Origin of the sequence: uncultured Aliiroseovarius sp. (assembly GCF_947492455.1) — a bacterium.
Classification (GTDB): domain Bacteria; phylum Pseudomonadota; class Alphaproteobacteria; order Rhodobacterales; family Rhodobacteraceae; genus Aliiroseovarius.
Window position 1 is genome coordinate 115344 of sequence record NZ_CANLNB010000005.1, and the last position, 56576, is coordinate 171919.

The window sequence follows — 56576 nt, forward strand, 5'->3', positions numbered from 1 at the left end:
TGCGCCGTCAGCGTCTGGACGTGCCTTACATCCGCGAAAACGGCAAATTGCGCAAAGCCACCTGGGGGGAGGCTTTGTCGAAAGCTGCCGAGGCGCTGAAAGGGGCCAAGAAGGTTGCAGGTCTGATCGGTGATCTGGCCTCGGCCGAGGCGACGTTCAGCCTGAAGGCCATTGTCGAAGGGCTTGGCGGAAACGTGGAATGCCGCACCGACAACGCGCGCCTGCCGATTGGCAACCGCTCGGGCTATGTGGGCACCGCGTCGATCGAAGACATCGACAACGCCAAGTTCATCCAGCTCATTGGCACCAACCCGCGTGTTGAAGCGCCGGTTCTGAACGCCCGCATCCGTAAGGCGTGGCTGAAGGGGGCCGAGGTTGGGCTGGTCGGTGAAGCCGTCGACCTGACCTATGATTACGCGCATGTGGGCAATGACCGCGCCGCGCTGGAAAGCATCGTGGGCAAGGATTACGGCGCAGTGAAAGACGCGCCGAGCGTCGTGATCGTCGGGCAGGGCGCTCTGCGTGAAGCTGACGGTCTGGCCGTTCTGTCGAATGCGATGAAACTGGCCGAGGATACCGGTTCTAAGCTGATGATCCTGCACACCGCGGCTGGCCGTGTGGGCGCAATGGATCTGGGTGCTGTCACCGAAGGTGGCATGGAAGCCGCGACCAGCGGTGCGGACGTGATTTTCAACATGGGCGCGGACGAGATCGAAATCGCTGACGGTCCCTTCGTGATCTATCAAGGCAGCCATGGTGACCGCGGCGCGATGCGCGCCGACGTGATCCTGCCGGGCGCAGCCTACACGGAAGAAAGCGGCCTGTTCGTGAACACCGAGGGCCGCCCGCAGGTCGCCCTGCGCGCCAACTTCGCGCCGGGCGAGGCCAAGGAAAACTGGGCCATCCTGCGTGCACTGTCGGCTGAACTGGGCGCGACCCTGCCGTGGGACACCCAAGCCGGCCTGCGCCGCGTGATGATCGAGGCTGCTCCGGTTCTGGGCGGCGTGGATCAGGTGGCTGACAACGAATGGCAGCCGCTGCCGGTCGAGAAGATGGGCAACGCGTCCTTCCGCTATGTCATTGGCGATTTCTACCTGACCAACCCGATTGCTCGGGCGTCGGAAGTGATGGCTGAACTGTCCGCGCAAGCACGTGCCCGCACCGGCGCGTCGCTGGCTGCTGAATGAATATGGAATACCTACGGTCTGAGGGCATGAAGAGATATGTATGAATTCTTCACCACAACAAACTTAGGCATCGCGCTTTTGATCATCGGTCAGTGTCTGCTGATCGTGGTCCCGCTTCTGGTGGCGCTGGCCTTTCTGCTCTACTTCGACCGCAAGGTCTGGGCAGCCGTTCAGCTGCGCAAAGGCCCCAACGTGGTTGGTGCTTTCGGCGTGCTGCAATCCTTTGCGGACTTCCTGAAATACGTCTTGAAGGAAATCGTAGTGCCTGCGGGCGCGGACCGGTTTGTCTTCATGCTGGCCCCGATGCTGAGCTTCGTTTTGGCAATGGTTGCGTGGTCGGTAATCCCGTTCAACGACGGCTGGGTTCTGGCGGATGTGAACGTGGCGATCCTGTTCGTCTTCGCGGTCTCCTCGCTTGAGGTGTACGGCGTGATCATGGGCGGCTGGGCCTCGAACTCGAAATACCCGTTCCTCGGCTCGCTGCGCTCGGCGGCACAGATGATTTCCTACGAAGTTTCGATCGGTCTGATCATCATCGGTGTGATTATCTCGACCGGCTCGATGAACTTTGGAGACATCGTGAACGCACAAGACGGGGCGGGCCTCTTTAGCTGGTACTGGCTGCCGCACTTCCCGATGGTCTTCCTGTTCCTGATCTCGGCACTGGCAGAGACCAACCGCCCGCCCTTCGACCTTCCCGAAGCGGAATCGGAACTGGTGGCTGGCTATCAGGTTGAATACTCGTCGACGCCCTTCCTGCTGTTCATGATCGGTGAATATGTGGCCATCGTTCTGATGTGTACGCTGATTTCGATCCTGTTCTTCGGTGGCTGGCTGTCGCCGGTCGAGGGTCTGCCGGATGGCATCCTGTGGCTGTTTGCGAAGATCTTCTTCTTCTTCTTCGTGTTCTCGATGGTGAAAGCCATCACGCCGCGCTACCGCTATGATCAACTGATGCGCATTGGCTGGAAAGTGTTCCTGCCGTTGTCGCTGGCTTGGGTCGTGCTGGTCGCATTCTTCGCCCAATACGGGGCATTCTGGGGCGCTTATGCCCGCTGGACTGTGGGGGGCTAATCAATGGCTTTTGATTACGCACGCGCAACGAAGTACTTCCTGCTGACGGACTTCATCAAAGGGTTCCAGCTGGGCCTGAAGTACTTCTTCGCCAAGAAGGCAACGATCAACTACCCGTTCGAGAAGGGCCCGCTGTCGCCGCGTTTCCGCGGGGAACACGCGCTGCGCCGCTATCCCAACGGGGAAGAGCGCTGCATCGCCTGTAAACTGTGCGAGGCGATCTGCCCCGCGCAAGCGATCACCATCGACGCGGAACCCCGCGACGACGGCTCGCGCCGCACCACGCGCTATGACATCGATATGACCAAATGCATCTATTGCGGCTTCTGTCAGGAAGCCTGCCCGGTAGATGCGATTGTCGAAGGTCCGAATTTCGAGTTCGCGACGGAAACCCGCGAAGAGCTGTTCTATGACAAGGCAAAACTGCTTGAGAACGGCGAACGCTGGGAAGCCGAGATCGCGCGCAACATCGAACTCGACGCGCCTTACCGCTAAGGAAATCCCATGGACGAACTATCAAAAAAATACGCTGAAATGCTGGAGCAGGGCACCTTGATGCTCCGCGCCTTCAATCCTGCGCTCGAGAAGTTCGTTCCCGAGGGTTTGGACAAGCTGATGCCCACCATGCCGAAAGACATGATGGACATGATGTTTGGAAATACCTTCAACAAGGATGGTCTGGACGCGAAAACCCGCATGCTGGTGGCCCTTGCCGGGCTGGTGGCCGCGGGTGCGCATGCCGGACCTCAGCTGAAAGTGACCGTGCGCCACGCCATCGAGGCCGGCGCCACCGAAAAAGAGATCTCGGAAGTGATCTATCAAATGTCCATGTTGGGCGGCCTGCCGGCGATGAACCGGGCGCTGGAAGAAGCGCAAGCCGTCTTTGACGAAAACGAGGAGGGGGACGCATGAGCGTTGCCGATTTCGCCTTTTACCTCTTTGCCCTGACCACCGTGGTCGGCGGGTTCTTTACCGTGATGGCAAGAAACCCCGTGCACTCGGTGCTGTGGCTGATCACCGCCTTCATCGGCGCCACCGGCCTGTTCGTCCTCTTGGGCGCCGAGTTCGTGGCGATGCTTCTGATGATCGTCTATGTGGGCGCGGTTGCGGTGCTGTTCCTGTTCGTCGTCATGATGCTGGACGTGGATTTCGCGGCCCTGAAGGCCGAGATGTCGAAATCTTTGCCGCTGGCACTGCTGATCGGGGTCATCCTTCTGATGGAACTGGGCACCATCTTCGGCGTCTGGCAATTCGCTGATGGGGCCGAGGCCGCACGCGTTGCTGTCACCCCCGCGCTGGATGTAGCCCACAACACCGAGGCTCTGGGTCAGATCCTCTACACCCAATACATCCTGCTCTTCCAGCTGGCAGGTCTGATCCTGCTGGTCGCCATGATCGGCGCTATCGTCCTGACCCTGCGCCACCGCACAAACGTGAAGCGCCAGAACGTGATGGCCCAGATGCACCGTGACCCGGCCAAAGCGATGGAGATCATCGACGTGAAACCGGGGCAGGGGCTTTAAGAGGCTGAGATGAACAAGAATAAAACGATGTGGGCGCTAGACGATGCGCCCGGAATGGAAGGGACAAAATGGTAGGTCTTGAACATTATCTCGCAGTTGGTGCGGCGCTGTTCGTCATCGGCATTTTCGGGCTCTTCCTGAACCGTAAGAACGTCATCATCCTTTTGATGTCGATCGAACTGATGCTTCTTTCCGTGAACATCAACCTTGTCGCGTTCTCGTCCTATCTGGGCGATCTGACAGGGCAGGTCTTCACGCTCTTTGTTTTGACTGTGGCCGCTGCTGAAGCTGCCATTGGTCTGGCGATCCTTGTCAGCTTCTTCCGCAACCGCGGCACGATTGCTGTCGAAGATGTCAACGTGATGAAAGGCTAACCAAAAATGGTACAGTTCATCCTTTTTGCCCCGCTTTTTGGCGCGTTGGTCGCTGGCTTCGGTCACCGGTTCATCGGAGACAAAGGTGCGCAGATCCTGACGACAGCCCTGCTGTTCTGGTCGGCGTTCCTGTCGTGGATCACCTTCTTCGGCCTCGGCTCCGAGACGCAGATCATCCACCTGATGGATTGGGTGCAGTCGGGCAGCCTATCGGTTGACTGGTCGATCCGTCTGGACCGTCTAACCGCGATCATGCTGGTCGTTGTGACCTCGGTCTCGTCGCTGGTTCATCTGTATTCCATGGGCTACATGGCCCATGATCCGCAGTTCGAGGGCGAAAGCTATCGCCCCCGTTTCTTCGCCTATCTGTCCTTCTTCACCTTCACCATGTTGATGCTGGTGACCTCGGACAACCTGCTGCAGATGTTCTTTGGCTGGGAAGGCGTGGGTGTGGCCTCGTACCTGCTGATCGGCTTTTATTATAAGAAACCCTCGGCCAACGCGGCGGCGATCAAAGCCTTCGTAGTGAACCGTGTGGGGGACTTTGGTTTTGCTCTGGGTATCTTCGGTCTGTTCTACATGACCGACAGCATCCGCTTTGACGATGTGTTCGCAGCGGCACCTGCGCTGGCAGAGACCAACATCCACTTCCTGTGGACCGATTGGAACGCAGCGAACTTGCTGGCCTTCCTGCTGTTCGTCGGTGCGATGGGTAAATCGGCACAGCTGATCCTGCACACCTGGCTTCCCGACGCGATGGAAGGCCCGACCCCGGTGTCGGCGCTGATCCACGCGGCAACCATGGTGACCGCCGGTGTCTTCCTGGTCTGCCGCATGTCGCCGCTGATGGAATACGCGCCCGAGGCCACCAACTTCATCGTCTTCCTTGGCGCCACCACCGCGTTCTTCGCGGCGACTGTGGGCCTTGTGCAGAACGACATCAAACGCGTGATCGCGTATTCGACCTGTTCGCAGCTGGGCTATATGTTCGTGGCCGCTGGCGTCGGCGTCTACTCGGTCGCCATGTTCCACCTGTTCACACACGCCTTCTTCAAGGCGATGCTGTTCCTTGGGGCCGGTTCGGTCATCCACGGGATGCATCACGAGCAGGACATGCGCAACTACGGCAACCTGCGGAAAAAGCTGCCCATCACCTTCTGGGCGATGATGATCGGCACGCTGGCCATCACCGGTGTCGGCATCCCGTTGACCACCATTGGATTTGCAGGCTTCCTGTCGAAAGACGCTGTGATCGAAAGCGCGTTTGCTGGCACCAATGGCGGTTACGCTTTCTGGATGCTGGTCATCGCGGCGCTGTTCACCAGCTTCTACAGCTGGCGCCTGATGTTCATGACCTTCTACGGCAAGCAGCGCGGCGACAAGCATACGCATGAGCACGCACATGAAAGCCCGCTGGTTATGACCATTCCGCTAGGTGTTCTCGCCATCGGTGCGATCTTTGCTGGTATGATCTGGTACGGCCCGTTCTTCGGCAAAGAAGAGAAAGTAAATCAGTTCTTCGGCATCGAAGCCCATGCAAGCGCGCATCATGACGATCACGGTGCAGCCGCTGACGGTCACGGAGATGATCATGGCGACGATCACGCGGCAGATACGCATTCGGACGATCACAGCCACGACGATGCGGCCCACGCCACGGATGAAGCACATGCCGAGACCATGGCCGACCCGGCTCATGCACCGGTCGCGGCTGCCCATCACGGCGAAGCCCCGAAAGGTGCGATCTTCATGCACCCGGACAACCACGTCCTGCATGACGCGCACTATGTACCGAAATGGGTCAAAATCTCGCCCTTCATAGCGATGATCATCGGCTTCGCGACGGCGTTCTGGTTCTACATCTTGAACCCGACCCTGCCCAAGCGTCTGGCCGAGACCTTCCCGCATATCTACCAGTTCCTTCTGAACAAATGGTACTTCGACGAGATCTACGACATCCTTTTCGTCAAACCTGCGTTCATTGTCGGACGGTTCCTGTGGAAACGCGGTGACGGCAACGTGATTGACGGCTTCCTGAATGGCTTGGCGATGGGCATCGTGCCTTGGTTCACCAAACAGGCTGGCCGCGCACAGACCGGTTACGTCTTCTCTTATGCCTTCGCGATGGTCCTTGGCATCGTCGCCCTGGTGACAATCATGATTATCTTCAGCGGTGGAGCGCACTAATGAACAACCTGCTTTCCATCATCACCTTCCTGCCGCTGGTCGCGGCGGTGATCCTCGCGCTGTTCTTGCGCGGCGATGACGAAGCGGCCGCGCGCAACGCGAAATATCTTGCGCTGGCAGCAACGGTTGCAACTTTCCTTTTCTCGCTTCTGGTGCTTGTCGGGTTTGATCCTGCCGACACCGGCTTCCAGTTCGTGGAAGAGGGCGAGTGGATCATGGGTCTGAAGTACAAGATGGGCGTCGACGGGATCTCGGTCCTGTTCGTGATGCTCACCACCTTCATGATGCCCTTGACCATCTGGGCCAGCTGGGGCGTGAAAACCCGCGTGAAGGAATACATGATCGCCTTCCTGCTGCTTGAGACCCTGATGCTGGGTGTCTTCATGGCGCTGGATCTGGTGCTGTTCTACCTGTTCTTCGAGGCAGGCCTGATCCCGATGTTCCTGATCATCGGCATCTGGGGCGGCAAGGACCGCATCTATGCATCGTTCAAGTTCTTCCTCTATACGTTCCTTGGCTCGGTCCTGATGCTGGTCGCGATGATCTATATGTTCGTCGATGCGGGCACGACGGATATCCCGACGCTGATGAACCACAGCTTTGGTTCTGAAGACTTCAGCCTCTTGGGCATTCAGATTGTCGGCGGTGCACAGACGCTTCTGTTCCTCGCCTTCTTCGCCAGCTTCGCGGTGAAAATGCCGATGTGGCCGGTCCACACCTGGCTTCCCGACGCACACGTTCAGGCGCCGACTGCCGGTTCGGTTGTTCTGGCGGCGATCCTTCTGAAAATGGGCGGCTATGGCTTCCTGCGGTTCTCGCTTCCGATGTTCCCCATTGGCGCAGACACAATGGCCTGCTTCGTTCTGTGGATGTCGGCGATTGCGATCGTCTATACCTCGCTGGTCGCACTGGTGCAGGAAGACATGAAAAAGCTGATCGCGTATTCGTCGGTTGCCCACATGGGCTATGTGACCGCCGGTATCTTCGCGCTGAACCAGCAAGGTCTGGACGGGGCGATCTTCCAGATGATCAGCCACGGCTTCATCTCGGGCGCGCTCTTCTTGTGTGTAGGTGTCATCTATGACCGCATGCACACCCGCGAGATCGACGCTTACGGAGGTCTGGTGAACCGCATGCCAGCTTACGCGCTGATCTTCATGTTCTTCACGATGGCAAACGTGGGCCTGCCGGGCACCTCGGGTTTCGTCGGTGAATTCCTGACGCTGGTCGGCATGTTCAAAGCCAACACCTGGGTGGCTCTGGTTGCGACCTCGGGCGTGATCTTCTCGGCCGCGTATGCGCTGTACCTCTATCGCCGCGTCGTCTTTGGCGACCTGATCAAGGAAAGCCTGAAGTCGATCACCGAGATGAACAGCCGCGAGAAAGCGATCTTTGCACCGCTCGTCTTCATGACCCTGCTTCTGGGTGTCTACCCGTCGCTGGTCACGGACATCATTGGCCCCTCGGTCGAGGCACTTCTGACCAACTTCCACGCCGCTATCCCTGCTGATGCAGAGATGGCTCAGGCCGCAGCGCATTAAGGAGAGCGAAAGATGAGCTCTGTTGATATTCAAACGGTTCTGCCTGAGCTGATCCTGGCGGTCTATGCGATGGTGGCGCTTCTGGGCGCGGTCTATACGTCGAAGGACGGTTTGGCCAAGCCGATCACCTGGATTACCGGCGCTGTGATGGTGCTTGTGGCCCTGATGGTTGCAGGCGGAGACGGCAACACGGCGGCCTTCGGCGGGATGTTCTTGGACGATGCGTACGCGCGTTTCGCCAAGGTTGCGATCCTGCTGGCCGCTGCTGCGGTTCTTGTCATGGGCGAGGCGACCATGTCGCGTCGTGGTCTGCTGAAATTCGAGTATCCCATTCTTGTGACGCTTGGCACTGTCGGCATGATGGTCATGGTCTCGGCGGGCGATCTGATGACGCTTTATATGGGCCTCGAGTTGCAATCGCTGTCGCTCTACGTCGTTGCCTCGCTGAACCGCGATAGCGTGAAGTCGACCGAAGCCGGTCTGAAATACTTCGTATTGGGTGCACTGTCCTCAGGTCTGCTGCTCTACGGTTCGTCGCTGGTCTATGGCTATTCGGGTACGACCCTGTTCTCGGGCATCATCGAGGCCGCGAACCACGGTCAGGTTGGCCTTGGTCTGCTGATTGGTCTGGTCTTCGTGACCGCTGGTCTGGCCTTCAAGGTCTCGGCGGTTCCGTTCCACATGTGGACGCCGGACGTATACGAGGGCGCACCGACCCCGGTTACCGCCTTCTTCGCCACCGCGCCGAAATTGGCCGCAATGGGTCTGTTTGCTCGCGTTCTGTTTGACGCTTTCGGTCAGGCCGTTGGCGACTGGCAGCAGATCATCGCGCTTTTGGCTGTGCTGTCCATGTTCCTTGGGGCCTTCGCAGCGATCGGTCAAACCAACATCAAGCGTCTGATGGCGTATTCGTCCATCGCCCATATGGGCTTTGCTTTGCTGGGTCTGGCCGCAGGCAGCGAATATGGCGTGCAGGCGATGCTGCTGTACATGGCCGTGTACCTGACAATGAATATCGGCACCTTTGCCTTCATCATGTCGATGGAGCGCGATGGCCGGCCGGTTACCGACATCTCTGCCCTGAACCAGTTTGCCGTAAACGACAAGCTGAAGGGTCTGGCGATGCTGATCCTGCTCTTCTCGCTGGCTGGCGTGCCGCCGATGCTGGGCTTCTTTGCCAAGTATGGTGTGCTGATCGCTGCTGTTCAGGCCGGAATGGCGTGGCTGGCGGTGGCGGGTGTGATCGCCTCGGTCATCGGTGCCTTCTACTACCTGCGCATCGTCTACTACATGTATTTCGGTGAAGAAGGTGAGGGCGTCGAGCTGAACATGTCGCCTGCCGCATGGGCCGCCCTGATGGGATCGGCTGCGATCATCCTGCTGGGTGTCGTGAACTTCTTCGGCATCGAAGGCGCCGCTGCTGCGGCTGCTGAAGCCCTTGTCAAATAAAGCTCTGCCCAAATGGCCCGAAGGTGTTGAGAAACGCGTTCTGGCCAGTGTGGACAGCACCAATGAAGAGGCCCGGCGTATTGCGCCGGGCCTTTTGGGCCCCACATGGGTGCTTGCACATCAGCAAACCGCCGGGCGCGGACGTCGGGGCAGGCCGTGGGCCGCGCCACGCGGCCACTTCTCGGCCACGCTGGTCATGCGCCCCAATGAAACCCCGGATCAGGTTGCCCTGCGCAGTTTTGTGGCGTCCTTGGCGCTTTACGATGCGTTTGCCACGGCCACCGGGCGCACCAGTGGGTTGTCGCTGAAATGGCCCAATGACGTGCTTTTGAATGGCGGGAAGGTCGCTGGCATCCTTTTGGAAAGCGCTGGCCTTGCAGGTGGGCAGGTCAGCCACATCGCCATCGGCATTGGCGTCAACCTGATCGACGCGCCGCAGACCGAGCAAGTTGAAACTACTGCCGTGGCTCCCGTTAGTTTGGCAGGCGAGACCGGCGTACAACTCACGCCCGCAGAGTTTCTGGGCTTTCTGGCCCCGGCCTATCAACACTATGAAACCCAGTTCACAACCTACGGGTTCGAGCCAATTCGCGAAGCGTGGCTGGCCCGTGCCGCCCGTCTGGGTGAGGTCATTACCGCCCGCACCACCCGCGACGAATACGTGGGACGATTTGAAACAGTGGACGCGCAGGGCAACCTTGTCCTATCAACAGCAAAATCCCGCGAGGTCATCCCCGCGGCCGAGATCTTTTTCTGAAGGAGTGGCCCATGCTTCTGGCCATTGACTGCGGCAATACGAACACCGTTTTCTCGATCTGGGATGGCGAAAAATTCCTGTGCACGCTCAGAACGTCTACCCACCATTCGCGGACGGCGGATGCCTATTTCACATGGTTCTCGACGCTGATCAATCACTACAAGATTGATCCCGAGATTACCGGCGTGGTGATCAGCTCGACTGTTCCGCGCGTGGTCTGGAACTTGCGCGTTTTCGCAGACCGTTTCTTTGGCTTGCGCCCGCTGGTTGTGGGCAAACCTGACTGCCTGCTGCCCGTCGCTCCCCGCGTGGATCAAGGGACCACGCCCGGCCCCGACCGTCTGGCCAATGCCGTAGCCGGGTTTGAACGTTATGGCGGCGATTGCATGGTTGTCGATTTCGGCACCGCGACCAATATCGACGTTGTGGCCCATGATGGGGCTTACATCGGCGGCGTGATTGCCCCGGGCGTAAACCTGTCGCTGGAAGCGTTGCACCAAGGGGCCGCCGCTTTGCCGCATGTGGACGTTACCCAACCTGACAAGGTTATCGGCACCAACACCGTGGGCTGTATTCAGTCCGGCATCTTTTGGGGCTACGTGGGTCTTGTGCAAGGGCTGGTGCAGAAGGTGAAAGACGAATACGGCCTTCCCATGAAGGTCATTGGAACCGGAGGGCTCGCGCCGCTCTTTGAACAAGGCGCGCATCTATACGACGAGATCGATGAAGATCTGACCATGCACGGGCTTGTGCGCATCTATGATTACAATAAGGAACAGGGCAACATATGAGCGCTGAGCGTCTGATTTACCTCCCGCTGGGGGGCGCCGGCGAGATCGGCATGAACGCCTATGTCTATGGCTATGGTAAGCCCGGCAAGGAACGTCTGATCCTTGTGGATCTGGGCGTGACCTTCCCGGATATGGACACCACGCCGGGCGTGAACCTAATCATGCCGGACATTTCGTGGCTAGTGGAAAATGTCGACCGTCTGGAGGCCATCTTCATCACCCACGCGCACGAGGATCACGTGGGCGCGGTGGGTCGCCTCTATTCGAAACTGAAGGCGCCGATCCACGCGCGCCCCTTCACCCGTTACCACGCGCAGCGCAAGCTGGAGGAAGCCGGGCAAGTGCCCGAGGTCGTCGTGACCGCAGGCGTATATCCGCAGGTGATCGAGGCTGGCCCCTTCAAGGTCAGCTATCTGCCGCTCAGCCACTCGATCCCCGAAAGCGCGGGTCTGATCATCGACACGCCCGCAGGTCGCATTGTGCACACGGGCGACTTCAAGCTGGATGAAACCCCGGTGCTGGGAGATGCGTTCGACGAAGACCTGTGGCGCGAGGTGGCAAAACCGGGCGTGAAGGCACTGGTCTGCGATTCAACCAACGTGTTCTCGCCCGCACCGGGCCGCTCCGAGGCCGAGGTCGGCCCCGAGCTGATTGAGCTTTTGAAGGACGCGCCGCATATGGTTGTTGCAACCACCTTTGCGTCGAACGTGGCGCGGGTGAAGCAGTTGGCTGAAGCTGGCAAGGCCGCCGGGCGCTCGATCTGCCTGTTGGGCCGCGCGATGCGCCGGATGATCCAAGCGGGGATCGAAACCGGCGTGCTGGACGACTTCCCGACCACCGTGACGCCGGAAGACGCGCGCGACATCCCGCGTGAAAACCTGATGCTGATCGTGACCGGATCGCAGGGCGAACGCCGTGCGGCGTCGGCCCAACTGGCGCGGGGCAAGTATATGGGGCTGTCGATGGCGGAAGGGGACATGTTCCTGTTCTCGTCCAAGACCATTCCGGGCAACGAACGCGGTGTGATCCGCATCATGAACGCGTTCTCGGAGATGGGCGTGGAACTGGTCGCCGAAAACGACCGCTATCACGTTTCGGGCCACGCGAACCGCCCGGATCTGCAGCGCGTGCATGAGATCATCAACCCCGAAATGGTCATCCCGATGCATGGCGAACACCGCCACTTGCGCGAACATGCCAAACTGGCCGAGAAGGGCGGACGCCCCTCGATGGTCGTGGTGAACGGTGCCGTTTGCGACCTGACCGGAGACGTGCCGCATGTGGTGGAACATGTTGAAACGGATCGCATTTATTTGGATGGAGACATCCTGATCGGCGCGCTGGACGGGATCGTCCGCGACCGGATCCGGCTGGCCCTGAACGGCCATGTGATCGTTAACGTCATTCTGGACGGCGATGAGCCGCTGGGCGAGCCATGGGTCGAGCTGATGGGCCTGCCCGAGGTCGGCCATTCTAACGCGCCGCTGGTCGATGTGCTTGAAGAAGATTTGGGCCAGTTCCTGATGCGCGCCGCGAACAAGACGCTACGCGACGAAGACAAACTGGCGGATGAACTGAAACGCATCGCGCGCAAATCCACCAATGACGAGATCGGGCGCAAGCCGGAAGTCACGGTTGTGGTCAGCCGCTTGGAGTGATCCACGCGCACGCGCTGAAACAAAAACGCGACGCCCGATCAGGCGTCGCGTTTTTTTTGTGCATAGGGCGGGGCAGGGATTATCCTGCGCGGCGCTCGTCAAAGCTCTTGGCGATGAACTCGGGCAGGTGATCACCCATGCCAACGACCTTGTTGCCGCCACCGCGCGTGTTGCCACGGCCACGGGATTTGTTGCGATCGTTGCGCTCGGGCTTGGCTTCGGGCTTCGGCTGTTCGGCTGGGGCGGCCTCGACCACCTCGTCCTTCGGCTTGGTGCTCTTGCGCTGACGGGTGGGCTTTTCGGCCTTCTCCTCGTCCGTTTTTGCGCGGCTGCGCTTGGGCTTTTCGTCTTTCAGCGGGCTGTCGACGCGCGGGATCTCTTTCTCGATCAGGCGCTCGACCGCATCCAGGTTCTTTTCATCGCGCGGCTCGCAGATCATCACGGCCTTGCCTTCGCGACCCGCACGGCCCGTACGACCGATCCGGTGGACATAGTCCTCGGCATGGCCGGGAACGTCGAAGTTGAACACGTGGCTCACATTCGGAATGTCCAGCCCACGGGCGGCCACGTCAGAGGCGCAGAGGAACTGAAGCGTGCCTTGGCGGAATCCATCCAGCACTTCCATGCGTTTGGATTGGTCCAGATCGCCGTGGATTGGCGCCGCGTTATAGCCGTATTTCTTCAGCGATTTCGCGCAGATATCCACATCTGTCTTGCGGTTGCAGAAGATGATCGCGTTGGTGCATTTTTCGCCCTCGCGTTCGATCAGCGCACGCAACAGCTTGCGCTTCTCGCTCGCAGCACGGTCGCGGCGCGAGGCCTTGAACATGCACAGTTCCTGCGTGATCGTCTCGGATGTGGTGGCCTGACGGGCGACCTCGATCCGTTCGGGGTTTGACAGGAAGGTGTTGGTGATCCGCTCGATCTCGGGTGCCATCGTGGCCGAGAAGAACAGCGTCTGGCGGGTGAACGGGGTCAGGCCGAAGATGCGTTCGATGTCGGGGATGAACCCCATGTCGAGCATCCGGTCGGCTTCGTCCACAACCATGATCTGCACGCCGGTCAGCAAAAGCTTGCCGCGCTCAAAATGATCCAGAAGGCGGCCCGGGGTGGCGATCAGAACGTCAACGCCGCGGTCGATCAGTTGATCTTGTTCCTTGAAGCTAACACCGCCGATCAGAAGGGCTTTGGTCAGTTTCACGTGTTTGGCGTAAACGTCGAAGTTTTCGGCGACCTGTGCGGCCAACTCGCGTGTCGGGCAGAGCACCAGCGAGCGCGGCATGCGCGCGCGGGCGCGGCCACGTGCAAGGGCCGAGATCATCGGTAGAGTAAACGAGGCTGTCTTGCCTGTGCCGGTCTGAGCAATGCCCAACACGTCGCGGCCTTCGAGGGCAGGGGGAATAGCGCCTGCCTGAATGGGGGTGGGGCTTTCATAGCCCGCTTCGTCAATAGCTTTCAGCACCTTGGGGCTGAGTTTCAAGTCAGAAAATTTGGTCATGTATGTCCTGTATCACGGACATCCTGCGCCCGTGCGGCTGAACGAGGGAGGCCCGTATGGCGTGCGCTTTCGCGTCCCTCTCTGATGAAGAAGTGCCTAAAGAAAAAAGGCGCTAGGGTCAATGACATGGGTCAGTTTGCGTGAATTGCGGCTGAAAACGTGCTGCTGTTGCATGGATCACGCGCTTGGATGCAGTTCAGGTTGATACCCGGCGCGAAGAGTCGCGACGGTTGGGGCCGGGGTCAGGACCTCGATCTTTGCGGCAGGGCGGTTTTTCTGGGCATCATACCCATGTGGTGTAAATCGGCGCGCGGCATTCCCGATCAACAGGTGAGGTTGATTGTCATGCAGAATGAAAATTCCGTCTGGCAGATCCGCGCATTCTGCGCTGTGCCGAATTTGCTTGCGATTGCGGGTCACGCGGGAGGTGTGCAGCAAGCGGTCCATTTTCAGATGACCCATCGGGCCATGCGCTTTCGCCCATGCTGCCTTGAAACGGCGGTAGGCGTCTGGGCGACAATAGGCGCAGGGGCGATGGCCAGCGGCAAGGCCGACGGCCTCATCCAGAAAGAACAGTGGCGTCCACGCCCGCGTGGGCATTGGGCCGTGATAGCGGCCTTTAGGGTGCTCTAGATCGCAGATGATCCAGTGTTGATGCTTCCAACGTGAGGTGCCAAGCCGCCCCTCTGAAAAGGGCAGGATGCCGCGGTTTCCGGTGAACATCCCGCGGGATTGCTCCGCCACGATCTCGCCCGTGGGCAAAACGCGGTTTTGCAGGGGCGCGGGGCGTGGCGGGCACATGGTTCAGACCATCATTTCTTTGGTGGCCGATAGCCTTAGGTCCGGATAGTCTCGTTCAACACGGTCGATATCCCATTGAAGTCGCGTCAAAAACACCGGATCTCCGTCGTTGTCATGGGCGATGTGTTGCTTGTTGGCATTCACCAGCTTTTCGATCTCGTCCTTGTCGCCGATGATCCAGCGGGCTGAGGTGAACTGAGACTGTTCAAAGCGCACGGGCAGGCCGTATTCCAGCTCGATCCGACTGGCGAGGACTTCGAATTGCAGTGCACCGACGACGCCGACGATGAAGCCCGAGCCGATGTTCGGTTTGAACACCTTTGCAGCGCCTTCTTCAGCAAACTGCATCAGCGCCTTTTCAAGGTGCTTGGCTTTCATCGGGTCGCCCGCGCGGACACCCTGCAGAAGTTCCGGCGCAAAGGACGGAATGCCAGTGGCGCGGATCATCTCGCCCTCGGTCAGGGTGTCGCCGATGCGCAACTGCCCGTGGTTCGGGATGCCGATGATATCGCCTGCCCAGGCCTCTTCTGCGAGCTCGCGGTCAGAGGCGAGGAACAGCACCGGGTTCGACACCGCCATCGGCTTTTTCGAGCGCACATGGGTCAGTTTCATGCCGCGCTTAAAGTGGCCCGAGGCCAGACGCATGAACGCCACGCGGTCGCGGTGTTTCGGGTCCATGTTGGCCTGAACCTTGAAGACAAAACCGGCGACTTTCTTTTCCTCGGGCGCGATGGCGCGGGGATCGGCCTGTTGCGGCTGCGGTTCCGGGCCGTAATTCGCGATGCCCTGCATCAGTTCCTGCACGCCGAACGAGTTGATCGCCGAGCCGAACCAGATCGGCGTCATGTGGCCTTCCAGCACGGATTTGGGGTCGAGTGCGGGAAGAAGTTCTTTCGCCATCTCGACCTCTTCCAGAAACTTCTCAAGCAGATGCTCGGGCACATGCTCGGCCAGTTTCGGGTCGTCCAGACCGTTGATCTCGATGGTTTCGGCGACGACATTTCGGTCGGCGCGGTCCATCAGCTCTAGACGGTCATTCAGCAGGTCATAGCACCCCATAAAATCACGCCCCATGCCGATCGGCCAGCTGGCGGGCGTCACATCAATGGCGAGGTTTTCTTGGATTTCGTCAATGATATCAAACGTATCACGGCTTTCCCGGTCCATCTTGTTACAGAAGGTCAGGATCGGAAGATCGCGCAGGCGGCAGACTTCGAACAGTTTCTGCGTCTGGCTTTCCACGCCTTTCGCCCCGTCGATCACCATCACGGCCGCGTCCACTGCGGTCAGCGTGCGATAGGTGTCTTCCGAGAAGTCCGAGTGGCCGGGCGTGTCGACAAGGTTGAAGCGGTACTTGCCGAAATCAAACGACATGGCGGATGCCGAGACCGAGATGCCCCGGTCCTGTTCCATCTTCATGAAGTCGGATCGCGTGCGACGTGCCTCGCCCTTGGCGCGCACCTGTCCGGCCATCTGAATGGCGCCACCATACAGAAGGAATTTCTCGGTCAGGGTCGTCTTGCCGGCATCCGGGTGGCTGATGATCGCAAAGGTGCGACGGCGCGCAATCTCGGGCGGCAATTCGGGGCGGTTTGTGTTCGTATCCAACATGGGTCGCATATAGCGACGCGGGCAGGGGCGCGCAACATGCAGGTTGCGTTCCCACAGCGTGGACCGCTAGGTGTTGGACAACAACAAATGCAGCGGAGGGTCACATGGATCTGGGAATTTCGGGAAAGAAGGCGCTGGTCTGTGCGTCGTCCAAAGGGCTGGGCCTTGGTTGTGCGCAAGCTTTGGCGCGCGAGGGCGTGTCGTTGGTGATGAATGCGCGGAACGAGGGGCCTTTGTTAGAGGCAGCTGACGCGATCCGCGCGGAAACCGGGGTCGAGGTTGTAACGGTCGCTGCCGACATCACCGCGGAAGACGGGCGCGCAGAGGTTCTGAAGGCGGCGGGCGAGGTCGATATCCTTGTGACCAACGCAGGCGGGCCGCCGCCTGGCACTTGGACAGATTGGGAGCGGGACGCATTCATCGACGCGTTTGACGCCAACATGCTGACCCCGATTGCGTTGATGCAGGCCCTGATCCCGGGCATGGCAGATCGCGGCTGGGGTCGTGTCGTCAACATCACCAGCGTCTCGGTCAAAGCGCCGATCGCGGTTCTGGGCCTGTCCAATACGGCGCGGACTGGATTGACTGGCTTCGTCGCAGGTGTCTCGCGCCAGATGGCGGGGCAGGGGGTGATCATCAACAACCTGTTGCCGGGGTTGCATGACACGGACCGCATGATTTCGCTGGATCAGGCCGCAGCGGATGCAGGCGGTGTGTCCTTTGACGAAGCGCGCGCCCAGAAGTATGCCACGCTTCCCGCAGGCCGTTACGGCACAAAGGAAGAGTTCGGCGCCACCTGTGCTTTCATGTGCTCGCAGCACGCGGGGTTCATGGTGGGCCAGAATGTGCTGCTGGATGGCGGCGCCACGAACACCACGCTTTAAATCCACAAAGATCGGGTCGCGGCGCGGGGGAAGGCTTGTGATTTTCCCCGGCATGCATACCTTTGCCGTCACACCAAATTGACCGTCCGATAAGGGAGACACAGGATGCGTATGAACAAGCTTGCCGGTGGCGTACTCGAAGTCAGTGCGCTTAGCCTTGGCTCGATGCTGTGGGGGTCAACGAATACCGAGGCCGAAGGTCACGCGCAGATCGACATGTTCCTGGATCATGGCGGCAACTTCATTGATACCGCCGAGATGTACCCGGTGAACCCGATCAAGGCCGAGCGCTGTGGCGCGTCAGAGGCCGTTATCGGCACTTGGCTGGCAAAATCGGGGCGCCGCGATGAGGTGGTCATCGCCACCAAAGTCTCGGGCGACAATCCGGGCTGGAAGCGTGACGGTAAGGGCTATGACGGTGCAATCATCCATCAGGCGGTGGACGAGTCGCTTGAGAAGCTGCAGACCGACTATATCGACATTTATCAAACCCATTGGCCGCTGCGCGGCAGCTATGCCTTCCGCCAGAACTGGACCTTTGACCCGTCTCACCAGAATCGCGAAGAAACCGAAGCGCATATGCGCGACGTGCTGACCGCAATGGCCGAGGTCGTGGCGGCCGGCAAGGTCCGCCATTTCGGTCTGTCCAACGAAAGCGCGTGGGGAACGGCCCAATGGCTGCGTATCGCCCGCGAAATGGGCGCGCCCGAGGTGATCTCGATCCAGAACGAATACAGCCTGATGTGCCGCTTGGCCGACACGGATCTGGCCGAGCTCTGCATGAACGAAGGCCCGCGGGTTCTGTCCTATTCGCCTTTGGCGACGGGGCTTCTGACCGGGAAATACCAGAAGGGCGCCGTTCCGGAAGGCTCACGCATGACGCTCGCCCCGGGTCTTGGGGGGCGTGCCACTGAACGCGCTTTCCCTGCCGTGGATGCCTATCAGGCGGTGGCTGACAAGCACGGGCTAGATCTGGTCCAGATGGCGCTGGCGTTCTCAGTCTCGCGGCCCTTCATGGGCTCGACGATCTTCGGCGCATCCTCGATGGAGCAGCTGGGGCGCATTCTGGATGGCAAGGATTTGGTCTTGTCGGACGAGGTTCTGGCCGATATCGACGCCGCGCATCGCGCGCATCCGATGCCGTTCTAAGGAAACCAATATGATAGACCGACGTACTGTGCTGAAACTTGGTGTGGCCGCTGTTGCGCCCACCTTGGTCACGGCCTGCGTCGGTGGCGGCGGGATCGAATTTCATCGCAACACCCGCCGCCCCATCAGTTCGACCACGCGGTTTGACGCGGCGCGGTTTGCTGGGGACTGGGTGATCCGGGGAGAGTTCGTGCATCCGGGCGAGGCACCGCTTTTTGGCAAGGTGTCCATCGAACATGGCGCACGAGGCATCACCGGCATCACGCTGAGCAACGCGGCCAGTTCGCGCGAACGCTATGACGCGCAGATGAAAACGCCTGGCCGGATCGTCGTGGGCACGCCGCCGTTCGGGACCGAATACTGGGTGCTGTGGGTGGATGCAGACTATCGCACCGCAGCGATTGGCACGCCGTCGGGCAGCTTCGGCTGGATCATCGACCGAAAGCGCACCGGGGGCGCAGATCGCATCAAGGCAGCGGCGGATATGCTGGCCTTCAACGGATACGCCACGGATCGGCTGCAAACGCGGTAAGCCCCGCGCTTGCGACTGGGCGCAGGACATGCGAAGCCGTTTGCATGCAAGCTTGGATCCCCATCACCATTCTGGCCGCGTTCTCGCAAAACCTGCGTTTCATGCTGCAAAAGCGGCTGAAGGACACGCGGCTCAGTGCGACCGGGGCCACTTTCGCGCGGTTCGTCTATTCGGCACCGTTGGTCGCCGTACTGATGGCGGGCTATTTCGCGGTCACGGGGATTGACGTCCCGCAGCCTGACACGCGGTTCTTCGCTTTTGCCTTCACCGGCGGGATTGCCCAGATTTTGGCAACGATCTGCGTGGTCGCGCTGTTTGCCGAGCGCAATTTTGCGGTTGGGATCACCTTCAAAAAAACCGAAGTGGTGCTGACGGCCCTCACTGGCCTTCTGGTGCTGGGCGAAGGCGTCGGCACGGCCGGAGCGCTGGCAATTGGGATCGGGTTTTTCGGGCTGATCCTGCTGTCGGACCCGCCCGAAGGCGGGCAGGGTTGGCGGCGCTTCTTCAACAAAGCCGCGGCACTGGGGCTTGGGGCAGGGCTGCTCTTTTCCTTTTCCGCCATCGGTTATCGCGGCGCGTCGCTGTCACTGGGCGTCGAGGATGTGGTGGCGCGCGCGGGCTTTACCTTGGCTGTCGTCACGGCGTTCCAATCACTGATCATGGCGGGCTGGATGGTCTTGCGCGAAAAGGGTGAGGTCACACGCGTGTTTGCCGTGTGGCGCGTGGGCGTGCTGGTGGGGCTCAGCTCGATGATCGGCAGCTTCTGCTGGTTCACCGCCTTCACGCTGCAAAACGCAGCCCTCGTGAAAGCGCTTGGCCAGATCGAGCTGCTGTTCTCTTACACCGCCACACTGTTCGTGTTCCGCGAAAAGGTCAGCGGGCGTGAATATGCCGGCACCGCGTTGATCCTCGCCTCGGTTCTGGTGCTGGTTTTGTACTTGAAATAAGGCCCTTACAGAGCGGCGGACAGCGGGCCGACACCGCCCAGACGCTCGAACAGGCTTTCTTCGTCCGAGTTGTTGAAGAACGGAACCTGAGCGGGGGCGCCGAGGTTGGGCAGGTTGCCCACGATTTCGGCCAGCACAACCTCGGTGATGAAGGGCAGGTCAAAGCGGCGGACGTCATCGAGCGGGATCCATTGCAGGTGGCTCAGCTCGTCCGACGCGCGCGAGAAATCGTCGATGTCGGTCTGAAGCTCGTCCGCATCCACCGCAAAGAAGCGCGCATCAAAGCGGCGCGGGCGCCCTTTGGGCGTGATGGCGCGGAAAACAAAGGACATGCCTTTGGCCGAGGGGATAAAGCCCGCATCTGCGAAGCTCTGCCAATCGCCGGGGATGTCGCCAGCCCATGCGCCAGCCTCGCCCAAGATCTGGCCGGTTTCTTCCCACAATTCGCGAATGGCCGCGACCAACAGCGCCTGCGCTTTCGAGGCATCCGCCTGTTCGCCCAGACGGGTCAGGCAGGGCTCGGCCCCGGCGTCCGCCAGCGGCACTTGCGCGTCGGTGGCGTCCAAAGCGCCGCCCGGAAAGACGAACTTGTTGGGCATGAAGGCGGCCTTTGCACCGCGCTGTCCCATCAGAACTTGGGGGCGGGTGGCCTTGTCCCGGATCAGAATGACGGTTGCTGCGTCGCGGATGATCTTGGATTTGTCCATGTCGGCCCCTGATAGTGCTCTGTTATTTCGGTCCAGCAAACCCATGCATACGTTTCGCCCACTGAAAGGCAATCATAAAGCCCTTGAAACGGGGCAGAAGGTAAAGTGACGCAGCGACAGTCCCGACCGTGAAGATGGTGGCCAGGATCAGAGGGTCACTCACGACGTGTACATAGAAGACGTGCAGCAAAGGCGCCATGATGTGCCCCACCACAATAATGGTCAGATAGGCCGGGCCATCATCTGCGCGCTGGTGGTGCAGCTCTTCTCCGCAGACGGTGCAGTCATGATGGACCTTTAGATAGCCCTGAAAAAGTTTGCCCGTGCCACAGTTCGGGCACCGCTTCGCCCAGCCCTTGCGCAGGGCGGGTTTCATCTCGCGTTCAGCGTCGGTCAGCGTTGGCATTACGTCATCCGCAGTCATCTGGGCGTTCTCGGTCATCTGGGAATCCTTTATCGCGCGTCAGACCATCATACAGAACTTCACATGTAAATCAGGCCCAGAAACACGCTTGCGTCGGGATGTCGCGGAAAAATGCGCAGAACGGCGACGGAAAACTGACGCCCACGCGTTGAAGATACATAGCGACACGGAAACACGGTGTTGCAAGAGGCAAGAAATCTTAGGAGATCGTTATGAAACTGAACAAGAAAACTGCTGCGACCGCCATTGCTCTGGGCCTGGGTGCCGCGCTGACGTTGACCTCGACCGCTGCCATGGCTTTTGGGGGCAAAGACGGCGACCGTGGCCCGATGGGCCGTAAAGGCGGGTTCATGCAGATGGAGTTCGTCGATGTTGATCTGGATAAGAACGGTCAAATCACCGTCGAGGACCTGCAGGCCGCTGCCAAGGCACGGTTTGATACGGCTGATGCCAATGGTGACGGCGCACTGACGCTGGATGAGCTGAAAGCCCAGGCCGAAAAGCGCATGGCAGATCGTATGGCTGCAAAAGGCGACGGTAAGGGTGACGGCAAAGGCAAGATGTTCCAAAAGCGCATGGGCTGGAAGCTGGAAGACATGCTGGCCAAGAAAGACGCGGACGGCAATGGCAGCCTGAGCTTTGATGAAATGTCGCCTGATCAGGCCAAGCTTGAGCGTATGATCGACCGGTTCGACACGGACGATGACAACGCGATTTCGGCGGCCGAGTTCGATGCGGCCCAGAAAGAGATGTTCATGCGTCATGGCGGTAAAAACCGCGACCGCAAGGGCTAAACCTGACGTGGATGCCCCGCCTGACGGGGTGGGGCATCCGCACATTGTCATGGGTCAGGGAACGGGCTAGGCAGGGTATATGAACATGGCCTTGGACGCGTATGAAGGTGCTTCGGATGAGGCGTTGCTGGTGCTTTACGGCAATGGCGACCCTATGGCAGCGCAGCTGCTGACCCATCGGCTGGCACCGCGCGTCTTGGGCTTTGCGACACGCCTTCTGGGCGGGGATCGCGCCGAGGCCGAGGACGTCACGCAAGAAGCGATGTTGCGTCTGTGGAAACAGGCCGCAAGCTGGCGCAGCGGCGAGGCTCAGGTCTCGACCTGGCTGTATCGAGTGGTGTCGAACCTCTGCACGGACCGGCTGCGGAAACGGCGGACCGTTGATCTGGACGCGGCGGGTGACCCGGAAGATGGTCAGCCCTCGGCGGTTGAAAATATGATGGATGTCGATCGGGCCACGGCCTTGCAAGACGCGCTGAACCGCTTGCCGGATCGACAGAAAGTTGCGGTGACGCTTCGACACATAGAAGGGGCAACGAACCCCGAGATCGCCCAGATCATGGGCATCAGCGTCGAAGCGGTGGAAAGTCTGACCGCACGGGGAAAAAGGGCACTGGCCAAGGATTTGGCCGGACGACGAGAGGAGTTGGGATATGGCGAAGACTGACAATCAGCCGATGCAAGACGACGAGCTGGACCTGTTCTTTGAGGCGGCCCGGCAGGATGTGGCGGAACCCTCGGATGCGCTGATGGCGGCGATCATGGCCGACGCGCAGGCACATATGCCTGTGGTCGATCCGCTGCCTGCTCCGAAGGCACAAACGAAAGGGTGGTTCGCCTCGATCTGGAGCGCGATTGGCGGGCTGCCGGCCGCAGCCAGCCTTGCGACGGCAACCGTGGCTGGCGTCTGGATCGGGTTCACGCAGCCCGTGCAACTTGAAACGCTCTCTGGCGGGCTGGTGCTGGCCGGGGACTATGTCACCACGGATACGTCTTACGCGCTGGAAGACCTTGCGCCCGGATATTTGGGAACGACACTCTTTGCAGAGGATGAGGGATAATCATGTCAGAACAGACACCGCAGACACCGACCTCGGATCCGCGCGCGCCCCGACGCTGGACGCGCGTTGTGCTGGTGGTCTCGTTGACGCTGAACCTTCTGGTTCTGGGATTGATCGTGGGGGCCAAGGTTTCGGGCCATCGCGGGGATGATTTTGATCACCGCGGACCCGAGCGTGGTGCGATCCGCGATCTGGGGTTCGGCCCGATTGCCAAGGCTCTGGATCACAAGGACCGGCGCGAAATCGGGCGTGCGTTTCGGCGTGAAAGCGGATCGTTCAAGGATAATCGCGCGGTGCTTGAGCGGGATTTTGTGATGCTTCTGCAGATCCTGCGCAGTGACAGCTTCGACGCGGCTGCTTTTGAAGCCACGTTGGCCCAGCAGGCCGAGCGTCTGCGTCTGCGTGGCGAGACCTTGCGGCATCTTCTTGTCGAGCAGATCGACGGCATGTCTGTGACAGACCGCAAGGCTTTTGCCGATCGCTTGGAAAGCGCTGTGGATCGTGGGCCGAGGCCCAAGGAACGTTAATTTCAGGTGGGCTGCGTCTGTACGTGGCCCGTCTGCTTAGGCCGCAGACCGTCCGAAGGTGACCACGTTGCGGCCATCGGATTTCGACGCATATAGCGCTTGATCCGCAGCCCGTGTCAGCTCATGTGCGCTGCGCGAGTCGTTTGGCTGATCCCCCCAAACCGCAACCCCGACCGAGACTGTGACCGCAATTGGAAAAGTGGCCTCGGCGACGTAAATCGGCAGATCCCCGATGGCGCGGCGCAGGCGCTCTGCCATGGCCATCACATCCTTTTGGCTGACATCCGGCAGGGCGACCATGAACTCCTCGCCGCCAAACCGCGCCAGAAGGTCAAAGGCACGTAGGTTGTCGCGCAGACGATTTGCGACCTCGATCAGCACCTGATCGCCAACACCATGGCCGAACCGGTCGTTGATGGATTTGAAGTGGTCCAGATCCAACACCATGATCGCATAGGGCTGCCCGTTGGTCAGTGCCTCTTGCTCCAGCCGGTTCAGATAGCTTTGTGCGTAGCGGCGGTTGTGCAGCCCGGTCAGCGGATCCTGCACCGCCAGTGACAGGTTGTGGTCAAAGCGTTTGCGTAGGGCATCCAGCTCTCGTTTGCGTGCCAGAAGGGTTTTCAGGCGCACGGCAAGTTCTGTCGCATCGAACCCGCAATTCAGGATCGCATCCGCCCCCAGATCCAATGCCATCGCGCCATCGTGGGGGCGATCCCGGTCATGGATAACCACGATAATCGCGTTACGAGTATGCACACGCGAGCGCAGCTCGCTTACCAATCGCAGACCGTCGGACTCCCCTGCCAGTGACGCGCTTATCACAAAGGCGTCGGGGGCATTCTTAAGGGTGCTCACGTCGCTGAGTGCCTGAGATTTCGTCAGCACATCCAGGCGGTGCGGAAGCTCGAGCCCAAGTTTGCGGCGCCACAGAAGCCCATGTTCTGGTTCCGGCGCGACAAGGGCAATATGGGCTGCGGGAACAAAGCTCGCCGCGTCCTCGGCGCATCCGAACTCGGCCGAGATGTCGCGATGGCGCATGATCTCGTCATATGTGCCGCGCATGCGGATCAAATTTCGTACCATCGCCGACAGCGTGCTTTCTTTCACGTCCGGCGAATAGACATCATCGGCCCCCGCTTCCAATGCAGCAATTCGGTTGTGCTGGCTGTCCTTGTCGGCAAACAAGATGACCGGAATGGTGTGCAGGTTTGCGTCCTTTTTCAGAGCGCTGCAGATCGTCAGGCTTTGACCAGATTGTCCGCGTCCCAAGATGATCAGGTCAGGCTGCGCCCGCCGCGCCGTTTCCAGCACGTCGTCGATCCGCTCGACCTGAATCACATCATATCCTGACACGGTGAACTTCACCTTCAGGACGATGCGATTGGTCGCAAGATCGTCTGCTATCAAGATCCTTCCGCTCATCAGGCCGTTTCGCTAAATGTTGAATTGAGTTGGAGACATCCTGCGGCGGATTGGTTAAGAAATCCTTTCCAAATGAAAAGGAGTGTTAAATTGACGTCGGATCAAGCCGAACGGATTGCGCTGAATATGCTGGCCTGGCTGGTGTCAAATGACGACCTTTTGCCGATTTTCATGGGGGCGACCGGGGCAGGGCAGGACACGTTGCGGGATCGCGCGGGCGAACCCGAGTTTCTTGCCGCGATGCTCGATTTTCTGATGATGGATGATCAATGGATCATGCAAGCCTGTGATGCGCAGGGGCTGGCCTATGATCAGGTTGCGCAGGTCCGACACGCTTTGCCGGGCGGATCAGAAATGCACTGGACCTGATGGTCTGATATGGGCAGTGTGGCCTTGAAACGCAGCTAGGAGCACCCATGATGATCAAGGCCCTTCTCTTTGACAAGGACGGCACGCTTTTCCAGTTCAAGGCAACGTGGGAGGCCTGGGCGCATGCGGTGCTTTTGCGCCTGACGAACGGTGATCATGCGCACGCGGCCGAGGTGGGCCGGGACATCGGGTTCGATATGGAGACGCAGTCATTTGCACGTGACAGCGTGGTGATTGCCGGCACCCCGGCCGAGATTGTCTCGGCTCTGCAAAAACACTTCGATTTGTCAGCTAACGCGCTGGAAACCATTCTTAACGACGAGGCTGAAACCGCGCCTCAGGTTGAAGCGGTCGCCTTGGTGCCTTTGATGGAAGAGCTGCGTGCCCGAGGGTTGGCCTTGGGTGTAGCGACAAACGACGCCGAGCGCCCTGCGCGACAGCATTTGGAAGGGGCAGGCGTGTCGAATCTGTTCGATTTTATTTCGGGCTATGACAGCGGAAATGGCGTCAAGCCGGACGCCGCTCCCTGCCTCGCCTTTGCACGGGCGGTGGAGGTGAGCTCGGATCAAGTCGCGATGGTGGGCGACAGCCTGCATGACCTGAAAGCGGGGCGTGCGGCTGGGATGCGCACGATTGGGGTATTGACGGGGTTGGCGACACACAGCGAACTGTCACCCTTCGCAGACGTTGTGCTGGACGATATCGGGCAAATCCCGGCGTGGCTGGATCAGAGCGCCTGACGAACAGATGCGCATTTTCGAATTGTTAAGACTTGGGGTCTAAAACATCACCGTTAGATGACGCGTGTGATGACAATGCATGGCTTGATTTTATGGATATTCGAAGCCTTTGTGCGCCTGACCTATGGGGATCAGGTGTGGGAAAAGGCGCTGACGGATCTTGATCTTCATGTTCAATCCGTCGAGCCGATGTTTCACTATGACGATCAGATTGGTCTTTCGATCTTAAGGCAGTTGGCGATCCAGCAAAACCGAGACCGGACCTCGATCTTAGAAGATTTCGGCACATTTCTTGTCACTGACCCTCGGGTCGAACGCGTACGGCGTTTGTTGCGCTTTGGTGGGGTTGAATACACTGATTTCCTGCACTCACTGGAAGATCTTAAAGGACGTGCGCGTTTGGCGGTTCCAGACCTGACCCTGCCGGACATACAGGTGGATGAAGTCCAACTCCATGTGTTTCAGATCACATGCGAAAACACCCCCAAAGGCGCCCCATATGTTCTGCTGGGGGCCTTGCGTGCGCTGGCGGATGATTATGGTTCGCTCGCATATCTCGAGATATTGGCCGAGCAACAGGACAGCGTTGTCGTGAACGTCAGTTTGTTGGAACGTCAGCATGCCGAGGGACGCGAATTTGTGTGGGCAACGGACGGTGCACCATGAATATTGAACGGCCTATTCCTTTTACCTGTGGCGCCTTGGATCATGTGCTTCCCTTGCACATGATCATCGACGGTTCCGGAGTGGTGCGCCACGCTGGGCCAACGATCCAGAAAGTCTTTGGTAAGCGCAAAGTGATAGGCCGGAATGTTTTTGGTTTGCTCGAGCTCAGGCGGCCCAGAAGCATTTCGCGAATCGAAGATGTTGCCAAGATTGATGCGCGGCGGGTGCTGCTGAAAATCCGGGATGAATACCGCATGTCCGTGACCGGTGCGGTAACCGTGATGCCGGATTTGGATAGCGTGCTGCTAAACCTTTCCTTTGGCTATTCCATATCCGAAGCGGTCGCGCGCTATGAACTGACTGGCTCGGATTTTGCGCCAACTGACTTAGCGGTTGAGATGCTGTATCTGGTTGAAGCGAAGTCTGCCGTGATGGAGATCGCCACCCAGTTGGCGCATCGTCTTCAGGGCGAAAAGGAAGTTGCCCAGACGCAGGCGCTAACGGATGGCTTGACCGGTCTTGCCAATCGGCGTGCCCTTGAACTGCGGTTAGAGCGGCAGTTTTTGCGGGGTGTGCCATTCTCGTTGATGCATCTCGATCTGGATTTTTTCAAATCGGTTAATGATACATATGGTCACGCGGCGGGGGACGCCGTGCTCGAATCTGTCGCCCAGATCCTGCGGGAAGAAACTCGTAAAGAGGATCTTGTCGCGCGGGTTGGTGGGGACGAGTTCGTGATTGTTTTGGACAATCAGGTCTATCCAACGCGGTTGGAAAAAATATCCACGCGTCTGATCAGGCGGATCGAAAGCCCAATATTGTTTCAGGACCAAGAATGCCGGGTGTCGGCCAGTATTGGTGTTGTGCCGTCGACAAACTATGCAAACCCGGATCAAACCATAATGGCCGAGGACGCGGACAAGGCGCTTTATGCATCGAAACACGCTGGGCGGGCAGGGTTTACGATTGCGGGTCGACCTGACGCGGTGGGGCGTTCTCTGATGAATTAACAGATGCCGGGGTGGGTCTCAACGCAACGTTGCCCCCCTCGCGTCAGAGCGCCAACATCATTGCTATCGCGTGTAATAAAGCGTTCAACGGTCGCTGAAATTGGACGTTTTACTGATGCCGGTTGGTGGAGCTGCACAGGCCGGAGAAATCATCTGTCCTCTCCCTTAGGCATCCATTGAATCGCGCGGAGGTGTCGGAAGCCGATATTCACGCAGATTGATCGCTTGATTGGGTATTTAGTGGCCTCTCGTTCGCGGGGACATGGACCTAGGAAGGCGGCAATTGCTGCCGACAGATTATGCGTGCTCTGACGGGTGCGTCGATCTGTGTGTCCGTGCGTGCAGATCACGCCCCCGATGGCGTGGTTCGTGTCGTGATTTTCGAGGGGCCGTGTGGTCCCGCGAGGTTTGATGTCGGACACTAATTGTACTGGCTGAACTCCAATCCGAATAACGGATGTCTGTACATTAGCTGATTTCAAGAGCTCCAACTGGCAGTGCGGGCAGTTTAGAGCTAACCAGTCTCCGCTGAATTTCGCGATTTACTGGGAATTCACAGGGAAATTACGGCTAGTTTTGACTGTGATATGCCAAAACGGGGAAAAGCCACCTGATAAAACTCAAAAAAAGAGGGGTGTTGAAGGCAATTTCCCTGTTAGTGAAACAACAGGGAATATGGTTTTGGATTTTAGGGAAATCCTGCCGCTGATCCTCCGTTTCCTAACCATAGCGGCGGACCATTTCAGTGGGGGAGGATCAACGATTGTCATGGGCTCTCTGCAGACCTCGGAGGCGGCGCAAAAACGACAAAACCAAGGGCTTATAGTAAGACGATGACGGCCCAGAGTATGGTCAGTCGATGCCGCAGCTGCTACCCGTATTCCAGATATTGGCAAAGCCTTGAGAAGACCGTAGGTTGAGTTAGTTAGCCTCTGAATCCTGATGCGCAAAACTCAGCATTCAGTGTATGAGCGTTTTGAAAAGGGTAGCGCATCAAGCGTGAAGCAAAAAATGAGATTTTCGAAGTATATCGCCGCGTTACTGGTTTGTCCGACGGTTCTTTTAACGGGGTGTGTAGGAGATGACACATCTTCTGGTGGGGGAGGAGAAACCGGCTCACCTCCCTCGACGAGTGACGCGCTGCAGGCTTACTTTCTTCAAAGTCTTGATACGGTGCGTGCTGAGGCGAACCGATTGCTCAATGATGACTCGCGGTACCAGCTTCAAGACACTCCGACTGGTGCCTACGCGGACTTGAATGGGAACGGTGTCTACGATCCCATTGTGGATGTACTATTGAATGGAAGCCCTCTCAGGCATGCTGGTATTCACTATGCGCATGCTGCGGGCTTAACCGGGGCGGGCGAAGTTATCGCGATCTCGGATGCTGGATTTCTTACGAGCCATGAAACTCTGGCAGGAAAGACACTGACCACAGGATCAAACTTATTAGTAGATAATCACGGCACTTTTGTCGCATCCGTGGCGGCCGGCAACTCGGATGACATGATTGGCGTTGCCCCAGAAGCAGATCTGATTTTAGGCAACTTCGGGAGCTTCGAACAGCTGCGCGAAACAGCCTTGAGCGCGGCTTCTCTCGGAGCTGTTGCCCTCAACAATTCTTGGGGATTTGATGGTTTGGACGCCACGATATCGGACTATAGCGAGATGCAATCATATTCCGGTGCACAAAGCTACATTCAGGGATTGGAAACCTTTGCCCAAGATGGGATTGTTCTTTTCGCTGTTTCGAATGACAACGAGAATCCCACAATCGGATTGATGGCAGGCTTGCCATTACTCGAGCCAGATCTAGAGGATAGTTGGCTCGCTGTCGTCAATGGTGTGCCTGTCATGCAAGATGATGACATTGTTTCTGCTCGACGGGTATCTGGCGCCTGCCTTGAGGCCGCAGCTTGGTGCATAGCTGCAGATGGAAGTTGGATTGGTGCAACTGCAGGTGGCATAGATAGCTATGCATTTGGCACAGGCACGTCTTATTCTGCTCCACTAGTTGCCGGAGCACTTGCTCTTTTGGCTGAAGCCTTTCCAACTCTGACACATCAAGACCTTCGGGTTCGACTTCTAGCCACAGCTGACAACAGCTTCACAGGTTTTGAGACGAGTGGCTCAGTGGAACTGGCCGATGGGTTTTATCACGACTACAGCGACGAGTGGGGGCACGGGTTTATAGATGTAGCGGCCGCGCTGTTGCCAATTGGGCAGCCCGTGGTGACGCTGGAAAGCGGTTTCGAGTTGGACGTTGGACGAGATCCGTTAGCCGCTTCTGGTGGTGCTAGTGGTGATGCGGTTGCCCGCGCCCTGAATGGGGTTGAAGTTGTCAGTCTGGATGCCTTTTCAGCACCGTTTGCAATCGAAGCATCTTCCCTAGTCGCGCAGCGATCGTCTGCTCCACTATTCTCTCCCAGTGAGCTTCATAAAAGGGATCGTCTTAAGGAAAGCAGCTTCCGTAGAGATGCTTTTTTTGGTCAAGGTGTCAGGGTGCCGCTTCAGGGGGGGGAGTCAGATCTCGAAATATCCTACTATAATAGCAGTTTAAGTGGTGTAGATTCTTATGGACTAGGCCTTAGTCGCACATTTGATTTTAGCAATGCTTCCTTGCAGCTGAGTGCAGGCATTGGGCATGACACAGCAAACTTGCTTTCGACATGGAATGGCAGTTCAAGCTCAACGCTCTTTACTGTTGGGATGGCATATGCCGCGAATTTGTCTAGCAGCACCAGCGCCAGTTTTGAAGTTGGTTACGCATCGGGCCGAGAGGCTTCTATGTTAGCCCAACCCGCAGATGTATTAATGAACTCAGCTACTCTCTCGCTATCACACAGGAATGCTTTCACGCGAAACGATACTATTTCAATTTCGCTTTCCTTACCTGCGGCAGTCACTTCAGGAAGTACGTCTCTTTCACTTCCCACGTTTTCTGAGACGAACAAGATTGTCTACACTAACATTCCGGTCAGTCTCGCACCCGAACGGCGCGAAATGCAGTTGTCGTTGACCTATGAGCGTCCTATTGCATCTGGGGCTACTTTAGGCCTGACCTTGCGGCATGCCGAGAACCAAGGCAACATTTCGGGAGCCCGAGACACCGGAGTTCTGTTCACGCTAAATAGGGTTTTTTGAGAGCAGACGTAAATGGCGACCGAAGATGTGACGTCTGAGCTATTCCCCGATGTTTGGATAAGTTTGAGCGTAATTTTAGCGACTCTCTGCTCTCGCTGATCGGGTTTCCTGTTTTCTGTATCCAACTGGTAAACTACTGGCGGGCGGCTTGTCGCTATGAAAGCAGCAAGCCTACCCGCGTTCGCGCTTGTCGCCCCGCCTTGAACACGGGGCGCATTGTCGGTCAAAAACGACCGCTCAAGCCAAAACTCGTTGAGCGTGAAGCCTAGATCCCGATCTTTCACCCTTGTGCAATGAGCAGAACCATTCACCTAGACACACTGAACACTCGCGCCCAAGCCGCCAATGCGTGGCTCAGAAACGTCGTTGGAATGAGAGAGCGCGGGTAATACTGGAAAACATAACACCCCACCAACCGAAAGAGTTCTTTGCAATTTCGCCCCCTTGTGACCTTAGAAGGAACTAAAACCAGATTTCTCGATCTCTCAAACTGGGAAGACGTAATTGGTGGACAGAGACACGTCGTCCAAATCAGCCGCAATGGTCTCCGAAAGCGCGTCTCTACCTACCAGGTCATTTGGGAATTCTTTGAATACCCCGCGCAATACCGGTCAGCTAAGAGAGACAACTAAACAAGGGATGTGGGTGGCAGCCCGTAGGGGAATCGAACCCCTCTTTCCAGGTTGAAAACCTGGCGTCCTAACCGATAGACGAACGGGCCACGCTGTTGGTAGGCGGCTTATAAGGCCAGCCGAATTGTGAGCGCAAGAGCTGAAATGCGGGAAAGGCGAAAAAAATCCAAAGCGGTGTTCATGCCGTGCAATTACGGCACCGAGTGCGATGGAAGACTAATTTCGATCTGGGAGAAAATGGCAGCCCGTAGGGGAATCGAACCCCTCTTTCCAGGTTGAAAACCTGGCGTCCTAACCGATAGACGAACGGGCCACGCTGTGGTGAGGGGTTTCTATGTCAAAGCCCCAACCCGTGCAAGAGGCATTTTCACTTTTTTCGACGATCGGAAAATATACTATTTTCAGGCCTTTGCGGCATCTTCCAAGCGTAGCTGCGGGCTGAGCCGTCCCTGCCAATGATTCACTTCGAGTCGTCCCGCCAGATGGAACCTGACGCCGCCATGCTGTTCCAACATGGGGCCAAGCGGTCCGTCAAAGGCGCCAAAGGCAATCGCGTCGATCCGCGTGCCTAGGCCGTCTCCAAAGCTGACCTTCAGATGATTTTGGCCGACTCGTTTGGCAAACAGGATCTGCACATCCGGAAACGCAAAGCGTGGGGCGGGGGCGGAGGCCCCGAACGGGCCAGCTTCTTCCAGCTGTTCGATCAGATCGACCGATGCTGCAGATGGCATAAGGATACCATCCAGCTTCAGGTCCGCGGCGCCCAGTTCCCCGGCCCCTTGCTTTTCCATAAGCTCGCTGAGGCGCGCCATGGCAGGTTCCAATTGGTCGCGGGTCAGGCTGAGGCCCGCGGCCATTTTATGCCCGCCGCCTTTTTCGATCAGACCGTCTGCGGCCAGCTTCTGAATCGCCGCGCCAAGATCGATGCCGGTGACAGATCGCCCTGACCCTTTGCCGTCATCCCCATCAAATCCAATGACAATCGCGGGGCGGTTGGTGGCTTCTTTTAGGCGGCTGGCGACAATGCCAACGACACCGGGATGCCAGCCGCCCCCTGCGGCCCAGACCAGCGGGGCATCTAGCCCGCGATCCTCGGCCTGATCTATGGCCAGTTCTTGTACGCGGGCCTCGATTTCACGGCGTTCGGCGTTGAGTTCGTTCAGCCTTTCGGCGATCGACTGGGCTTCATTCGCATCGGTTGTGGACAGCAAGCGAGCGCCCAAATCCGCCTTGCCAATCCGTCCGCCAGCGTTTACGCGCGGCCCCAGAAGATAGCCCAGATGATAGGCGCGGGGGGCTTCATTCAGGCCAGCGACATCCGCCAGCGCGACCATGCCGGGGCGCGCGCGCCGCGCCATGATTTTCAGCCCTTGGCGCACAAGGGCGCGGTTGGCGTCAATCAGCGGGGCGACGTCGGCCACGGTGCCAAGCGCCACAAGGTCGAGCATCGAGATTAGGTCCGGTCCAGAGCGTCCCGCCTCGCGCAGCAGGCGGCCCAGTTCGACCAGCACAAGGAACACCACACCGGCCGCGCAGAGGTATCCCGGCGCGTCGGCCTCGTCCTGTCGGTTCGGGTTCACCACGGCGATGGCGTCGGGAAGAGTTTCGGCCCCAAGGTGGTGGTCCAGCACGATCACATCGGCGCCCTTCGCACGGGCGGCAGCGATGGGTTCAAAGCTGAGCGTGCCGCAATCCACGCAAATGATCAGGCTGTGATCGGCGGCCAGTTTTTCCATCGCGGGTGTGTTGGGGCCATAGCCTTCTTCAATCCGGTCTGGGATATACAGCGTGACCTGCCGATTGAACTGTCGAAACCAGTCGATCAGCAAGGTTGCCGATGTCGCGCCATCCACGTCGTAATCGGCGAAAATGGCGACCCGCTCGGATTGGTCCAGAGCGGTCAGGATGCGGGCGGCGGCTTTGTCCATGTCCTTCAGCTTGCGCGGATCGGGCAGAAGATCGCGCAGGGTCGGGTCCAGAAAACCGGTCGCTTCGTGCGGGGGGATGCCGCGTTGGGCCAGAAGTGTACACAGGGCAGCAGGCAGTTGGGTGTGCTGGCCAATGGCCTCGGCCTGACGTTCGACCTCGGCCGTGGGACCAAGCCATTTGCGCCCGGTCAGAGAGCTTTCAACTCCAAGGAATGCGCTCATGCAAGCACCTGATCGGTGGCGACTACGGTGGCGAATTCGCCGTTCAACTGGTCCAGAGCTGCGGTATGGATGTCCTCAGCGGATGGGGCTGGTCCATCGCGCCAGGCGCTGTCCGCATTGCCCGTGAAGGCCGCGCAGGCGTCGTGGACCAGCGTCACGTCAAAGCCCAGATTGGCCGCCATGCGGGTGGTGGTCGAGACACAATGGGGGGTCGTCAGGCCACAGATTGTAACCCTCTCAACATCCTGCTTTCGCAGCATTTTTTCAAGATCTGTGCCGATGAAACCCGAGTTCACATTCTTGGCCATGACCGTCTCGCCCTCGCGCGGGGCGACCATGGACTTCAGGGCCACAAGTCCGCCATCTGGGTGCAGGGGGCTGCCCGGCGTGGTCGACAGGTGCTGAATGTGAAAAACGGGCGCATTTTGCGCCCGCCAATGGGTCAGAAGCCGGGCGGCGTTGGCCTCGGCGTCCGGATTGTTGCGCGTGCCCCAGAACGGGTCGTCAAACCCTTCCTGAATGTCGATCAGGATCAGGGCACCCAGCATCAAGCGACCGGGTTGCGATAGATCATACGACGGACCGAGCCGGTTTTCGAACGCATCAGCAGCGTTTCGGTCGTCAGCCAGCCGGGCTCGCGTTTGATGCCCGAAACGATCGAGCCATCGGTCACGCCGGTCGCGGCAAAGATCACGTCCGCTGTGACCATCTCGTCGCGCGAATAGATGCGGTCCAAATCGGTGATGCCGGCTTTGGCAGCACGGCCACGTTCGTCGTCGTTGCGGAAGGTCAGCTGACCCCACATCTGACCGCCCATGCATTTCAGCGCGGACGCTGCCAGAACGCCTTCAGGCGCACCGCCGCGACCCATATACATGTCGATGCCGGTGATGTCGGCTTCGGCACAGTGGATCACGCCAGCCACGTCACCATCGGTGATCAGGCGGATGGCGGCGCCGGTCGAGCGGATGCCTTCGATCATTTCTTCGTGGCGCGGACGCTCCAGAACACAGACGGTGATGTCCTTGGTCTCGCAACCTTTGGCCTTGGCCAGAGCTTCGACACGCTCTTTCGGCGACATGGCCAGCGACACGACGTCTTTGGGGTAGCCCGGGCCGATGGCCAGCTTTTCCATGTAGACGTCGGGGGCGTGCAACAGCGTGCCGCGCGGGGCCATCGCGATTACGGTCAGTGCGTTCGGCATGTCTTTGGCGGTCAGCGTGGTGCCTTCCAGCGGGTCCAGCGCGATGTCGACGGCGGGGCCTTCGCCAGTGCCGACTTCTTCGCCGATGTACAGCATCGGGGCTTCGTCGCGTTCACCTTCGCCGATCACAACGGTGCCTTGGATTTCCAGCAGGTTCAGCTGGTCACGCATGGCGTTCACGGCGGCTTGGTCTGCGGCTTTTTCGTCCCCGCGACCCACAAGGTCGGCACTGGCCATGGCAGCGGCTTCGGAAACACGGGCCAAACCAAGCGAAAGCATACGGTCGGCGAAAACGACTTTATCGGCCATAAGGGGCAATCCTCACTGTCTCTAGTTGCTTTCCGGTTTAAGGGCCGGTGGGGGCAGGGGCAAGGGCATTACGCGACGAAAAGGCACGGTTGCGAAGGTTTCAGGTGGCAAAGCGCAGGTCGGGACTGCGGATGAGCCCCTGAAACAGAAGCGCGATCATGGTTCCGTTCAGGATGTGCCAGATGAAATGGGTACCGATTGGCCAGATTTCGCACAGGTGCATGTCAAACGTGCGGAAGGTGAGCGAGATCATGAAGATCACCGTGGCCGCGGTGATCCACGGTGCAATTTCGTGTCCGTTGCGGCGGGTCAGGAAGGTGAACGCCAAGAGCGCCAGCACGGCGGGCAGATACTGTTCGGATCCATTGAGCAGGCTGTTTGCTTCGGCGTGATCATGGGGGGCGTCGCCAGAGATTGAGGGTGCGGCGGGCGTAGTCTCTTCGGTCGCAATGCTGTCGCTGGTTTGACTGCCAGAGCCATCGCCCCCGAAAGCAAACAGCACCGCGATGACTGCGGCCACCACGGCGACCCCAATTCCGATGCGTCCGGGGCGAATACCCGCCACCCGGCGCAGGGCGACCAAAACGAACAGCAGGACGAAAGTCCAGATTGGGATCACATCCGCCAGACTGGACCACGCATTCGCAAAGGTATGAAACAGGAAACTGCCAATGCCAATCATGCCAGCCAGCAAGATCAGGACCATGGTCATCGGGTCCAGCCGATCCCGGCGCTTGGCCTCGATCCAGCCCCAAAGGGCGGCAAGGATGAACGCAAGGTTCGAGATCGCATTCAGCGGTTCCGCCCAGAAGGCCGCGCTGACGCGTTCGCAGTAGATATCGATTGGGGTGAACCAGTCCATGAGCGCCTCCTGTGGGTGAGGTCACTCTGGCCGGACCGGCGGGGCCGGTCCAGTGCCAATACAGCTGACGTTGCGCGAGGGCGCTTACAGCTCTTCGATGCGGATTGCGACGGGTTCGCCGTCGACTACGCCGGTGTCCGCGAAGCCCTTGATGGCTGCATCCAGCGCGTCGCGGGTGCATTTGTGCGTGACGATCAGCACCGGGGCCAGTTTCTCGTTGTGGCTGGTCTGGCGCATGCGGTTGATCGAAACGCCAGCATCGCCCAGAACCGAAGCGACTTTCGCCATCGCGCCGGGTTTGTCCAAGAGGAACAGGCGCAAGTAATAGGGCGCAGGCTTGGCGGCCTTGGCGCCGGTCACCGGGCGCAGGGTTGTCGCGGGTTGTCCGAAGGTTGGGATATTGATCCCGCGCGCAATGTCCATCACGTCGCCCATCACCGCGCTGGCGGTCGGGCCTTCCCCCGCGCCGGGTCCGCGCAGGACGACTTGCTCGACTGCGTCGCCTTCTACGACGACCATATTGGTGCCGCCTTCCAACTGCCCCAGAGGCGAGCTTGCGGGCACAAGACAGGGCGACATGCGCTGCTCCAACCCGCGGCCGGTCATCTGGGCCACGCCCAGCAACTTGATGCGGAAGCCCATTTCCGCAGCATGTTCAATGTCTTCCAGCTGAATGCGCTGAATGCCTTCAAGCTCGACCGCGTCGAAATTGACCTGTGTCCCGAACGCAATCGAGGACAGGATCGACAGCTTGTGACCGGCGTCGATGCCGCCCACGTCTAGGTTCGGATCGGCCTCCAGATAGCCCAGCTCGGCGCATTCATCGAACAGCGCGTTATAGCCGCGGCCCGTGGCCTGCATCTGGGTTAGAATGTAGTTGCAGGTGCCGTTCATCACGCCCATGACGCGGGTAATCTCGTTCCCGGCCAGACCTTCCAGCAGAGACTTGATGATCGGAATGCCGCCAGCCACAGCGGCTTCATAGCGGATGCGCACGCCTGCGGCTTCGGCGGCCAGCGCCAGTTCCTGCCCGTGATGGGCCAGAAGCGCTTTGTTCGCAGTGACGATGTCTTTTCCGGCGGCAATCGCAGCCTCGACCGAGTCTTTCGCCGGGCCTTCGTCGCCACCCATCAGTTCGACAAACACGTCCACATCGTCACGCTGTGCCAGAGCCACGGGATCGTCTTCCCATGCATAGTCCGACAGATCGACGCCACGATCTTTGTCTTTCGAGCGGGCAGAGATGGCAGTGATCACCACCGGACGCCCGGCGCGATCTTGCAGAAGTGCGGCCTGACGTCGAACGATCTTCACCACGCCGATACCGACGGTGCCAAGACCTGCAATTCCAAGGCGCAGGGGGGCGGTATCAGTCATTTCAGTCTCCGTCGGCTGGTGTGTCGTCCCGGGACGTGTATCCAAAGCGGCAAGGCTGTGCAATCCACGGCTTGGCCGCAGCGTTGAATTTCTTGAGGGTGTCGCTTAGCGCCGCGCCAATGCTGCCTGCATTCGCCCACGCGTCTGCCCGTCTACGACCGAGGTCCGACGCAATCGGCTCGCGCGGGCACGCAGGGCGGCAGCACGGCTGGCCAAAGATCCGGTGCCATAGTCGCCCTGTTCGGCGGGAAGTTGTCCAAGGATATCGTTCATCGACACGATCTGCGGGTAGGGGGCGTTTGCCGCAGCGCCGTCAGCGAAATCCGGAATGTCCGAGCACGCCACCAGAACGCTGAACCCCAGAAACAGGCAGGTTTTAAGCGGTCGGGTCATACGGCGGCGGTCCTTCAAGCTGTCGTCACGGCGACCATAGACAGGGTGGGCTGGCGCTGCAAGGCAGCATGGCATTTGCGGCAGCGGGTGGCGGGACGTTGCGAAACTTGGGGGCGAAACGCTTGGATATGAACGATTGTTCAGTTACCAATCTGGTATGGCGCGTAAAACCGGATCCCACAGCGAAATCACAGGCCCCCGCGTGCGCGCGGCGGCGCTGACCTTGTTTGCCCGTCACGGCTTTGCCGCCGTGTCGATGCGTCAGATCGCGCGTGAAGTGGGTGTTCAGGCCGGTGCCTTGTACCTTTATACGAAGGACAAGCAAAGCCTGCTCTTTGACCTGATGCGCACCCATATGGACGAGCTATTGGCCGCGTGGGCGGACGAGCCCAAGGGGGACACTGCTCTGGATGCGCTCGAAGCTTTCTCGCGCTTTCACATCCGATTTCACCTTGAACGCCCCGACGCCGTTTTCATTGCCTATATGGAGCTGCGCAACCTGACGGACGAGAACTTCGCTGCCATCGAAGCCCTGCGCCGTCAGTACGAGGGCGAGCTGGAGGCGATCTTGCGGGCAGGCCAAGAGGCCGGTGAACTGGACCTGTCCGACATCCGCCTGAGTTCCATGGCGATCATCGCCATGCTGACCGGGGTGAACACTTGGTATCGCGAGGGCGGTCGCCTGTCGCGCGAAGCGGTGGCGGATCGCTATTGGGATATGGTAAAAGGTGCTGTCGGGGCGTGATCTCGACTCACGTTTCGCTTGACACAACAGTAAGAGTTCATGTCGCTGCCACCCGGTTTTCTTGATGAACTGCGCACGCGCCTTAGCCTGACCCAAGTCGTCGGGCGTAAGGTCATGTGGGACCAGCGGAAATCCAATCAGGCCAAGGGTGATATGTGGGCGCCGTGCCCCTTTCATCAGGAAAAAACCGCGTCTTTTCATGTGGATGACCAGAAGGGGTTCTACTACTGCTTTGGCTGTCACGCGAAGGGCGATGCGATCTCTTTTGTGAAAGAGACCGAGAATGTCTCGTTCATCGAAGCGGTCGAAATTTTGGCCGGTGAGGCCGGGATGAAAATGCCCGCCCGCGATCCCAAGGCGCAGGAAAAGGCGGACCGACGCACACAACTGGTCGAAGTGATGGAGATGGCGGTCAGCCATTTCCGGCTGATGTTGAAGACCGGTGCGGGGGCCGAGGCGCGCGAGTATCTGACCCGGCGCGGGCTGAATGAAGCCGCGCTGGATCGCTGGGAAATCGGCTTTGCGCCAGATGCGTGGCAGGGGCTGTGGGATCACCTGAAGGGCAAGAATGTCGAGGATGATTTGATCCTTGGCGCAGGTCTGGCCAAGCCCAGCCAGAAGGGTGGCAAACCCTATGATACCTTCCGGGGCCGCATCATGTTCCCGATCCGCGACGCGCGCGGGCGGGCGATTGCGTTTGGCGGCCGCGCGATGGACCCGAATGACAACGCGAAATACCTGAACTCACCCGAGACCGAGCTGTTCGACAAGGGGCGCAACCTTTACAACCAAGGTCCCGCCCGCGAGGCTGCTGGCAAAGGCCAGCCGCTGATCGTGGCCGAGGGCTATATGGACGTGATCGCCCTGTCCGAGGCTGGGTTCAACGCCACCGTTGCCCCGTTGGGCACGGCGATTACCGAAGACCAGCTACGTCTGCTCTGGCGTATCGCGCCCGAGCCTATCATTGCGCTGGATGGTGACACGGCAGGTCTGCGCGCCGCGATGCGTGTCATCGACTTGGCGCTGCCGATGCTGGAGGCCGGTCAAAGCCTGCGCTTCTCGATCATGCCGGAAGGCAAAGATCCGGATGACCTGCTGAAGGAAAGCGGGGCCAGCGCGATGCAAACGCTGATCGACGGGGCCATGCCCATGGTCGATCTGCTCTGGCGACGCGAGACCGAGGGTAAAGTCTTTGACAGCCCCGAACGCAAAGCCGCGCTGGATAAGGATCTACGCACTGCGATTGCGCGCATTCAAGATCCCTCGATCCGCAACCATTATGGTCAGGCGATCAAAGACAAGCGGTGGGAATTGTTTCGCGCCCGCCCCTCGGGGCAGGGAGGTAACAAACGCCCGTGGCAGCCCGGTGGAAAGCGCGGATGGCAGGCAACGCCGCCTGTTTTAGCCTCGACCAAGGGGTCTGTACTGGCCAGTGCCGATGAGCGTGCACAAGACGCCCTGCGCGAGGCTGTCATTTTGGCGATCCTGATCCGCCGTCCCGATATGCTGGACCAAGTGGAAAGCCGGATGGAGCGGCTGGACATGGTCGGCCCGGATCACGATACGCTGCTGCGCTGCGTTCTGACCACGGCGCATCATGGCGCAGAGGCGTTGGAAGAGCGGCTGCTGAACAGCGTCGGGGGCGATGTGCTCGACCGGCTGTTTTCCCTCAATCACGTGCGGATCACCCCCGCCATTCGGATGAGCAACGATGACGAGATCGTGCTGGCTTGCCTGACCGAAGAGCTGACCAAACTGGAAGCCAAGCGCGGCGTGGCGCGTGAAATCCGGGACGCCGAAGCCGACATGGATGCGCTGCCGGACGAGGGCGTCACGTGGCGTCTGGGGCAGGCGGCCGAGGCGCGCAACAAGGCGCTGCGCAGCCAAACCGAAGACAAAACCACCTATGAAGTGGCTGACAACGGGTCGCTGATGGACCGTGAAGAGCTAGAGCAACGCGACCGCGTCTTCGACAGCATCACCTTCGAGAAAAAGAGATAACGCGCGATTTGGGCCTGATCCGCAGGGCGCAAACTCGGTTCGCGTAGAAAAAGTCACTGAAGCGCACGTCAGGCCCGGTCGTCTGCTTGCAAACAGCCCGTAAAGCACCCACCTTACCTTTGTGGACGAATCACTGATTCGAATCAGGATCGTTCGACCCGAATCACCCAAGCGCGGGTGGCTGTGGACAGGGGACGCCTTGTCAGACCAGATCAGCCCATCCCGCGCCTTTCGTGCAAGGAGAGCCCATGGCTGCCAAAGACACCGCCAACGATCAAAAAGACGAGCAGCACGCCGAGCCGATGACGGACATGTCGCAAGCTGCGGTCAAAAAGATGATCGCCGAAGCGCGCGAGCGTGGCTACATCACCTACGATCAGCTGAACCAGGTGCTGCCGCCAGAGCAGGTTAGCTCGGAACAGATCGAAGACGTGATGTCGATGCTGTCCGAGATGGGCATCAACATCATCGAAGATGAAGAGGCGGAAGAGGAAGAGAAGGGTTCGACCGAAGTTGTCGTGAAAAACGCGGGCGGCGAAGTTGCCGTCGCTGGCGCCGAGACCGAAAAGCTCGACCGCACCGATGACCCGGTCCGCATGTATCTGCGCGAAATGGGCTCCGTCGAGTTGCTCAGCCGTGAAGGCGAGATCGCGATTGCCAAGCGGATCGAAGCTGGCCGCAACACGATGATCGCCGGTCTGTGCGAAAGCCCGCTGACCTTCCAGGCGATCACCATCTGGCGCGAAGAACTTCTGAACGAAGACATTCTGCTGCGTGACGTGATCGACCTTGATGCGACCTTCGGCAATCAGCTGGATGACGACGAGGAAGAAGACGTCGCGCCCGCTGCGGGTGGCGCTGCCCCTGCCGAGAAGAAAGAAAAGGCGCAGGAACTCGACGCGGACGGCAACCCGATCAACAACGACGACGACGATGATGACGAGGATGAAGCCGCCAACATGTCGCTGGCTGCGATGGAAGCCGCGCTGAAGCCGCGCGTCTTGGAAACCCTCGAACTGATCGCGCGTGACTACGAGCAACTGTCTGAAATGCAGGATCTGCGGATGTCCGCGACCCTGAACGAAGATGACAGCTTCTCGAAAAAAGAAGAGGGCGCGTATCAGAAGCTGCGCTCGGAAATCGTGCTGCTGGTGAACGAATTGCACCTGCACAACAACCGTATCGAAGCGCTGGTCGACCAGCTCTATGGCATCAACCGCCGCATCATGTCGATCGACTCGTCGATGGTGAAACTGGCTGACCAAGCGCGCATCAACCGCCGTGAGTTCATCGAAGCCTATCGCGGTCGTGAACTCGACCCGACCTGGCTGGACGAGATGGGCGAGAAGACCGGCCGCGCATGGCAAAGCTTCATCGAACGCTCGACCGACAAGGTTGAAAAGCTGCGCGGTGACATGGCGCAAGTTGGTCAGTATGTCGGCGTCGACATCCCTGAATTCCGCCGCATCGTGCAGCAGGTTCAGAAGGGTGAAAAAGAGGCGCGTCAGGCCAAGAAGGAAATGGTGGAAGCCAACCTGCGTCTGGTGATCTCGATCGCGAAAAAGTACACCAACCGCGGCCTGCAATTCCTTGATCTTATTCAGGAAGGTAACATCGGCCTGATGAAGGCGGTGGACAAGTTTGAATACCGCCGCGGCTATAAGTTCTCGACATATGCGACGTGGTGGATCCGTCAGGCCATCACCCGTTCGATCGCGGACCAAGCCCGCACGATCCGTATTCCGGTCCACATGATCGAAACGATCAACAAGCTGGTCCGTACCGGTCGCCAGATGCTGCACGAGATCGGCCGCGAGCCGACCCCGGAAGAACTGGCCGAGAAGCTGCAGATGCCGCTTGAGAAGGTGCGCAAGGTGATGAAGATCGCCAAGGAGCCGATCAGCCTTGAGACCCCGATTGGCGACGAGGAAGACAGCCAGCTGGGCGATTTCATCGAGGACAAGAATGCCGTGCTGCCGCTGGATAGCGCCATTCAGGAGAACCTCAAAGAGACCACGACTCGGGTTCTGGCCTCGCTTACGCCGCGCGAAGAGCGTGTGCTGCGGATGCGTTTTGGCATCGGCATGAACACTGACCACACGCTGGAAGAGGTTGGTCAGCAGTTCAGCGTAACCCGCGAACGGATCCGTCAGATCGAGGCAAAGGCGCTGCGCAAGCTGAAGCACCCGAGCCGCTCGCGCAAGCTGCGCTCGTTCTTGGATCAGTAAGCCTACAGCTTTGTAATACTAACAAAAAACGCCTCGCCTCCTGCGGGGCGTTTTTCTTTGGGAAAGGAAATCCGACGTGGTGTCGACGTCGTTTCTGTCCCAGCGCTCATGGGGGCGCGCGCCGTATTGAACAGATTGTTTCCAGTCAATTTAAGAAAAAACACGCTAAACGGTTTTGAATTTCAGTTATTTTGTGGCACAAATGTGGCGGGGAAATGTTCTGGTCAGTTATTTTGCTGACAACACACTGGGTGAATTTAATGAATTATGTTGTGAGGGAAAAGCCATTGGCCCTAGAGCCAGACTGGCAAGTAGATGAACCGTCAAAGCGGAGATTTGCGAAACAGGGGCCGGTATCCGTGCGCTTGGGTCGTGAACTTGCGTTGAAGAATCTGAAAAAACGGAAGCAGATGGGAAGGAAAGTAGAGCGTCCTTCCTTCTCGGCTCTGTAACGGATTCAGACGGGTCGTTGTCCGACCGGGAAATGGGGCATGACGCTTGCGCGTTGTGGCATGGGGTCTTGGTCGGGTAAGGAATAAGCCAGCGTCCAATTTCGGCGCTGGTTTTTTTCTTTTGTGGGGGCGCATGGCGGGCGTGTTTGAGATCTCAACCAATGGGCAAGGGCTTTATGAATTCACCGCTCAGGTGCAAGGCTGGCTGCGCGAGACGGCAGCGGGTGACGGGCTGCTGACATTGTTTGTACGTCACACGTCTTGTTCGCTTCTGATTCAGGAAAACGCGGACCCCGAGGTGCAGACAGATCTGCGCAACTTCTTTCACCGCTTGGTTCCGCCGACGACCGATCCCTCCATGTCCTATCTGACGCATACCTATGAAGGGCCGGACGACATGCCCGCCCATATCAAAGCCGTGATGATGCCGGTCAGCCTGTCGATTCCCGTCATAGAGGGCCGTTTGGCGCTTGGGACATGGCAGGGGATCTATCTATTCGAACATCGTGACGCCCCGCATCGGCGGCAGGTGGTGGGTCATTTGTCATCCTGACACGCGAAATGTGCCCTTATCTTGGGGCGTGGGTTTTCCCCCTACACAAGACCTAGGCGCTGCCCTATAGTGCCTGTGGATAAGTGGTCAAACCCACACCAACGGGGAACAGTGAAGAAAAGGGGTCGCCAATGCGCTGTCCGTTTTGCGGTAATATCGACACTCAGGTGAAAGACAGCCGACCGGCCGAAGATCACGTGGCGATCCGTCGCCGTCGCTTCTGCCCGGCCTGTGGTGGGCGCTTCACGACCTATGAGCGCGTTCAGCTGCGCGATTTGGTGGTGATCAAGTCGAACGGCCGCCGCGAAGACTTTGATCGCGAAAAACTCGAGCGTTCGATCCGTATTTCAATGCAGAAACGCCCCGTTGAACCGGAACGCATTGACCAGATGATCTCGGGCATCGTGCGCCGGCTGGAAAGCATGGGCGAGACGGACATTCCGTCCAAAACCATTGGCGAGATTGTAATGGAGGCTTTGGCCCGCATCGACACCGTCGCCTATGTACGGTTTGCCAGTGTTTACAAGAATTTCCAGGCGGCAGACGATTTCGATAAATTCGTCAGCGAACTGCGCCCGGATATCCCAGCAGAAGACGAGTAACCGTCGATGATGTCGCAGAATTCAGGCGCAGATCTTCGGTATATGCGCCTGGCCCTGTCGCTTGCGCGGCGCGGGCTTGGACGTGTGTGGCCGAACCCTGCGGTGGGCTGTGTGATCGTGAATGGCGGGCGGATCGTCGGGCGGGGCTGGACCCAGCCAAGCGGGCGTCCACATGCCGAGGTCGTGGCACTGGCGCAGGCCGGGGAGGCTGCGAAAGGCGCAACAGCCTATGTCACGTTGGAGCCTTGCGCCCATCACGGAAAAACGCCGCCCTGTGCCAAGGCTCTGATCGCTGCGGGTATCGCGCGTGTCGTCTGCGCGCTGGGTGATCCCGATCCGCGCGTGGATGGCGGAGGTTTTGACATGCTGCGCACCGCAGGGATCGAGGTGCAAACCGCGCTGTGCGAGGATGAGGCGCGTGTCGATCAGGCGGGGTTTCTCAGCCGCGTCACGCAGGGTCGTCCTATGCTGACCCTGAAACTGGCCAGCAGCTTTGATGGACGGATTGCGACGGCCAGCGGCGAAAGCCAATGGATCACCGGACCCGAGGCGCGGCGTCATGTGCACGCCATGCGCGCCAGCCATGATGCCGTGATGGTGGGCGCTGGGACGGCGCGGGATGATGATCCCTCGCTGACCGTGCGCGGGCTGGGTGTGGACCATCAGCCGGTGCGCGTGGTTCTGTCGCGTCATCTGGATCTGCCCTTGGACAGCCAGCTTGGCCGGACGGCGCGCGAGGTGCCGGTCTGGATTTGCCACGGTCGCCGCGCCGCACCCGAGCTGATTGCGGCGTGGGAAGGTATGGGGGCCGTGCTGATCGAAGTGAATGAGGCGCAGGGGACGCTCGACCCGGCTGCAGTTCTTCAGGCACTTGGAGACCGTGGCCTGACCCGCGTCTATTGCGAAGGGGGCGGGGGGCTTGCTGCATCGCTTCTGGGGGCAGGGCTGGTCGATGAACTGGTGGGGTATGGTGCCGGAGTAGCGATCGGGGCCGAGGGCCGCCCGTCGCTGGCCGCGATGGGGATTAGCCGTCTGGCAGAAGCGCCTCGGTTTGATCTGGTAGAGTGTCGCGACATTGGCGGCGATGTGCTGCACCGCTGGCGGCGGAAAACCTAGCGCCACAGATAGGCATAGCTGGCGAATAGTCCCTGTAGCTTGGCAAGCAGCCGCGTGCCGCTCCGCCCTTTGGGGATCTCGCCCGAGGTCAGCCGATCCACCACCACCTCAACCGGACAAGCCGTTTTGATGACGGGATCGAAATAGCGCGGATAGTCGATCAGGACCGCGTGGGTCAGCGCGATCAGATCGGGGCGGGCCTGCCGCCGATCCGGCACCTGTCCCAGATCCGTCGTCAGTCCCCAACCCGCATAAAACGGCGCGCCCAGACAGGTGACGGGCACCCCGCGCAACAGCGCCTCGAACCCCATGGTCGAGGTCATGGTCCACAGCGCATCCACATGCTCCAGCAGTGCAATCGGGTCGGCTTGATCAGCGATCAGGTCGGCATATTGCGCAGCCTCGTCCGGCGGAATCCGGCCTTCACGCAGGCCCGCTTCCACATCCGGGTGGGGCTTGTAAATGATCACGGCGTCCGGATTGTCGGCGCGCGCGCGTTTCAAGAGGTCCAGATTGGTCGAGACCTCTGACGTGCCCAACCGGATCGAGGCATCGTCTTCCACTTGTCCCGGCACCAGAATGCGTGGCCTATCTGGCAGCGTATCCAACCCGGCGGGCAGGGGGCGCTCCAGATTGTACTTCCCCAAACGGTTTTCGGTGATCTTTGTGATCAGGCGTTCGGCGCGGTCCCGGGCGTGATCGGGCAGGGCGGTCGCCGCCGCGATATGCCGCTCTAACCGGCTTTCGTGTGTCGGGTCATAGTAGATGCCCAGATCATCGCGCACCAAAGACAGAGGGGGCACAAGCTCGGCCCCCAATCCACGCGAGCGCAGGAAGCCATCTTCGATGCGCAGCGGGGGCCGGTGCGTGCTGTGGGCAGGCTCTTCCTTTCCGGCCCAGACCATCAGAGGGCGTTCCAGCGTCTCGGCCCCCTCGGATGCGCGCGCGGCAGTGTCATCAAAGACCATCGCGGCGTCGCCCTTAAAAAACTCGGCCAAGGGGCGGCGTTTCCATAGGCGCATACCGCTGGCGACATAGCCCTGATGGTCCTCGCGCCACGCGCGGGCGCGCGCCTCGAGCGTGTCCAGAACCTGTTCAATCTCGCACAATTCGTCGCGATAGGGATCGTACCACGTGGGATAGAGCATCATCGCGCCGGCAAATAACTGCGCGCGGGTTAGGTTCCGGCCGCGCCGGTTCACCGGCTGTCGGTCTTCAGTTAGGCCCCAGCCCGCATAGAAAGGCTGGCCAAAGACATGGGGCTTGTGACCGGCCAGAATGGCCTCGAACCCCATGCCGGAACTGACGGTATAGACGGCCATCGCCCCATCCAGCAGCGCCCAAGGGCTAACGGGATCTGTGATCAACTGCACCTGTGTGTTCTCGTCCTCGGGTCCGTAATGCCCCGTACGATGACCCGCCTGTGTTTCGGGGTGGGTCTTGATCAGGATGCGCGCATGGGGATGTTCCAGCCGCGCGGCCACCAGCATGTCGCGGAACGAGGCTTCCGTTGCACCTCCATAGCGGATCGAGGCATCCCCTGCCGTCTGGTCCAGCACCAGCACATAAGGCGCATCGGGGACGTGCAGATCGGGGTGGAAGGCGTTGTATTTCGACAGGTGAGCAGATTTCATCCGGTCCATCGCCGCACGCGCCCGCTTCAGAAGCGCACTGTCATCCAACGGGTCGTGTTTCAGGATCTGCTCAAGCCGCGACGGCGCAGACCCGTCGAAATGTACCCCCAGATCATCCAGCATCAGGCCCAAGGGCGGCTCGCCAGACCGACCGGGGTGGACCGAACGCAGGAAAGCGTCTTCGACTCGAAGAACCGGATTTTTCCGACGTGAAGCGACCGCCTCGCCCCGGCCCGAGGTTGGGCTTTTTCCCCACGTCCCAACCCAATCCCCATCACCCGGAAGGCCAAGCCGGATCTGGTAACCCGCAAGCGCAAGGATGCGCTTTATGCGCGGTTGGGTCAGAAAGCCACCATTGTAAACGAAAAGCCGCCGGGGCTGTGACGACCCGACGGCAAGAGGTTCTTTGATGTCTTTGATCACGGGCTGAGGCCCGATTACTCGGTCAGGCTTTGGTTCAGCGCCGCGATGGACCCCGCCGTCGACAACGAGCCAGTCAGAGCCGACAGGACCTTGGTCCACTGCGTGTAGGGCGCATCGGTGATATACACCGTGTCACCGTCGCGGATCCCGAAGTCGCGTGCCAGAAACAACCCGTTGGTGCCGGTCAGATCGAGAACATAAATCATGCGCTGCGGGACGTTCAGATCGCTGCGCCCCAGAACCGAATTGGCGATCTCTGGGCGTTCATCACGAAGGACGAACACACCCTTGGGATCAGCCGCAGCGCCGGACAAGCCACCGACCTGTGCGATGGCCTCGACTGCCGACAGCGTCTGGCTGGCAAACCCGACACGGTTTTGCGCGCCGGTTGCACCAAGGGCTGTGAAAGTGCGGGGATCGGCCTCGACCAGGATGCGGTCACCACCACGCAGGGCAATGTCCATCTGCGGGTATTTGAACAGATCTTCGAACCAGATCTCGCCCACTTTCGCGCCGCGGATCACTTTGACCTTGGCAATCTCAGGCTCGATCGAGACGCCGCCGGCACGTGCCAGCATGGCATTCAGGGTGCGCGTGGGACGTTCGATGGGATAAACACCTTGGCCACCGACCGAACCGGTGACCGACACGGTAGCTCCGTCGCCCGCGGTGCGGCGTACGGTGACTTGCGGGTCGGGTGTTTGCTCGGCCAGTTTGCGGGTGATGATACGGCGAATAGCCTCGGGCGAGTTGCCTGCGGCTTTCACGCGGCCTGCATAGGGAATGAAGATGTAGCCTTCGCCATCGACCTGCACAGATTCCAGCGCGGCAGGAGCGCCAGCGGTGGTCAGGATGCCGTCTTCGACGTTCTCCCAGATCGAGATGGTCAGCGTGTCGCCAGCTCGAATCGTGTCCGATCCAACCAGCGCACGGTTCTGGAATTCCGGGCTAAACCCAAGCGGCGGAACAACCGCCGTTGCACGGGTAACATGGTCAGTGACCTCGACGATATGTGCGTTGCCTTGCTTCTGGACCGAGCCTGCAATGAGTTCCTGCTTGGTCGGACCGGTGCGGGGCAGCCCACAGGCGCCAAGCGCGAGCACAGCAGTCGCCAAGATCAAGTGCTTGGCCCAATTGGATTTATTTGTTGTCACTGCCCGTCCACCCTGAATGGAAATCTGATTCATTTGCCAAAACTTATCGTGAGATCGGACTAAATTCCAGAAAAGGCATTTTTAGGTCAGTTGACCACGCTCAACTGTTGCCTTGGTGCCGCTGTTCCCCGCTCCAAAGCCTGATACGGATCGTCCGAAGAAAGCATCATATCCACCACTTGGCGTAGCAATTGACGTCGTCCACGCGCAGAATAGAACCCGCCTGCAACTTGGCTGGTTTCCAAAAGGAAATGCCGATAGTCGCGATAGGCGCGTTTGTCAGGCCGGGTGGGGATGTCAAAGAACTCGGACAGGGGCTGTTCCGACACAAACTCGGGCTTGGCATAGACCGCATTGCCAAACAGCTTTAGCGGAAGCCCCCGCCACAACACCTGCTGGGCGGCGGTCGAGTTGATTGTCACGGCAGAGCGTGCGTGATCCAGCAGCTTGGCCAGTTTCCCACCGCGTACATAGTGGACGCGATCCGCGATGCCATGCGCCTGCGCCAACCTGCGGATCTCGCGCCGTTGCGGTACGCGACCGTCTTCCAGTGGATGAGCTTTGAATACCAGATGGTGGTGCGTGGGGGCGCCATCCTCAAAGCCTGCGATCACCAGCTCCAAAAACTCGGTCATGGTGGAAAAAGGGCTGTGCATCTGGAAGCTTGAATCATGCTCCAGCTGCAGAAGCGCCAGATGATAGGGGAAGCCGCCATAGCGGATACGCAGCGTGGCGCGGATGCGGTCCGCTGCAATGACAGGCATCAGGACAAGACGCTGAAGGTACAGAAGAAACTCTTTACCCACACCGATAGACCGGTGGGGTCTAAAATTGCGATAGCGCTGGTTCAGGAACATGACGAACCAGTGATAGAGTGCGCCGTAAAAGACGTGATGGCGCATGTCGCCCCAATGGGCGGGGGCCTCGGGCATGTCTGGCTCGGCGTCTTCAAGAATGCGCTGCATCTGCGGCACGTCACAATCCATTAGGCGTGAATTGCCATTCGTGCCGTCCCGTTCATACGTCACCCAATAGGGGCGCAGATAGCCTTCCTCGAAGACATGAACGGTTAAGCCCTGTGCACGTGCCCGCTCGACCGCGTGGGCATGGATGGGGCGGGTATCGCCATAGAGCACGATGTCGGTGATATCATGCGCATCAACAATTTGGTCGAAGCGGCTGATCCACTGGTCTTGCGGTTCGGTGAAGGGAATGTAAGTCGTCTTGTCAGGCCAAAATGCCTGATCGCCACGGTTGAACCCAACGCGCCACACCTTGGCCCCGGATCGGCGCAGCATCTTCGCCAGCCGTCCGAAGAAAGGCCCGTGTGGACCTTGCAGGAAAAGGAAGTTTCGGTTTTCGCCCGTGATGCGCGCCATGCCTGCCAATCACCAAATCACTAACAGCGTTATTCGCCTTATAGACCTACAAAAAGAGGGTTACAGGGCAATTAACAATGGCATACGGCAAAAATTGGGCCGAGCAGAGGAATTTCTCGACGGGGGTGGATTGGCCGGTGCTGCGCATCATGGCTTCAATCCGGGTCGCGTTTCCGCTACAGCAGTTACACCAACCCGATGCAGGAGGCGACATGTTCACTGGGATCATCACCGATGTGGGGCGCGTTGAGGCGCTGGAGCAAGCTGGCGACATGCGTGCGCGGATCGTAACCGCGTATGACACTGCCGGGATTGATCTGGGGGCGTCGATTGCCTCGGACGGGGTGTGCCTGACCGTCGTTGCTTTGGGTGACAATTGGTATGACGTTGATATTTCGGCAGAAACCGTGTCGAAAACCAATCTGGGTGATTGGGAAGTTGGCCGCCGTGTGAACCTTGAACGTGCCCTGAAAGTGGGCGATGAACTGGGCGGGCACATCGTGTCCGGGCACGTCGATGGTGTGGCTCAGATCGTGTCGATGCATGTTGAAGGTGACAGCACCCGCGTACGCTTCCGCGCCCCATCCGAACTGGCGCGATTCATCGCCCCAAAAGGCTCGGTTGCGCTGAACGGCACCTCGCTGACCGTGAACGAGGTCGAAGGCGACGAGTTTGGCGTGAACCTGATTTCGCACACCAAGGAGGTGACGAATTGGGGGCAGGCGCAAGTTGGGGACCGCATCAACCTCGAGATCGACACGCTGGCGCGCTATGTGGCCCGGCTGGCGGATTACGGACAGTCCTGAATTCGGGCCTGATTTCCGTTTGACGTGATCTCTGTTTGAAATATTCGTATATGGGCATATGATTGGCGAAATTCCTTTGTGACGGAGATCGCCCATGTCCCTTATTCGCCCCACTCGCCGTGATCTTCTGCGCCTCGCCGCAGTTGCGCCCGCTTTTGCCATGCCTGCTACTGCGCGGGCCATGTTGGGTGCGCCCACCGAAGGCAATCCGGCGCATTTCAGTTTCACGCTGGGGCAGGCGAAGATCACAATTGTGTCGGACGGCTATTTCACCATCCCATTCGGCGGGCAGGCGATGAATGCGCCCGAGGATGAAAAGCTGGCCTTCATGGCCGCGCATTACATCGACCCCGAGGTTGGCTATTCCCACACCAACCACATGTATATCGAGCTGGGCGACGCAAAAGTCTTGGTGGATGTGGGCTCGGGCACCCGTTGGTTCGATACTACGGGCCGGTTGATGGAGAACCTCGAAGCCGCCGGGATCGATCCGATGGGCATCACACACGTCGCGATCACCCACGCACACCCCGATCACATCTGGGGTGTGCGCGATGACTTTGACGAGCCCATCATCCCCGACGCGGAATACGTGATGGGGCAGGCCGAGCATACACATTGGCTGCAAGACGGTCTGGTGGATCGCGTCGCGCCCGAGAACCAGCAATTCGTGCTGGGAGCCGTGAACTCGATCAATACCGAAGGGCTGGAATGGACCTTGGCCGCGAACGACCACGAAGTTGCGCCGGGTATTCGCCTGATCGACACGCCCGGCCACACGCCCGGCCATATGTCAGTGGCGGTGGAAAGTGACGGCCAACAGCTGATCGCGCTGGGCGATTGCATGACCCATGCCATCCTGAACTTCGCGCATCCCGAATGGTATTCCGAGCGCGATTCCGATGGGGCGCAAACCGGGGCCACGCGCAACCGCCTGCTGGATATGGCGGCCACGGATCGGATCGCTGTTTTGGGCTATCACTTCCCGTTCCCCGGCGTGGGTCATGTGCGCCGCGATGGGGATGCCTATCAGTTTGTTCCGGCGCTCTGGCAGTTCTAACCTGTTTTCGTGACGTCTTGGTGATGTTTCCCGCCGCCTTTGGGCTGGCAATGGGCGCGTGGCTGCGGTAGTCACGCGCAAGCCTGAAGGGGAACGCGCCATGTCTGAAAGCACCACCTACGAAACACCCGGTCCGGTCGAAGCTGGATTGTCCGATGCCATCGCCTCGGCGGAAGAGATCATTGCTGAGGCTCGCGCGGGTCGGATCTATATCCTCGTCGATCACGAAGACCGCGAAAACGAAGGTGACTTCGTCATTCCGGCGGATGCCTGTGACGCGGCGGCCATCAACTTCATGGCAACCTATGGCCGCGGGCTGATCTGTCTGCCGATGGAGTCTAAACGGATCGACGAGCTGGGCCTGCCGATGATGGCGATGCACAATTCCTCGCGTCACGAAACGGCATTCACCGTGTCGATCGAAGCGCGCGAAGGCGTGTCGACCGGCATCTCTGCGGCTGACCGCGCACTGACCGTCGCCACCGCGATCAACCCCGACAATGGCCCGGCCGAGATCGCGACCCCCGGTCACGTCTTCCCGCTGCGTGCGCGCAACGGTGGTGTGCTGGTGCGCGCAGGGCATACCGAAGCCGCCGTGGACATCTCGCGCCTTGCAGGCCGCAATCCCTCGGGCGTGATCTGCGAGATCATGAATGAAGACGGCACCATGGCGCGTCTGCCGGAACTGGTTGAAATTGCTAAGAAACACGCAATTAAGATCGGCACGATTTCCGATCTGATCGCCTATCGCCGCCGCCACGACAATCTGGTGCGTGAAACGGGCCGCGAGACCATCACCTCGGAATTCGGTGGTGAATGGGAGATGCGCATCTTCACCGACATGACCCACGAGATCGAGCATGTGGTGTTGATCAAAGGCGACATCTCGACTGATGAACCGGTTCTGGTCCGTACCCACGCGCTGCAAGAAGCGCAGGACGTGCTGGGTCTTGGCCCGAAACCTGCGGACGAGTTGCCGCGTGCGATGAAGATCATCGCGGACGAGGGCAGGGGCGTTGTCTGCCTGTTCCGTGAACCGCGCAAGACGTTGCATGCGGATGAAGAAGAAGGCCCGCGCACGGTGCGCCAGATTGGCCTCGGCTCGCAAATCCTGTCGACGCTGGGTCTGAACGAGATGGTTCTTTTGACCGACAGCCCCGAAACCCGCTATGTGGGTCTGGACGCTTACGGGCTGACCATCACCGGCACACGCCCCATTCAGAAGGACTGAACCATGGCCACCGCAGAACAGCATTACATTCTGGACCGCCCCAGCTTTGATAAGCCGGTGAAGATCCTGATCGTTGTCGCGCCGTACTATAAGGACATCGCGGACAATTTGGTCGCTGGCGCCAAGGCGGAAATCGAGGCCGTTGGTGGCACTTGGGACATCGTTGAAGTGCCCGGTGCGCTGGAAGTGCCCACTGCGATCTCGATTGCGGATCGCCTTTCGAACTTCGATGGATATGTGGCGCTGGGCTGCGTGATCCGGGGCGAGACGACCCACTATGAAACCGTCTGCAACGACAGCTCGCGCGCCATTCAACTGATGGGTCTGAATGGGCTGTGCATCGGCAACGGTATCCTGACGGTCGAAAATCGCCCGCAGGCCGAAGTCCGCGCGGATGTGAACGATCAAAATAAAGGCGGCGGGGCTGCTGCTGCGGCCTTGCATCTGGTCGCGCTTTCGCGCAAATGGGCGTCTTCAAGCAAGGGTGTCGGGTTCAAGTCGATCTCGGATTCGATCAAACTTGCTGGTGACACGAAGGATACCCCAACCGCATGACGCTTTCCGGCAACCAGAAACGCAAGATGAAATCCGCCGCCCGCTTGTTCGCGGTGCAGGCGTTGTTTCAGATGGAGGCTGCGGGCCAGACCATGGACCGCGTGATGGTCGAGTTCGAAGACCACCGCTTTGGCGAAGAGTTCGACGACTACACCATGGCCGAGGGCGACAGCCGCCTGTTCCGCAAACTGGTGGGGGATGCGGTGAACCATCAGGCCAAGATCGACCAAATGACCGACCGCGCGTTGGTGGCAAAATGGCCGATCGCGCGCATCGACCCCACCCTGCGTGCGCTGTTCCGTGCCGCTGGGGCTGAGATGGTCGAAGGCGACACTCCGCCCAAGGTCGTGATTACCGAGTTCGTTGACGTGGCACGTGCATTCTTCCCGGAAGGGGACGAGGCAAAGTTCACCAACGCCGTTCTGGATCACATGGCCCGCGAGGCGAAGCCCGAGGCGTTTTAAACACCGGCGAAACTGTAGAGTTCAGAGGCCACTGGGATGCGACCCATTGGCCTCTTTTCATTTGGGACAGGGGCTTTCATACTGGTCATATTCACCGAGGGGAATGTGATATGCCAAAACTCGTCCGCGTCTACATCAAGAACGTTCTGGTTGGATTTGCGCTGTCCGCAGCTTTTGTGGCGGCGTTGCTTTACATGAACGTGGGCAACCTGTGGCACCTGATCTCGACCTCGGACATGGGGTGGATCGCGGTCCTGATGCTGTTCATGTTCAACGGGATCGTCTTTGCAGGCGTCCAGTTCGCCTTCGTTATCATGCGAATGGAACAACGTGACGACACGCCTAAAGGCGGCAAGCGTCAGCCTGTCATCACCGGCGAACCTGCCCGCGTGAAAGTGGCCGCCAACCGCTGAGCCTCTTGCAGGGCGCGCGAATTGAGGTCATGATTCCCCATCAATGAAAGGGATCCCATGGCCGGTGGATGGGCGCGCGATGGCGCGGTAAGCGAACAGATTGAAGCATCGGTCTCCGATGAATTGGCCCGCATGAAGGCCAAGTCCCAGCCCGTGGGCGAAAGCTTTACCCATTGTGCAGAATGCGACGAGGAAATCCCTCAAGCTCGGCGTGAAGCTTTGCCCGGCGTGAAACTGTGTATCGACTGTGTGCAGGAACGCGACGCGGCGTTCAAGAAACGACCGGGGATCAATCGGCGCGGGTCGAAAGACAGCCAGCTGAAATAGGGGCGAAACCCTCTTTTCCGCGTTTCAAACGGGTGCTAAAAGCCTTTCAGGACACGGCGATGGCGTCGCCGCGAGGGTACCCTCGGTTCCTTTTCCACGCTCCTGTACGCCGGGACTTTCAATCGGGAGATTGAAGGCCCCGCCTTGCCTCCCACCAGATAGGAGGCATCCATGGCCTGGTCGCCGGACAAAACTGAAGTCAAAAGCTGGAACGAATGGGACACGTTGCGCCATGTGATCGTGGGCCGTGCCGATGATTGCCATATTCCGCCGGAAGAGCCCGCACTGGATGCGAAAGTGCCCGAAGACAGCGACATGCGCGGCCAGTGGGGCCGCCGCCCGCAGGAAACCATCGACCGCGCGAATGAACTGTTGGACAATTTCGCCGACCTGCTGCGCAAGCGTGGCGTGCGCGTGGACCGTCCTGTCTCAATCGATCATTCGCAGCCCGTGACCACGCCGGATTTCCACACCGACAGCCAGTTTGGCTGCATGCCGCCGCGTGACGTGCTGCTGACCGTCGGGCACGAGATGCTGGAAGCGACCATGTCCTATCGTTGCCGCTGGTTCGAGTATCTGAACTATCGCCCGCTGCTGAAGCAATACTGGGAAGAAGACCCGAACTTCCGTCACGAAGCCGCGCCGAAGCCGCGCCTGACGGATGCGGACTATCACCCGGATTACCTGTCGGACAAAATCGGCGTCGAGAAGCGCCTGCAATGGGCTGCCGAGAAGTTCTTTGTCACCACCGAGGAGGAGCCCTTGTTCGACGCGGCTGACGTCCTGCGCTTCGGCAAGGATCTGGTCGTTCAGCACGGCTTCACCACCAACCTGAAGGGCATCGAGTGGCTGCGCCGCCACTTCCCCGATCACCGCGTGCACACGGTGAACTTCCCCGGCGATCCGTACCCGATCCATATCGACGCGACCTTCACGCCGTTGCGCCCCGGCCTGATCCTGAACAACCCGCAGCGCCGCCTGCCGGAAGAGCAGCGCGGGATGTTTGAAAAGAACGGGTGGGAAATCGTGGACGCCGCCCAACCGGCCCACAACACGCCGCCGCCCTTGTGCTATTCCTCGACATGGCTGTCGATGAACGTCTTGGTGCTGGACCCGAAAACCGTTTGTGTCGAGAAGTCCGAGGTCTATCAGGCCGAGCAGATGGACAAGCTGGGTATGGAAGTGGTCGAGGTCGAGCTGCGCGACGCCTACGCGTTTGGCGGCGGCTTGCATTGCTGTACGGCGGATGTGTACCGCGATGGCGACTGCGAGGATTACTTTCCGAAGCAGTAAGTTCTTCGCTTTAGAAACAAGAAACCCGCGCTTTCCGGCGCGGGTTTAGTTATTTTGTGGGGGAGGGGCGCTGCCCCTCTTGGCCTTCGGCCAATTCACCCCGAGATACTTATGACAAGAAAATGCGATGAGCTTGCGAGCGCACCTGTTTCACTCCATCGCCTCAAGCTCATCAATGAAGCCTTCGATCATCGACAGACCCTTGGCCCAGAAGTTGGGATCCGAGGCGTCCAGCCCGAAGGGTGCTAGAAGCTCTTTGTGGTGTTTGGATCCGCCGGCTTTCAGCATCTCGAAATACTTCTCTTGGAAGTCCGCGTCGCCTTCTTCGTAGACGGCGTAAAGCGCGTTCACCAGACCGTCGCCGAACGCGTAGGCGTAGACATAGA

Annotated in this window: 55 protein-coding genes and 2 tRNA genes (2 of these 57 cut by a window edge); 39 read left to right on the forward strand and 18 right to left on the reverse strand. The window is 59.4% G+C overall.

Annotated features, from left to right (window positions below; all coding sequences use genetic code 11):
• From nuoG to Q0677_RS13520, 12 genes are all read left to right on the forward strand, one after another.
• On the forward strand, window positions 1-1187 hold the 3' portion of the coding sequence (nuoG, locus tag Q0677_RS13465) for an NADH-quinone oxidoreductase subunit NuoG (RefSeq protein WP_298910735.1). 835 nt of this gene lie to the left of the window's left edge; the window shows 1187 of its 2022 coding nt (coding positions 836-2022); the start codon falls outside the window, past its left edge; the stop codon is at window positions 1185-1187.
• Window positions 1188-1223: 36 nt separating this feature from the next.
• Window positions 1224-2261 carry an NADH-quinone oxidoreductase subunit NuoH gene (gene nuoH / locus Q0677_RS13470; protein WP_133489495.1) on the forward strand — a complete coding sequence of 346 codons (1038 nt, stop codon included), beginning with the start codon at window positions 1224-1226 and terminating at the stop codon, window positions 2259-2261.
• 3 nt (window positions 2262-2264) lie between these two features.
• The gene (nuoI, locus tag Q0677_RS13475; protein WP_133489494.1) at window positions 2265-2756 is read left to right on the forward strand and encodes an NADH-quinone oxidoreductase subunit NuoI; all 492 of its coding nucleotides are present in this window, start codon (window positions 2265-2267) and stop codon (window positions 2754-2756) included.
• A gap of 9 nt (window positions 2757-2765) precedes the next feature.
• Complete coding sequence (locus Q0677_RS13480; protein WP_298910744.1) at window positions 2766-3173, forward strand: carboxymuconolactone decarboxylase family protein; 408 nt, start codon at window positions 2766-2768, stop codon at window positions 3171-3173.
• Window positions 3170-3784, forward strand: a complete 615-nt coding sequence (locus Q0677_RS13485; protein WP_298910747.1) for an NADH-quinone oxidoreductase subunit J — start codon at window positions 3170-3172, stop codon at window positions 3782-3784. The genes Q0677_RS13480 and Q0677_RS13485 overlap by 4 nt, the downstream gene beginning before the upstream one ends.
• Window positions 3785-3852: 68 nt before the next feature.
• The gene (gene nuoK, locus Q0677_RS13490; RefSeq protein ID WP_108856011.1) at window positions 3853-4158 is read left to right on the forward strand and encodes an NADH-quinone oxidoreductase subunit NuoK; all 306 of its coding nucleotides are present in this window, start codon (window positions 3853-3855) and stop codon (window positions 4156-4158) included.
• Window positions 4159-4164: 6 nt separating this feature from the next.
• On the forward strand, window positions 4165-6345 hold the full coding sequence (gene nuoL / locus Q0677_RS13495) for an NADH-quinone oxidoreductase subunit L (protein WP_298910749.1): 2181 nt from the start codon (window positions 4165-4167) through the stop codon (window positions 6343-6345).
• Window positions 6345-7886, forward strand: coding sequence for an NADH-quinone oxidoreductase subunit M (locus Q0677_RS13500; protein ID WP_298910754.1), 1542 nt, complete (start codon window positions 6345-6347; stop codon window positions 7884-7886). The genes nuoL and Q0677_RS13500 overlap by 1 nt, the downstream gene beginning before the upstream one ends.
• A 12-nt stretch (window positions 7887-7898) precedes the next feature.
• Entirely contained in the window at window positions 7899-9335 is a 1437-nt protein-coding gene (gene nuoN / locus Q0677_RS13505) for an NADH-quinone oxidoreductase subunit NuoN (RefSeq protein WP_298910757.1), read from the forward strand.
• 4 nt (window positions 9336-9339) lie between these two features.
• Entirely contained in the window at window positions 9340-10092 is a 753-nt protein-coding gene (locus Q0677_RS13510; protein WP_298910988.1) for a biotin--[acetyl-CoA-carboxylase] ligase, read from the forward strand.
• 11 nt (window positions 10093-10103) lie between these two features.
• Entirely contained in the window at window positions 10104-10883 is a 780-nt protein-coding gene (locus tag Q0677_RS13515) for a type III pantothenate kinase (protein ID WP_298910760.1), read from the forward strand.
• A complete protein-coding gene (locus tag Q0677_RS13520) occupies window positions 10880-12541 on the forward strand; it encodes a ribonuclease J (RefSeq protein ID WP_298910762.1) in 1662 nt (553 codons plus the stop codon). Before Q0677_RS13515 ends, Q0677_RS13520 begins: the two co-directional genes overlap by 4 nt.
• A gap of 79 nt (window positions 12542-12620) precedes the next feature.
• On the opposite strand, the gene Q0677_RS13525 is transcribed toward Q0677_RS13520, so the two are convergent.
• From Q0677_RS13525 to Q0677_RS13535, 3 genes are all read right to left on the reverse strand, one after another.
• Entirely contained in the window at window positions 12621-14039 is a 1419-nt protein-coding gene (locus tag Q0677_RS13525) for a DEAD/DEAH box helicase (RefSeq protein WP_298910763.1), read from the reverse strand.
• A 177-nt stretch (window positions 14040-14216) separates the two neighbouring features.
• Entirely contained in the window at window positions 14217-14840 is a 624-nt protein-coding gene (locus tag Q0677_RS13530) for a hypothetical protein (protein ID WP_298910765.1), read from the reverse strand.
• Window positions 14841-14843: 3 nt separating this feature from the next.
• Complete coding sequence (locus Q0677_RS13535; RefSeq protein WP_298910768.1) at window positions 14844-16451, reverse strand: peptide chain release factor 3; 1608 nt, start codon at window positions 16449-16451, stop codon at window positions 14844-14846.
• Window positions 16452-16555: 104 nt separating this feature from the next.
• On the opposite strand from Q0677_RS13535, the gene Q0677_RS13540 reads away from it, so the two are divergent.
• From Q0677_RS13540 to Q0677_RS13555, 4 genes are all read left to right on the forward strand, one after another.
• Complete coding sequence (locus Q0677_RS13540; protein ID WP_298910771.1) at window positions 16556-17335, forward strand: SDR family oxidoreductase; 780 nt, start codon at window positions 16556-16558, stop codon at window positions 17333-17335.
• A 105-nt stretch (window positions 17336-17440) separates the two neighbouring features.
• Window positions 17441-18484, forward strand: a complete 1044-nt coding sequence (locus Q0677_RS13545) for an aldo/keto reductase (protein WP_298910774.1) — start codon at window positions 17441-17443, stop codon at window positions 18482-18484.
• Window positions 18485-18494: 10 nt separating this feature from the next.
• Window positions 18495-19016 (forward strand): lipocalin family protein, encoded by a 522-nt coding sequence (locus Q0677_RS13550; protein WP_298910777.1) that lies wholly within the window; start codon window positions 18495-18497, stop codon window positions 19014-19016.
• A 44-nt stretch (window positions 19017-19060) separates the two neighbouring features.
• Complete coding sequence (locus Q0677_RS13555; protein ID WP_298910779.1) at window positions 19061-19963, forward strand: EamA/RhaT family transporter; 903 nt, start codon at window positions 19061-19063, stop codon at window positions 19961-19963.
• A 5-nt stretch (window positions 19964-19968) separates the two neighbouring features.
• On the opposite strand, the gene Q0677_RS13560 is transcribed toward Q0677_RS13555, so the two are convergent.
• Together Q0677_RS13560 and Q0677_RS13565 are read right to left on the reverse strand one after the other, a co-directional pair.
• Entirely contained in the window at window positions 19969-20670 is a 702-nt protein-coding gene (locus Q0677_RS13560) for an NUDIX hydrolase (protein ID WP_298910781.1), read from the reverse strand.
• 22 nt (window positions 20671-20692) lie between these two features.
• Entirely contained in the window at window positions 20693-21112 is a 420-nt protein-coding gene (locus tag Q0677_RS13565; RefSeq protein WP_298910783.1) for a DUF983 domain-containing protein, read from the reverse strand.
• Window positions 21113-21306: 194 nt separating this feature from the next.
• Between Q0677_RS13565 and Q0677_RS13570 the strand changes: the two genes are divergently transcribed.
• The 4 genes from Q0677_RS13570 to Q0677_RS13585 all read left to right on the forward strand — a co-directional run bounded on the left by Q0677_RS13570 (window position 21307) and on the right by Q0677_RS13585 (window position 23476).
• Entirely contained in the window at window positions 21307-21888 is a 582-nt protein-coding gene (locus tag Q0677_RS13570) for an EF-hand domain-containing protein (RefSeq protein WP_133489478.1), read from the forward strand.
• A gap of 79 nt (window positions 21889-21967) precedes the next feature.
• Window positions 21968-22555, forward strand: coding sequence for an RNA polymerase sigma factor (locus tag Q0677_RS13575; RefSeq protein WP_282064577.1), 588 nt, complete (start codon window positions 21968-21970; stop codon window positions 22553-22555).
• Window positions 22542-22949 (forward strand): dihydroorotate dehydrogenase, encoded by a 408-nt coding sequence (locus Q0677_RS13580; protein WP_298910787.1) that lies wholly within the window; start codon window positions 22542-22544, stop codon window positions 22947-22949. Before Q0677_RS13575 ends, Q0677_RS13580 begins: the two co-directional genes overlap by 14 nt.
• Before the next feature lie 2 nt (window positions 22950-22951).
• Window positions 22952-23476, forward strand: coding sequence for a periplasmic heavy metal sensor (locus Q0677_RS13585; RefSeq protein WP_298910789.1), 525 nt, complete (start codon window positions 22952-22954; stop codon window positions 23474-23476).
• A 36-nt stretch (window positions 23477-23512) separates the two neighbouring features.
• Here the strand turns inward: Q0677_RS13585 and Q0677_RS13590 are convergent, their stop codons facing one another.
• Window positions 23513-24898, reverse strand: coding sequence for a diguanylate cyclase (locus Q0677_RS13590; RefSeq protein ID WP_298910792.1), 1386 nt, complete (start codon window positions 24896-24898; stop codon window positions 23513-23515).
• Window positions 24899-24970: 72 nt separating this feature from the next.
• Between Q0677_RS13590 and Q0677_RS13595 the strand changes: the two genes are divergently transcribed.
• The 5 genes from Q0677_RS13595 to Q0677_RS13615 all read left to right on the forward strand — a co-directional run bounded on the left by Q0677_RS13595 (window position 24971) and on the right by Q0677_RS13615 (window position 30827).
• Window positions 24971-25267: a DUF3572 domain-containing protein gene (locus Q0677_RS13595; RefSeq protein WP_298910794.1), complete on the forward strand. Its 297-nt coding sequence runs from the start codon at window positions 24971-24973 to the stop codon at window positions 25265-25267.
• Between the two features lie 47 nt (window positions 25268-25314).
• Window positions 25315-26007: an HAD family hydrolase gene (locus Q0677_RS13600; protein WP_298910797.1), complete on the forward strand. Its 693-nt coding sequence runs from the start codon at window positions 25315-25317 to the stop codon at window positions 26005-26007.
• A gap of 57 nt (window positions 26008-26064) precedes the next feature.
• Complete coding sequence (locus Q0677_RS13605) at window positions 26065-26673, forward strand: heme NO-binding domain-containing protein (RefSeq protein WP_298910800.1); 609 nt, start codon at window positions 26065-26067, stop codon at window positions 26671-26673.
• Window positions 26670-27683, forward strand: a complete 1014-nt coding sequence (locus Q0677_RS13610; protein ID WP_298910803.1) for a GGDEF domain-containing protein — start codon at window positions 26670-26672, stop codon at window positions 27681-27683. The genes Q0677_RS13605 and Q0677_RS13610 overlap by 4 nt, the downstream gene beginning before the upstream one ends.
• A gap of 942 nt (window positions 27684-28625) precedes the next feature.
• A complete protein-coding gene (locus Q0677_RS13615) occupies window positions 28626-30827 on the forward strand; it encodes a S8 family peptidase (protein ID WP_298910806.1) in 2202 nt (733 codons plus the stop codon).
• A 646-nt stretch (window positions 30828-31473) separates the two neighbouring features.
• Here Q0677_RS13615 and Q0677_RS13620 read toward each other — a convergent pair.
• The 8 genes from Q0677_RS13620 to Q0677_RS13655 form a co-directional block, all read right to left on the reverse strand.
• Window positions 31474-31548 (reverse strand) — tRNA-Glu (locus Q0677_RS13620).
• Window positions 31549-31697: 149 nt separating this feature from the next.
• A tRNA-Glu gene (locus Q0677_RS13625) sits at window positions 31698-31772 on the reverse strand.
• An 88-nt stretch (window positions 31773-31860) separates the two neighbouring features.
• Complete coding sequence (recJ, locus tag Q0677_RS13630) at window positions 31861-33609, reverse strand: single-stranded-DNA-specific exonuclease RecJ (RefSeq protein WP_298910809.1); 1749 nt, start codon at window positions 33607-33609, stop codon at window positions 31861-31863.
• Window positions 33606-34157, reverse strand: coding sequence for a cysteine hydrolase family protein (locus Q0677_RS13635; RefSeq protein WP_298910812.1), 552 nt, complete (start codon window positions 34155-34157; stop codon window positions 33606-33608). Before Q0677_RS13635 ends, recJ begins: the two co-directional genes overlap by 4 nt.
• Window positions 34157-35122: a class II fructose-bisphosphatase gene (glpX, locus tag Q0677_RS13640; RefSeq protein ID WP_298910815.1), complete on the reverse strand. Its 966-nt coding sequence runs from the start codon at window positions 35120-35122 to the stop codon at window positions 34157-34159. The genes Q0677_RS13635 and glpX overlap by 1 nt, the downstream gene beginning before the upstream one ends.
• A 100-nt stretch (window positions 35123-35222) precedes the next feature.
• Window positions 35223-35984 carry a ceramidase domain-containing protein gene (locus Q0677_RS13645; RefSeq protein ID WP_298910818.1) on the reverse strand — a complete coding sequence of 254 codons (762 nt, stop codon included), beginning with the start codon at window positions 35982-35984 and terminating at the stop codon, window positions 35223-35225.
• 84 nt (window positions 35985-36068) lie between these two features.
• Window positions 36069-37361 (reverse strand): homoserine dehydrogenase, encoded by a 1293-nt coding sequence (locus tag Q0677_RS13650; protein ID WP_298910820.1) that lies wholly within the window; start codon window positions 37359-37361, stop codon window positions 36069-36071.
• Between the two features lie 105 nt (window positions 37362-37466).
• Window positions 37467-37754: a hypothetical protein gene (locus tag Q0677_RS13655; protein ID WP_298910823.1), complete on the reverse strand. Its 288-nt coding sequence runs from the start codon at window positions 37752-37754 to the stop codon at window positions 37467-37469.
• 157 nt (window positions 37755-37911) lie between these two features.
• Between Q0677_RS13655 and Q0677_RS13660 the strand changes: the two genes are divergently transcribed.
• The 6 genes from Q0677_RS13660 (at window position 37912) to ribD (ending at window position 45451) form a co-directional block, all read left to right on the forward strand.
• Window positions 37912-38499: a TetR/AcrR family transcriptional regulator gene (locus Q0677_RS13660; protein ID WP_298910826.1), complete on the forward strand. Its 588-nt coding sequence runs from the start codon at window positions 37912-37914 to the stop codon at window positions 38497-38499.
• A gap of 39 nt (window positions 38500-38538) precedes the next feature.
• The gene (dnaG, locus tag Q0677_RS13665) at window positions 38539-40500 is read left to right on the forward strand and encodes a DNA primase (RefSeq protein WP_298910829.1); all 1962 of its coding nucleotides are present in this window, start codon (window positions 38539-38541) and stop codon (window positions 40498-40500) included.
• A gap of 248 nt (window positions 40501-40748) precedes the next feature.
• On the forward strand, window positions 40749-42728 hold the full coding sequence (gene rpoD / locus Q0677_RS13670) for an RNA polymerase sigma factor RpoD (protein WP_298910831.1): 1980 nt from the start codon (window positions 40749-40751) through the stop codon (window positions 42726-42728).
• A 585-nt stretch (window positions 42729-43313) separates the two neighbouring features.
• Window positions 43314-43733, forward strand: coding sequence for a secondary thiamine-phosphate synthase enzyme YjbQ (locus tag Q0677_RS13675; protein WP_298910833.1), 420 nt, complete (start codon window positions 43314-43316; stop codon window positions 43731-43733).
• A gap of 131 nt (window positions 43734-43864) precedes the next feature.
• Window positions 43865-44335, forward strand: coding sequence for a transcriptional regulator NrdR (gene nrdR, locus Q0677_RS13680; RefSeq protein WP_298910835.1), 471 nt, complete (start codon window positions 43865-43867; stop codon window positions 44333-44335).
• Between the two features lie 9 nt (window positions 44336-44344).
• Window positions 44345-45451 carry a bifunctional diaminohydroxyphosphoribosylaminopyrimidine deaminase/5-amino-6-(5-phosphoribosylamino)uracil reductase RibD gene (gene ribD, locus Q0677_RS13685; protein ID WP_298910837.1) on the forward strand — a complete coding sequence of 369 codons (1107 nt, stop codon included), beginning with the start codon at window positions 44345-44347 and terminating at the stop codon, window positions 45449-45451.
• On the opposite strand, the gene Q0677_RS13690 is transcribed toward ribD, so the two are convergent.
• Genes Q0677_RS13690 through Q0677_RS13700 form a run of 3 tightly spaced genes read right to left on the reverse strand, consistent with a single transcriptional unit; the run spans window position 45448 to window position 50041 of the window.
• Window positions 45448-47508 (reverse strand): capsular polysaccharide biosynthesis protein, encoded by a 2061-nt coding sequence (locus Q0677_RS13690; RefSeq protein WP_298910839.1) that lies wholly within the window; start codon window positions 47506-47508, stop codon window positions 45448-45450. The genes ribD and Q0677_RS13690 overlap by 4 nt on opposite strands.
• A 14-nt stretch (window positions 47509-47522) precedes the next feature.
• On the reverse strand, window positions 47523-48695 hold the full coding sequence (locus Q0677_RS13695) for a polysaccharide biosynthesis/export family protein (RefSeq protein ID WP_298910841.1): 1173 nt from the start codon (window positions 48693-48695) through the stop codon (window positions 47523-47525).
• A gap of 53 nt (window positions 48696-48748) precedes the next feature.
• Window positions 48749-50041 (reverse strand): capsular biosynthesis protein, encoded by a 1293-nt coding sequence (locus tag Q0677_RS13700; RefSeq protein ID WP_298910843.1) that lies wholly within the window; start codon window positions 50039-50041, stop codon window positions 48749-48751.
• 212 nt (window positions 50042-50253) lie between these two features.
• Between Q0677_RS13700 and Q0677_RS13705 the strand changes: the two genes are divergently transcribed.
• The 8 genes from Q0677_RS13705 (at window position 50254) to Q0677_RS13740 (ending at window position 56190) form a co-directional block, all read left to right on the forward strand.
• Window positions 50254-50847 (forward strand): riboflavin synthase, encoded by a 594-nt coding sequence (locus Q0677_RS13705; RefSeq protein WP_298910991.1) that lies wholly within the window; start codon window positions 50254-50256, stop codon window positions 50845-50847.
• 94 nt (window positions 50848-50941) lie between these two features.
• Window positions 50942-51907, forward strand: coding sequence for an MBL fold metallo-hydrolase (locus tag Q0677_RS13710; RefSeq protein ID WP_298910846.1), 966 nt, complete (start codon window positions 50942-50944; stop codon window positions 51905-51907).
• 100 nt (window positions 51908-52007) lie between these two features.
• Window positions 52008-53138, forward strand: coding sequence for a 3,4-dihydroxy-2-butanone-4-phosphate synthase (ribB, locus tag Q0677_RS13715; protein ID WP_298910850.1), 1131 nt, complete (start codon window positions 52008-52010; stop codon window positions 53136-53138).
• Window positions 53139-53141: 3 nt separating this feature from the next.
• The gene (locus tag Q0677_RS13720) at window positions 53142-53693 is read left to right on the forward strand and encodes a 6,7-dimethyl-8-ribityllumazine synthase (protein ID WP_298910852.1); all 552 of its coding nucleotides are present in this window, start codon (window positions 53142-53144) and stop codon (window positions 53691-53693) included.
• Entirely contained in the window at window positions 53690-54157 is a 468-nt protein-coding gene (gene nusB, locus Q0677_RS13725) for a transcription antitermination factor NusB (protein WP_133489672.1), read from the forward strand. Before Q0677_RS13720 ends, nusB begins: the two co-directional genes overlap by 4 nt.
• A 110-nt stretch (window positions 54158-54267) precedes the next feature.
• A complete protein-coding gene (locus tag Q0677_RS13730; protein WP_298910854.1) occupies window positions 54268-54570 on the forward strand; it encodes a hypothetical protein in 303 nt (100 codons plus the stop codon).
• A gap of 57 nt (window positions 54571-54627) precedes the next feature.
• The gene (locus Q0677_RS13735) at window positions 54628-54897 is read left to right on the forward strand and encodes a DksA/TraR family C4-type zinc finger protein (RefSeq protein WP_298910856.1); all 270 of its coding nucleotides are present in this window, start codon (window positions 54628-54630) and stop codon (window positions 54895-54897) included.
• A 171-nt stretch (window positions 54898-55068) separates the two neighbouring features.
• Entirely contained in the window at window positions 55069-56190 is a 1122-nt protein-coding gene (locus Q0677_RS13740) for a serine/threonine protein kinase (RefSeq protein ID WP_298910858.1), read from the forward strand.
• 150 nt (window positions 56191-56340) lie between these two features.
• Here Q0677_RS13740 and Q0677_RS13745 read toward each other — a convergent pair whose 3' ends face one another.
• Window positions 56341-56576, reverse strand: the end of a protein-coding gene (locus tag Q0677_RS13745) for a M3 family oligoendopeptidase (RefSeq protein ID WP_298910861.1). It continues 1591 nt past the right edge of the window; the window shows 236 of its 1827 coding nt (coding positions 1592-1827); its start codon lies beyond the right edge, outside the window; its stop codon occupies window positions 56341-56343.

Excerpts from the sequence above, each read along its gene's own strand:
- Q0677_RS13645 (WP_298910818.1), bottom strand. The coding sequence starts at position 35,984 with ATGGACTGGTTCACCCCAATCGATATCTACTGCGAACGCGTCAGCGCG.
- Q0677_RS13700 (WP_298910843.1), bottom strand. The coding sequence starts at position 50,041 with ATGGCGCGCATCACGGGCGAAAACCGAAACTTCCTTTTCCTGCAAGGT.
- Q0677_RS13710 (WP_298910846.1), top strand. The coding sequence starts at position 50,942 with ATGTCCCTTATTCGCCCCACTCGCCGTGATCTTCTGCGCCTCGCCGCA.
- Q0677_RS13740 (WP_298910858.1), top strand. The coding sequence starts at position 55,069 with ATGGCCTGGTCGCCGGACAAAACTGAAGTCAAAAGCTGGAACGAATGG.
- nusB (WP_133489672.1), top strand. The coding sequence starts at position 53,690 with ATGACGCTTTCCGGCAACCAGAAACGCAAGATGAAATCCGCCGCCCGC.
- Q0677_RS13600 (WP_298910797.1), top strand. The coding sequence starts at position 25,315 with ATGATGATCAAGGCCCTTCTCTTTGACAAGGACGGCACGCTTTTCCAG.
- Q0677_RS13675 (WP_298910833.1), top strand. The coding sequence starts at position 43,314 with ATGGCGGGCGTGTTTGAGATCTCAACCAATGGGCAAGGGCTTTATGAA.
- Q0677_RS13605 (WP_298910800.1), top strand. The coding sequence starts at position 26,065 with ATGACGCGTGTGATGACAATGCATGGCTTGATTTTATGGATATTCGAA.
- Q0677_RS13595 (WP_298910794.1), top strand. The coding sequence starts at position 24,971 with ATGAAAAGGAGTGTTAAATTGACGTCGGATCAAGCCGAACGGATTGCG.
- Q0677_RS13540 (WP_298910771.1), top strand. The coding sequence starts at position 16,556 with ATGGATCTGGGAATTTCGGGAAAGAAGGCGCTGGTCTGTGCGTCGTCC.
- Q0677_RS13500 (WP_298910754.1), top strand. The coding sequence starts at position 6,345 with ATGAACAACCTGCTTTCCATCATCACCTTCCTGCCGCTGGTCGCGGCG.
- Q0677_RS13660 (WP_298910826.1), top strand. The coding sequence starts at position 37,912 with ATGGCGCGTAAAACCGGATCCCACAGCGAAATCACAGGCCCCCGCGTG.
- nuoK (WP_108856011.1), top strand. The coding sequence starts at position 3,853 with ATGGTAGGTCTTGAACATTATCTCGCAGTTGGTGCGGCGCTGTTCGTC.
- Q0677_RS13480 (WP_298910744.1), top strand. The coding sequence starts at position 2,766 with ATGGACGAACTATCAAAAAAATACGCTGAAATGCTGGAGCAGGGCACC.
- Q0677_RS13735 (WP_298910856.1), top strand. The coding sequence starts at position 54,628 with ATGGCCGGTGGATGGGCGCGCGATGGCGCGGTAAGCGAACAGATTGAA.
- Q0677_RS13575 (WP_282064577.1), top strand. The coding sequence starts at position 21,968 with ATGAACATGGCCTTGGACGCGTATGAAGGTGCTTCGGATGAGGCGTTG.
- Q0677_RS13550 (WP_298910777.1), top strand. The coding sequence starts at position 18,495 with ATGATAGACCGACGTACTGTGCTGAAACTTGGTGTGGCCGCTGTTGCG.
- rpoD (WP_298910831.1), top strand. The coding sequence starts at position 40,749 with ATGGCTGCCAAAGACACCGCCAACGATCAAAAAGACGAGCAGCACGCC.
- Q0677_RS13590 (WP_298910792.1), bottom strand. The coding sequence starts at position 24,898 with ATGAGCGGAAGGATCTTGATAGCAGACGATCTTGCGACCAATCGCATC.
- Q0677_RS13485 (WP_298910747.1), top strand. The coding sequence starts at position 3,170 with ATGAGCGTTGCCGATTTCGCCTTTTACCTCTTTGCCCTGACCACCGTG.
- dnaG (WP_298910829.1), top strand. The coding sequence starts at position 38,539 with ATGTCGCTGCCACCCGGTTTTCTTGATGAACTGCGCACGCGCCTTAGC.
- Q0677_RS13535 (WP_298910768.1), bottom strand. The coding sequence starts at position 16,451 with ATGTTGGATACGAACACAAACCGCCCCGAATTGCCGCCCGAGATTGCG.
- Q0677_RS13545 (WP_298910774.1), top strand. The coding sequence starts at position 17,441 with ATGCGTATGAACAAGCTTGCCGGTGGCGTACTCGAAGTCAGTGCGCTT.
- nuoN (WP_298910757.1), top strand. The coding sequence starts at position 7,899 with ATGAGCTCTGTTGATATTCAAACGGTTCTGCCTGAGCTGATCCTGGCG.
- Q0677_RS13555 (WP_298910779.1), top strand. The coding sequence starts at position 19,061 with ATGCAAGCTTGGATCCCCATCACCATTCTGGCCGCGTTCTCGCAAAAC.
- Q0677_RS13705 (WP_298910991.1), top strand. The coding sequence starts at position 50,254 with ATGTTCACTGGGATCATCACCGATGTGGGGCGCGTTGAGGCGCTGGAG.
- Q0677_RS13565 (WP_298910783.1), bottom strand. The coding sequence starts at position 21,112 with ATGACCGAGAACGCCCAGATGACTGCGGATGACGTAATGCCAACGCTG.
- Q0677_RS13585 (WP_298910789.1), top strand. The coding sequence starts at position 22,952 with ATGTCAGAACAGACACCGCAGACACCGACCTCGGATCCGCGCGCGCCC.
- Q0677_RS13530 (WP_298910765.1), bottom strand. The coding sequence starts at position 14,840 with ATGTGCCCGCCACGCCCCGCGCCCCTGCAAAACCGCGTTTTGCCCACG.
- nrdR (WP_298910835.1), top strand. The coding sequence starts at position 43,865 with ATGCGCTGTCCGTTTTGCGGTAATATCGACACTCAGGTGAAAGACAGC.
- glpX (WP_298910815.1), bottom strand. The coding sequence starts at position 35,122 with ATGGCCGATAAAGTCGTTTTCGCCGACCGTATGCTTTCGCTTGGTTTG.
- Q0677_RS13695 (WP_298910841.1), bottom strand. The coding sequence starts at position 48,695 with ATGAATCAGATTTCCATTCAGGGTGGACGGGCAGTGACAACAAATAAA.
- nuoH (WP_133489495.1), top strand. The coding sequence starts at position 1,224 with ATGTATGAATTCTTCACCACAACAAACTTAGGCATCGCGCTTTTGATC.
- Q0677_RS13610 (WP_298910803.1), top strand. The coding sequence starts at position 26,670 with ATGAATATTGAACGGCCTATTCCTTTTACCTGTGGCGCCTTGGATCAT.
- Q0677_RS13615 (WP_298910806.1), top strand. The coding sequence starts at position 28,626 with ATGCGCAAAACTCAGCATTCAGTGTATGAGCGTTTTGAAAAGGGTAGC.
- recJ (WP_298910809.1), bottom strand. The coding sequence starts at position 33,609 with ATGAGCGCATTCCTTGGAGTTGAAAGCTCTCTGACCGGGCGCAAATGG.
- ribD (WP_298910837.1), top strand. The coding sequence starts at position 44,345 with ATGTCGCAGAATTCAGGCGCAGATCTTCGGTATATGCGCCTGGCCCTG.
- Q0677_RS13720 (WP_298910852.1), top strand. The coding sequence starts at position 53,142 with ATGGCCACCGCAGAACAGCATTACATTCTGGACCGCCCCAGCTTTGAT.
- Q0677_RS13560 (WP_298910781.1), bottom strand. The coding sequence starts at position 20,670 with ATGGACAAATCCAAGATCATCCGCGACGCAGCAACCGTCATTCTGATC.
- nuoI (WP_133489494.1), top strand. The coding sequence starts at position 2,265 with ATGGCTTTTGATTACGCACGCGCAACGAAGTACTTCCTGCTGACGGAC.
- nuoL (WP_298910749.1), top strand. The coding sequence starts at position 4,165 with ATGGTACAGTTCATCCTTTTTGCCCCGCTTTTTGGCGCGTTGGTCGCT.
- Q0677_RS13655 (WP_298910823.1), bottom strand. The coding sequence starts at position 37,754 with ATGACCCGACCGCTTAAAACCTGCCTGTTTCTGGGGTTCAGCGTTCTG.
- Q0677_RS13520 (WP_298910762.1), top strand. The coding sequence starts at position 10,880 with ATGAGCGCTGAGCGTCTGATTTACCTCCCGCTGGGGGGCGCCGGCGAG.
- Q0677_RS13525 (WP_298910763.1), bottom strand. The coding sequence starts at position 14,039 with ATGACCAAATTTTCTGACTTGAAACTCAGCCCCAAGGTGCTGAAAGCT.
- Q0677_RS13730 (WP_298910854.1), top strand. The coding sequence starts at position 54,268 with ATGCCAAAACTCGTCCGCGTCTACATCAAGAACGTTCTGGTTGGATTT.
- Q0677_RS13580 (WP_298910787.1), top strand. The coding sequence starts at position 22,542 with ATGGCGAAGACTGACAATCAGCCGATGCAAGACGACGAGCTGGACCTG.
- Q0677_RS13635 (WP_298910812.1), bottom strand. The coding sequence starts at position 34,157 with ATGCTGGGTGCCCTGATCCTGATCGACATTCAGGAAGGGTTTGACGAC.
- Q0677_RS13515 (WP_298910760.1), top strand. The coding sequence starts at position 10,104 with ATGCTTCTGGCCATTGACTGCGGCAATACGAACACCGTTTTCTCGATC.
- Q0677_RS13570 (WP_133489478.1), top strand. The coding sequence starts at position 21,307 with ATGAAACTGAACAAGAAAACTGCTGCGACCGCCATTGCTCTGGGCCTG.
- ribB (WP_298910850.1), top strand. The coding sequence starts at position 52,008 with ATGTCTGAAAGCACCACCTACGAAACACCCGGTCCGGTCGAAGCTGGA.
- Q0677_RS13650 (WP_298910820.1), bottom strand. The coding sequence starts at position 37,361 with ATGACTGATACCGCCCCCCTGCGCCTTGGAATTGCAGGTCTTGGCACC.